We start from the raw sequence: 56,339 nt of genomic DNA, 5'->3' as shown, positions 1-56,339 counted from the left end.
GGTCCCGCCCTCGGCGCGCAGGGCGATCTCGGCCGTCGTCGCCTGCACCGAACGGTCGGCATAGGCGTATTGCGCCGCCGGACCCTGTTCATAGAATCCGTCCACGTCGGCGTTGATCCAGGCCACCGCCGCGCGCGGCGACAGGGCGAAGCCGCCCAGATCGAACCACATGCCGCCCTGCAGACGCGCCCCGGTCGAGACGCCGCGCGTCGAGCCGCTGTGGACGATCGGCGCCAGACTGGTCAGGCGGTTGACGTCGTTGAAGTCGTCCTGGGCCACGCCCGCCGCCGCATTGAGGAAGACATCACCGGAGCGCCAGCCGCCGTAGACGTCCAGCCCGAAGCTGTCGACGTCGGCGCGCAGGGCGCCCGCATCCACGTCCGCGTTGCGATAGGAGCCGGCCAGGCCGAAGCGCAGGCTTTCCGTCCCGCTTTCCAGCGCGATGCGCACGCCATAGCCGTCGGAAGTCGCCTTGCCGATGGCGCCGCGCGCATCCGTCTCGGTCTTGTCGGCCAGCCCCTCGACCGAGATCGAGGTTCCGCCCGTCCACGCCTCACGCCCCGACAGGGCGGCGGTCGAGCCGTCCAGCGCGTCCTCGCGGTGCCGCCACGCTGTCTCGCCCAGCAACGCCGTCTGGCTGCCCAGATCGCCGTAGTAAAGGTAGTCGTTCGCCAGACGCGCGATCACCGCATGGCCCTTCGCCGTCGGGTGAACCCCGTCGAAATAGAAGTAATCGTCCGGGTTCGCGCACAGCGTCACGCCGTTGAAGCAGGCCTGGGTCACGTTCGACACGCCGAAGGCGCTGGGGTTGGCCGAAATCACGTCCCCGACCTTGAACAGGTCCATCAGGATGATGTTCGTCCCCGGCCGCGCCGCCGCCGTCGTGTTCAGCCCGGTCAGCAGGGCCCCGTTGAACGTCGTGACGGCGTAGTCGGCCAGCGGCGCGGCGGGCGTGCCTCTGAACTGCGGCGTCAGACTCAGCTTGGGCAGGTTGGTGACCAGCACGGTCCCCGCCCCGGCTTCGGCGATGCCGTTGACGATGAAGTTGATGTCCGCCGCCGCGCTCTGCGCCACAGGGGCGATGGAGCCGGTCGGGTTGGGCGAAGCCCCCGCCGCCGGGAGACCCTGGAAGATGTTGTTCGCTCCGCCCAGCACGCTGACCAGATCGTTCGCGCCGAACTTGCCGCCGCGTTGCAGATACTGACCCAGTTGCAGCCGCATCCCCAGCGGCTGGGCCTGGCTATCGGTGCGCGCTCCGCCGAAGGCGTAGTTGATGCTGCCCGTCACCGGCCCCATGAAGTTGGCGGCGGTGAAGCCCAGCCGCTCGGTGAACACCGGCCCGTTGGAGAATCGCCCCGCGCCATAGGGCGGCGAGGTCGGCGTGGTTCCGCCCGTCGCCAGATACAGGTTGCCGTTGTCCGACAGGCTGTCGCCGAACACCACCAGACGGTTGTAGCTCTGGGCCGAGGCGGCCCCGGCGGCGGATACGGCGGCCAGGCTCAGAGCAGCCAACGCCGCTCCGCGAAGAAGACGAGACATCGATTTCCCTCCCATCGACCGTCCGTATGCGGTCGTTCTCCGCCACTCTGCGCCGCTTTTCGCAGGACGCAAGATGACGTGACGGAAGGTGATCGACGATCAGTGCAGCCGGCGGAAGCGGATCGTGCCGGGAAGCTGCTTCAGCGCCGTCAGCGCCTCGCGGTCATAGTCGCGATCCACGTCGGTGATGACATAGCCGGTCCGCTCGTCCGTCTTCAGGTGCTGGCCCAGGATGTTCAGCCCCGCATCCGACAGGGCGCGGTTCAGCTCGGCCAGCACGCCCGGCTGGTTGCGGTGGATATGCAGCAGACGGTGGGCGCGCGTCACCTCGGCGAGTTGCACGTTCGGCAGGTTGACGCAGAAGGTGGTGTCGCCCCGGTTCAGATAGCCCAGCAGCCGCTCGGCCGCGAACTCGGCGATGGCTTCCTGCGCCTCTTCGGTCGAGCCGCCGATGTGCGGGGTCAGGATGGTCTTGTCCAGGCCGACCAGAGGACTGTCGAACGGGTCGGCGTTGGTGCGCGGCTCCTCGGGGAAGACGTCGACCGCCGCCCCGCCCAGACGGCCGGACTTCAGCGCCGCCGCCATCGCGTCCACATCGACCACATGGCCGCGCGAAAGGTTCAGGAACAGGGCGCCCGGCTTCATCCTGGCGAACTGGTCGGCGCCGATGATGGCGGTGTTTTCCTTGCGGCCGTCGACGTGCAGCGTCACCACGTCCGCCTCGGCCAGCAGGGCGTCCAGCGAGCGCATCCGCCGCGCATTGCCCAGCGCCAACCGCTCGGACAGGTCGTAGAACAGCACCCTCATGCCCAGGTTCTCGGCCAGCACCGACAGCTGGCTGCCGATGGCGCCGTAGCCGACGATGCCCAGCGTCTTGCCGCGCACCTCGCGCGATCCCGTGGCCGACTTGTTCCACACGCCCTTGTGCATTTCGCGCGACTTGTCCGCCACGTCGCGCATCAGCACGATCATCATGCCGATGGCCAGTTCGACCACCGAGCGGGTGTTGGAATAGGGGGCGTTGAACACCGCCACGCCCTTGTCCGCCGCCGCGTCCAGATCGACCTGATTGGTGCCTATGCAGAAGGCCGCCACGGCCATCAGCCGGTCCGCGGCGTCCAGCACCCTGCGCGTGACATTGGTCTTGGAGCGGATGCCCAGGACGTGCACGCCCTTGATCGCCTCGATCAGGTCGTCCTCGTCCAGCGCGCCCTTCATGGTCTCGACGGTATAGCCCGCCTCCTCCAGCCGTTCGACGGCGGCGGGGTGGACGTTCTCCAGCAGCAGCATGCGGATGCGGTTGCGCGGATAGGACCAGCGCCCGGCCACGCCCTCAGCGTACAGCACCTCGTCCAGAGAGGCGGCGACGGCGTCGGCGGCCTCGATCACCTTGGCGCGGCTGACGATCTCGGTGAAGGCGTAGAAGCGGTCGGCCGCGCCCTGAATCTTGACCTCGGCGTCGGTCCAGCCGTCGCCGACCATGACCACCGGCCCTTCCAGGTTCAGCGCCCGGATGACCTCAGGCTTGCCGTTCTCGCGCGACAGCGGGTTGGCCGCGTCCACGCACGTTACGCGGCCTTCATCGTCATAGATCAGGTCGTTGGCCAGCACATGATCGGACGCCACGCCCAGCCGCTCGGCCAGGGGGGCGATCACCTCGCGAAAGCCGCCCGACAGGATGTAGATGCGCTCGGCGTTGCGCTGGAAGAAGTCGACGTTGCGGCGAATGGAGACCGTCGCCTCGTCCAGGATGCGATCGGTCAGGGTCTCGACGTGTTCACGGCGCAGCGCCAGCAGGTCCAGCCGCTGCTTCAGCGCCTCGCCGAAGCCTATGCGGCCGTTCATGGCGTCGTCGGTCAGGGCCGCGATCCGGGCCTTGCGCTCGGCGGCGTCCGGCGCATCCTTCAGCGCCAGATCGGCCAGCGCCTCCAGCGTTTCGATGCGAACCAGGGTGGAATCGAAGTCGAAGATGAAGACGGGCGAGATCATGCGCGGGCTCTAGACCTTCTTCGCACCCGCAGCAATAAAAAGGGGTGCCGCGGCACCCCTTTCCGCATATTTTTTCCATTTACGGCGGAAAACCGGCTCAGCGGCCGCCGTTTCCGGCGCGACGACGGCTTTCCAGCGCCGCCGCGCCGATGGCGGCGGCGATGGTGGCCACAGCCAGAAGGGCGCCGCCCTCCTTGGCGTGATCGCGGGCGAAGTCGCCGGCGTCCTCGACATAGCGGCGCGCCTGCTTGGTGTAGCGGCGCATCGGACGGCGCGATTTCTTCCTGGTGCGGCGATACCAGTCGTCAGCTCGATCCCGCGCCTCGGCGCCGAAGCGGCCGGCGCGGTCCTGGGCGTAGCCGCCCAGATCGGCCGCGCGGTGGGTCAGGTCGTCCGCGCCGTCGCGCACGCCGCGCGCGATGTCGTCAAAGCGGTGGCGCAGAGCCTCGGCGTCGAACCAGCCGCGCGGGTCGATGCGGGTCTTGATCCGCTCATAACGCGTCGGGCCGGTGCGTTGGCTCAGCAGGATGGTCGCCAGACCCACGCCCGCCAGCACAGCCACCACCCCCGCCGTGATTCCGGGATGCTTGCGGACTTCATCCACGACGTTGAACTCACGATCCATCATGTCAGACCTCTCGGGAAGGAAACGGTTTCATCTAAGGGAGCGAGCTTCAGCACAAAGGGTTCCCTTCATCCGGTCAAGCTTGTCGCCGCCGCGCGCGGTCGTGACGCAGGCGACACGCCCTCCCCTTACCAAGCCGCCCGCGGCTCCCTATGTTGCGCCGCTTCCGACAGTTTTCAGGATTTCACGCCGTGACCGATCACGCGCCCGACGCCCCCATCGCCGCCCCGACGGACGACTTCGCCGCCGCCTTCCAGATCGAAGGCTGGCCGGTGCGCGGCCGCCTGGTCCGCCTGGGCGAAGCGGTCGACAAGATCCTGTCGGCCCACGCCTATCCCGAGCCGGTCGCCGCCCTGCTGGGCGAAGCCTGCGTCCTGGCCGCCATCGTCGGCTCGGCGCTGAAGTTCGACGGCCGCCTGATCGTTCAGGCCCAGGGCGACGGGCCGGTGCGCTATGTCGTGGCCGACTACGGCACGGACGGCCATCTGCGCGGCTTCTGCCGGTTCGACCCGGAAGAAGTGGCCAAGGCGTCGGAAGGCTTCGCCCGTCCAGGGGCCAAGACCCTGCTGGGCGGCGGCGTGTTCATCATGACGGTGGACCGCGGCGCCGACTTCGAACGCACTCAGGGCGTGACCCCCATCGAGGGCGAGAGCCTGTCGCTGTGCGCCGAACACTACTTCACCCAGTCCGAGCAGGTGCCGACCAAGGTTCGCCTGGCCGTCGGCGAGGTCGAAACCGACGCGGGCCGCACCTGGCGCGCGGGCGGGGCGATGATCCAGGTCATCGCCGGCGACGAGTCGCGCGGCTCGACCGAAGAAGTGTGGGAACGCACCCGCGCCCTGTTCGCCACCCTGGGCGACGACGAGCTGATCGACCCGACCATCAGCGCCGAGACCCTGCTGTACCGTCTGTTCCACGAGGACGGCGTGCGGCTGGAAGGCGCCAAGGCCCTGGCCGCCGTCTGCCGCTGCTCGAAGGACCGCATCGCCACCGTGTTGCAATCCTTCCCGGCGGAAGAACGCGCCGAAATGGTCGAGGACGACGGCAAGATCCGCGTGACGTGCGAGTATTGCTCGACCAACTATGAGATCGACCCGGCCGAGCTGGAAACGGCCGAGGCCTGATCCCTCAGACCAGCATGAAGACGGCGTTGCCGTAGTTGTGCAGCAGGACCGGCAGCAGCACGCTGCCGGTCTTCTCACGCAGCCAGACCAGCAACAGGCCCGCCAGCCCCGTCGTCGCCATCGGCGCCCAGTCGAAGGTGAAGCCGCCGTCCTGATAGCCCAGGGCGTGGGTCAGGCCGAACGCCAGCGCCGTCAGCGCCGCGCCCCAGCCCATTGGCGCGCCCAGCACGCGGACCGGCCGCCCGAACGCCTCGTTCAGCATCAGCAGCAGCACGCCGCGATAGAAGATCTCCTCGTCCAGCCCCGGCATGGTCAGTTGAAAAGCCAGGCTGTCTGCGTCGAACCCCTCGCCCGGCATCGCGATCGCCAGCCCAAGAAACAGCAGGACCAGCAGGCCCGACAGGATCAGCGCCCCCTTCAGTCCCTGCCGATCCTGATGCAGGGTCAGGCCGCTGCGCCGCCACCCCACGATGGGCAGGCTGGCGACCGCCAAGGACAGCAGGACGGCCAGCGTCTTGCCCTCCCAGTTCCAGCGCGAGGGACCGAAATCCAGCGGGATATGGCCATAGCCGCGCGTCAGCACGGCGTCATAGACCGCCATCAGCAGCAGAGCTGCGGCCAGCCAGCCCCAGCGCACCTTGCCGCGCGACAGCACGGCCGCCGCCCCGCCCGCCAGTGCGACCGCCCCGACCCAGCCTGACATGGCGATAATGGCGTCCGGCATGGCTTCCCTCCCCCGATGCGACGTCGTCGTTCAGAGGCGGCGGCATGGCCGGGCAGATGCAGATGAAGAAAAGTTAAGCTCCTGCTCCTCGCCCCCACACGCCCGGACTTCGCCCCATACGCACCGTTTCCCGCCTCTACACGCCGTCATCCTCGGGCTTGACCCGAGGATCCAGGGCGACGGCGCGCTCACCCGTTCAACGCCGTGCAGGCGGCCGGCTGGATCCTCGGGTCAAGCCCGAGGATGACGGCAGGGGATGGGGCGCCGTGGCGCGTCGTAGAGCGGTGTGGAGCGTCGTGGCCCGCGCCGCAGGAGTCACCGCCTAGTTGTTCAAATCCAGCGAATAGCCCGCCGAGCGCACGGTGCGGATCGGGTTGACCGTGCCTTCGACGTTCAGCGCCTTGCGCAGGCGGCCGACGTGGACGTCCACCGTGCGGGCCTCGACATAGACGTCCGAGCCCCAGACCGCGTCCAACAGCTGCTCGCGGCTGAACACCCGGCCCGGATGCTTGAGGAAGTGGTCCAGCAGACGGAACTCCGTCGGCCCCAGATGCACCTCGCGGCCCGCGCGGCTGACGCGGTGGGCGACGCGGTCCATGATGATGTCGGCGTGGTTGACCCGGTCGTCGGCCAGACCCGGACGGATGCGGCGCAGCACGGCGCGGATGCGCGCGGTCAGCTCCGTCATCGAGAAGGGCTTGGTCATGTAGTCGTCGGCGCCGGTGTCCAGGCCGCGCACGCGGTCCGTCTCTTCGCCGCGCGCGGTCAGCATGATGATGGGCAGGTTGCGGGTCTCGGCCCGGCCGCGCACGCGACGGCAGACCTCGATGCCCGACAGCTTGGGCAGCATCCAGTCCAGCAGGATCAGGTCGGGGGTGCGTTCGTCGATCTGCAGCATCCCCTCCTCGCCGTCGGCGGCGACGGCCACGTCATAGCCTTCCTTCTCCAGATTGTACTGGAGCAGGGTGGCCAGGGCGTCCTCGTCTTCCATCACCAGGATATAGGGTTGCACGTCAGCCTCTCCGGTTCGTCGAAGTCGTCAGCGATGTAGGGGGGATCAGTCGTCCGCCGCGTCGGGCGACGCAGACAGGTGCGGGGTCGGCGTCGGCTCTTCGCCGGGACCGGGCACGGCCTTCGGCCGCTCGCCCAGCATGTCCTCGCCCGTAATCTCATAGTGGACCGTCTCGGCGATGTTGGTCGCGTGGTCGCCGATCCGCTCCAGGTTCTTGGCCATGAACAGCAGGTGGGTGCAGGCCGTGATCGTGCGCGGGTCGCCCATCATATAGGTGAGCAGTTCGCGGAACAGGGCGTTGTAGTGCTCGTCCACCTCGTCGTCGGTCTGCCAGACCGACAGGGCGCGCTCGATCTCAGAGGCCGTATAGGCGTCCAGCACGTCGCGCAGGCGGTTCGACACCAGCCGCCCATCCGCTCGATCGAGCGGGTCAGGGGCTGCATCGGCTCGGCCTCGGCCAGGATCAGTGCCCGCTTGGCGATGTTCTTGGCCAGGTCGCCGGTCCGCTCCAGGTCCGAGGCCAGCTTCATGGCTCCCAGCGTCCGGCGCAGGTCGCTGGCGACCGGCTGGCGCAGGGCGATCAGGCGGATCGCCTTCTTCTCGATGTCGCGATGCAGGGCGTCCAGGCGGTTGTCGCGCTCGACCACCGCCTTGGCCAGAGCCACGTCGCGGCGCGCGACGGATTCGATGGCGTCCGCCACCTGGGCCTCGGCCAGGCCGCCCATGCGGACCACCTCGGCCGTCAACTGGTTCAGCTCGTCGCCGTAAGCCTTGACCGTATGCTGGTTCATCGTCGCGTCCTCAGCCGAAGCGGCCGGTGATGTAATCGAGCGTGCGCTTTTCGCGCGGGTTGGTGAAGATCTCTTCGGTGTCGCCGGTCTCGACCAGCTTGCCCATGTGGAAGAAGGCCGTGCGCTGCGACACCCGCGCCGCCTGGGCCATCGAGTGGGTGACGATGACGATGCAGTAGCGCTCGCGCAGTTCGTCGATCAGCTCCTCGATCTTGGCCGTGGCGATCGGGTCCAGCGCCGAGCAGGGCTCGTCCATCAGGATGACTTCGGGTTCGACCGCGATGGCGCGGGCGATGACCAGGCGCTGCTGCTGACCGCCCGACAGGCCGGTGCCCGGCGAGTGCAGGCGGTCAGCGACCTCGTCCCACAGACCGGCGCGCTTCAGCGACTTCTGGACGATCTCGTCCATCTCGCCCTTGGTCGAGGCCAGGCCGTGAATCTTGGGCCCATAGGCCACGTTCTCATAGATCGACTTGGGGAAGGGGTTCGGCTTCTGGAACACCATGCCGACCTGGGCGCGCAGCAGAACCGGGTCGATCTTCTTGTCGTTGATGTCCGCGCCGTCCATGTCGATCCGGCCGGTCACGCGGGTGCCGGGGATGGTGTCGTTCATGCGGTTCATCGTCCGCAGGAAGGTCGACTTGCCGCAACCCGACGGGCCGATCAGCGCCGTCACCGTCTTGTCCGGAATCTCCAACGAGACGTCGAACAGGGCCTGCTTCTCGCCATAGAAGACGCAGACGTCGCGCGCGGCGATCTTGATCGGACCCAGCGGGGCCGAGGCGTGAGCGCCGACGGCCGGGGCGGTCGACAGGGTGGCGGCTTCAGAGGGGGCGGCGCCGGTCGACGAGCCGTCGGGAGCGCGGAAGATGCGGGACTTCATAAGATTTACCACCGGCGTTCGAAGCGACGGCGCAGCAGGACTGCGGCGGCGTTCATGACGATCATGAAGGCGAGAAGGACAAGGATGGCGGCCGCCGTCCGTTCGTGGAAGGCGCGCTCGGACGCATTCTCCCAGATGTAGATCAGCGACGGCAGGGCGCCGACGGGCTCGTCGATGGCGTGCGGCACGCCCGGCACGAAGCTGATCATGCCGATCAGCAGCAGCGGCGCCGTCTCGCCCAGCGCATGGGCCATGGAGATGATGGCGCCGGTCATCACGCCGGGCATGGCCAGCGGCAGGACGTGGCCGAACACCGTCTGGGTGCGGCTGGCGCCCATGGCCAGGGCCGCCTCGCGGATCGACGGCGGCACCGCCTTCAGCGACGAGCGGGTGGCGATGATGATGGTCGGCAGGGCCATCAGCGCCAGCACCAGACCCCCGACCAGCGGACTGGCGCGCGGCAGGTGCAGGAAGTTGATGAACAGCGCCAGACCCAGCAGGCCGTAGACGATGGACGGCACGGCGGCCAGGTTGTTGATGTTGACCTCGATGATCGCCGTGATGCGGTTGCGCGGCGAGTATTCCTCCAGCCACACCGCAGCGCCGACGCCGACCGGAATGGCGATCAGGGCGGTCACCATCAGCATCAGGGCCGAACCGACCACGGCGCCCAGCAGGCCCGCCAGCTCCGGCTGGGTCGAGTCGCCCTTGGTGAACAGGGCGGAGTTGAAGTGGGCGCGCACGGCGCCCGAGGCCTTCATCCGGTCCAGCCAGTCCATCTGCTCATTGGTGACGCGACGCTGGTCCTCGGGCTGATCGCGGGTGATCTTGCCCTTCAGATACATCTCGGCGTCGTCCGACAGCGGCGCGGCGACCGGCACGGTCTGGCCCAGCAGGCTGGGCTGGCGCGCGATCATCTTGGCGGCCTGGAACTTCAGCTCCGAGGACAGCAGGGCCTTCATTGTCGAGGCCTTGGTTCCCTGCGCGTCGTCCTGGATTCCCAGGCGGCGGATCTGCTGCTCGGCGACGATCTGCTCAAAATTGGCGCCTTGCGGATAGGAACGGTCGATCCGCGCCGGGTCCATGTAGACCGGCAGGGTCACGGTATGGGCGTAGAAGGCGGTGTAGCCCTGGGTGACGATGCTGCCCAGCAGGATCACCAGGAAGGCCAGAGCCACGCCGATGGCCGCACGGCCGTACCAGCGGAAGCGGGTCTCACGCGCATAGCGGGCGCGCAGGCGGCTTTTCAGACGCTGGGTGCGCGGGCTGACGCCGGTCGAGGGAGAGGCGGCGTCAGTCATACTGTTCCCGATAGGCTTGCACGATGCGCATGGCGACGATGTTCAGCATCAGCGTGACCACGAACAGGGTCAGCCCCAGACCGAAGGCGGCCAGGGTCTTGGGGCTGTTGAACTCCTGGTCGCCGGTCAGCAGGGTGACGATCTGGACGGTTACGGTCGTGACCGTCTCGAGCGGGTTCAAGGTCAGCTTGGCGGCCAGACCGGCGGCCATGGTCACGATCATGGTCTCGCCGATGGCGCGCGACACGGCCAGCAGCAGGGCCCCGGCCACGCCCGGCAGTGCGGCGGGCAGCAGCACCTTCTTGATCGTCTCGGACTTGGTGGCGCCCATGGCGTAGGAGCCGTCGCGCAGCGACTGCGGCACCGCGTTCAGGATGTCGTCCGACAGGGAGCTGACAAAGGGGATGAGCATGATCCCCATGACCGCGCCCGCGACCAGAGCCATCTGGTTCTGCACCAGCGACAGGTAGAGGCCCAGATCGTTGAACGGCCCGCCGATCAGCATCTCGCCGATGCCGTTGAAGAAGACGCGCAGAGCCGGCCCAACGGTCAGGGCGGCGAAGAAGCCGTAGACCACGGTCGGCACCCCGGCCAGAACCTCCAGCGCGGGCTTGACCAGGGCGCGGGTCTTCTTGCCCGAATATTCCGACAGATAGACCGCCGAGAACAGGCCGATCGGCGCCGCCACCGCCATGGCGATGGCCATGATCAGGAAGGTGCCCGCGAACAGCGGCACGGCCCCGAAGGCGCCCGACGACCCGACCTGATCGGCGCGGATGGCGATCTGCGGGCTCCACTTGGTCCCGAACAGGAACTCGGTGATCGGCACCATGCTGAAGAAGCGCAAGGAATCGATCACCAGCGAGAAGATGATGCCGACCGTGGTCAGCACCGCCACCGCCGAACAGGCGAACAGGACGCCGGTGATCCAGCCCTCGACCTTGTTGCGCGCGCGCAGGTCCGGGCGAATGCGGGTGAAGACGAACAGGCCGCCCAACACGGCGGCGATCAGGGCGGCGACGCCCCCGCCCCAGTCCAGGGCCGCGGCGATGCGGTGGGCGCGGCGGCCCTCGGCCGGCAGTTCCTCGGCGTAGGGCGCAGGCCAGATCTGGCGCGCCTCCTGCCCCGCCCCGACCAGACGGGCGTCGGCGAAGAAGGCTTCGCGGCGGAACGGCTCCAGCTGGGTGACGCTGTCAGGCGCGCCCGCCCGCATCATCTGCTGCTCGATGGGCGTGGAGAAGATCGAGGCGGCGATCAGCATCGCCAGGGCCGGAACACCGACCCAGATCAGGGCGTAAAGCCCGTGTTGGCCAGGACGCGAATGCGACTTCGCACCCTGGCTCCGACGAACGGCCAAGGCCCGCCCGGCCACATAGGCCAGGACGGCGAAGGCGATCAGCAGCAGCAGGAAAATCCAGATCATCCGGTCCGATCAGCGCAGGAATCAGCAACGCGCCGGGTTCGGTGCGTTTCGGCCGGGAAACTGCCTGCGATACGTCAGCGGATTAAGACGGCTGGATGACAGTTCTGTTACGACGCCCAGCCGCAATGTCGCAGCTGCATGACGATCGCTCCGAATACGGACCTCACGCCTCGGATGCGGGAGCCAGCGGGAAACAGGCTGCGAAGATCGCTCCATGCCCCGGCGCGCTGTCCACTGACAGGCCGCCCCGGTGACGGATGATGATGTGGCGCACGATGGCCAGGCCCAGCCCCGTGCCCTGCCGATCGCCGCTCTTCTGACCCTCGACGCGATAGAATCGCTCCGTCAGGCGCGGCAGGTGCTCGCGCGCCATGCCCGGCCCGTGGTCGCGCACGGTGACGACGGCGTAGCGCTGACCCGTCTCGCGGTCCGGGGTCGCCAGAGACAGGCGGTTGCCCTCGGGCATTCGCGCCGCCATGGCCTCGTCCAGGGTGCGGTCGATCTCGATGCCGACCTCGATGGTCCCGCCCGCGCTGGAATATTTCAGGGCGTTGTCGATCAGGTTCTGCACCACCTGGGCGATCTCGTCCCGATCGCCGGTCACGGCCGCGCCGCCGTGCGGCAGCTCAGCATGGATCGTCACCTGACGCTCGCGCGAGAGGACGCTGACCGCATCGACCACATCGGCCGTCGCCCGCGCCAGATTGACCCGCCCCAGGGGCGCGATGTGTTCGTTCAGCTCGATCCGGCTCAGCGACAGCAGATCGGCCACCAGCCGCCGCATCCGGTCGGCCTGCACCGCCATGATGTCGAGGAATTTGTCGCGCGCCTTGGGGTCGTCCTTGGCGTGGCCCTTCAGCGTCTCGATGAAGCCCGACAACGACGCCAGCGGCGTGCGCAGCTCATGGCTGGCGTTGGCCAGGAAGTCGACGCGCATCTTCTCCATGCGGCGCACGTCCGTCTCGTCGCGCAGAGCCAGAAGCGCCAGCATCCCGCCGCCCCAGGCCGAATCCTCGCGTGCGGGCAGGGGTCGGATGAAGGCGCGCCAATGCCGCTCCTGAACGCCGCCGCCGACATAGTCGACCTCGGCTCCGACGCCGCCGAACAGGCCTCGTCCACCGCCTCCAGCACGCGCGGCTCGCGCAGCACCGAAACCAGCAGCCCCCCGCCCGTCCCGTTCAGCTTGAACAGCTCGCGCGCCGCCGCATTGGCCAGGGCGATGCGGCGCCCGGCGATGTCGTCCGCCTCGCCTCCGCTGATGATCAGCAGCGGGTCGTCCAGCGCCTCGAACACATCGCCCAGCAGGGCCGCGTCCGGTCCCAGATCGACCCCGCCCGGCTCGAATTCCATCTCATCGGCGGCCGGCGGCGGATTGCGGTTCACCAACCAGGTCGCCAGCGCGACCGCGACGGCCCCCGCCGCCAGCCATCCGGCCAGTTCCGGCTTCATCACGGCCAGAACCGCCATCACCAGTATGGCCACGCCGCCGCTGGCGCCGGCCGTCCACAAACCGGACGACGCTGTAGGCGCAACGGGAGACGGAGAGTGATCGTAAGGCATTTCGACCGACGTTATCTCATTCTTCAGCAGCTCGACCTAGGTTGGTCCGTCGGCAGCCCGCTGAGTCGGCCGGTTCGACGCACGGGATGTGTAGCTTGGTTTCTTCACGGATTTACGGCGGAACGGTTTAGGGGCTGAGGGCGCATCATGTTGGACGGTGTTCTGAGCTGTCTGGTTGAACGCCACGACTGGCGAATCGCCGCTTTCGCCATCCTGGCCTGCGTTTTCAGCCTCGGCATCGCTTTGTTGCTGTCCGAGCGTGCGCGACGCCTGTCGCCCCGAGCACGCCGCGCCTACACCCTGTCCGCGCCCCTGGTCGGCGGATTAGGCGTATGGACCACCCATTTCATCGCCATGCTGTCCTACGACATAGGCGTCGAGGTCCGTTACGACGCCCTGCAGACCTTCCTGTCGCTGGTGATCGTGGCGGCCGCCTTCTGGATCGGAATGCAGTTGCACCTGATCGGCCCGGCGGATGCGAAGCTGCGGCGTCGGTGGGGGCTGGTCGCCGCAGTCGCCGTCACAACCGGCGTCGCGGCCATGCACTTCGTCGGCATGGACGCCATGCGCTTGTCCGGCGCGGTGCTGACGTGGAATGCGCCGCGCGTCGGCCTGGCCGTCGCGGGCGGGCTGGTCCTGTTCAGCACGGTCGTCTTCCTGCCGCCCCTCGGCCGCTGGAAGCAGTTGGCCGCAGCGACCGCCCTGACCGCCAGCGGCGTCGCCTGGCTGCACTTCATCGCCATGACCGCCGTGAGCCTGACGCCTGCGCCCGGCGTGATCCTGCCCAGCGACGCGGCGAGCGCCCTCGTCGTCGCCCTGTGGATCGGCCTGGGCGTGACGTTGACCGTCGTCGTGGCGGCCTTCTTCACCGGCATGATCTGGTGGTCGCGGCGCAGCGTTCTGGGTCAGTTGCTGGAAGCCGTCCACGCCATGCCCGACGGCGTCAGCGTCTATGACGCCGATGACCGCCTGATCCTGTGGAACCAGCGCTACAGCGAGATCGCACCTCATCTGCAAGGCGTGCTCAGGCCCGGCGTCACCTTCCGCGAAGTATTGGAGGCCGGGATCAGAAGCGGCGTCTATCCCGACATCGTGGGCCGAGAGGACGCCTGGATCGAAGAGCGGCTGGCCTGCCGCCGCATCGCCACCGCCCCGCGCGAGATCAAGGTCGCCGACCGTTGGCTGCGGGTTCAGGATCGCCCGACCGTCGGCGGCGGCGCGGTCACGGTCTGCTCGGACATCAGCGACCTGAAACGCGACGCGGCCGCCCTGGCGGAAGCGCGCGACACAGCAAACGCCGCCAATCGCGCCAAGAGCCGCTTCCTGGCCAATATGAGCCATGAGATCCGCACGCCCCTGAACGGCGTCATCGGGGTGGCCCAGGCGCTGACCCGCACGAAACTGTCACAGCATCAGCAGGAAATGCTTGAGCTGATCCAGTCCTCCAGCCGCACCCTTCAGACCCTGCTCAGCGACATACTGGATCTGGCGCGCGTCGAATCCGGGCGACTGGAGCTGAAGGAGGAACCGCTCGACCTCGCCCGGACAGTGGAGGAAGCCGCCCTCCTCTACGCCGCCGCCGCGCGCGACAAGGGCTGCAGTTCATTGTCGAGGTCGCGCCTGAGGCGCAGCGTTGGATTTATGGCGACGCCGTCCGCCTGAAGCAGGTTCTGACCAACCTGGTCTCCAACGCCGTCAAGTTCACCGCCTCGGGCTTCGTCAGCCTGACCGTCGACGCCGTCCCGGCCGAGGCGCCCCAGACCTTGCGTTTCGTGGTCCAAGACACCGGGATCGGCTTTGACGCCCAGACGCAGGCGCGGCTGTTCAACCGCTTCGAACAGGCCGACGGCGACATCACCCGCCATTACGGCGGCTCTGGCCTGGGCCTGGCGATCTGCCGCGAACTGGCGGCCATGATGGGCGGCGACCTGGGCTGCGAAAGCGAGCCGGGCGCGGGCGCCGCCTTCATCCTCAGCCTGCCGCTCAAGCCGGCTCAGGCGCCGCCCGTCCCGCTTCGTCCCGACCGGCAGGACGCCGACACAGCCGTCGCGGCCGAGGTCGACCAGGCCCCGCGCCGCCTGCGCATCCTGGCCGCCGACGATCATCCGACCAATCGCCGCGTCGTCGAGTTGATCCTGGACGGCGCCGTCTTCGACCTCGTCTCGGTCGAGAACGGAGCCCAGGCCGTCGAAGCCTACCGCGCCCAGACCTTCGACCTGGTGCTGATGGACATGCAGATGCCGGTCATGGACGGCCTGACCGCCGTGCGCGAAATCCGGCTGCACGAGTCCGTCCTGGGCCTGCCGCACGTTCCCGTCGTCATGCTGACCGCCAACGCCCTGCCCCAACATCTGGACGAGGCCCTGGCCGCCGGCGCCGACCGCCATATGGCCAAGCCCTTCAGCGTCGAAGACCTGTTGGCCATGGTCGCTGACCTGACCGCACAGACGCCTCAGGCCGCAGAAGCTGCGGCCTGAGGTCTCTTTCTTCCAATATCGAGCCGGCTCACTCGTAGCCGTGCGCCGCCTCGTTGATGACCTGGCTGGGCATGGTCGAGAAGTCCACGCTCAGCGGACGGACCGCCTTGGCCTCGAAGGTCTTGAGGACGTGCTCCAGACGGCGGCGCACCTCGCGCTCGGCCTCGGTCGATCCATCCAGCGCCAGGGGCGCCAGGCAGAAGTCGATGATGGCTTGCGGACGGGTCATGGGCTCCATGTCGTTTCCTTTCCTGTGAGGCGTGGAACTCAGGCGGCGTGGAACTGGGCGGTTTCGGTCGAGTCCTTCAAAGCCGTAGTCGAGGACTGGCCCGAGGAGATGACCGTGGCGACATCATCGAAGTAGCCGGTGCCGACCTCGCGCTGGTGGCGCGTGGCGGTATAGCCGGTCGCCTCATTGGCGAACTCGCGCTGTTGCAGCTCGGAATAGGCCGCCATGCCGCGATCGCGATAACCGCTGGCCAGTTCGAACATGCCATTGTTCAGGCTGTGGAAGCCGGCCAGGGTGACGAACTGGAACTTGTAGCCCATGGCCCCCAGCTCGCGCTGGAACTTGGCGATGGTTTCCTTGTCCAGCTTGGCTTCCCAGTTGAACGAGGGCGAGCAGTTGTAGGCCATCAGCTTGCCCGGATGCTCCTTCTGGACGGCTTCGGCGAACTTCCTGGCGTCGTCCAGATCGGGGTGCGAGGTCTCCCACCACAGCAGGTCGGCGTATTTGGCGTAGGACAGGCCGCGCGCGATGCAGTGATCCAGACCCGTGCCCGGCTTCAGACGATAGAAGCCCTCGGGCGTGCGGTTCTCGCGGTCGATGAAGGGGTGGTCCCGCTCGTCGATGTCCGAGGTGATCAGTTGGGCCGACTCGGCGTCGGTGCGCGCCACCGTCAGGGTCGGCGTGCCGCAGACGTCGGCCGCAAGACGCGCCGCGATCAGATTGCGCTCATGCGCCTGGGTCGGGATCAGCACCTTGCCGCCCAGGTGGCCGCACTTCTTCTCGGACGCCAGCTGGTCCTCAAAGTGGACGCCCGCGGCGCCCGCCTCGATGAAGGCCTTCATGATCTCGAAGCTGTTCAGCGGGCCGCCGAAGCCGGCCTCGGCGTCGGCGACGATGGGGGCGAACCAGTCACGCTTGGCGCCGCCTTCCGCGTGCTCGATCTGGTCGGCGCGCTGCAGGGTGCGGTTGATGCGGCGGCACAGTTCCGGCGCGGCGTTGGCCGGATAGAGCGACTGGTCCGGGTACATGGCGCCGGCCGTATTGGCGTCGGCCGCGACCTGCCAGCCCGACAGATAGATGGCCTTCAGGCCCGCGCGGACCATCTGCATCGCCTGATTGCCGGTCACGGCCCCCAGGGCGTTGATGTAAGCCTCGCTGTGCAGCAGCTCCCACAGACGGTTGGCGCCGCGCTCGGCCAGGGTGTGCGTGACCGGCACCGAGCCGCGCAGACGCAGAACGTCTTCCGGCGAGTAAGGGCGCTCGATGCCGTCGAAACGGCCGGCGGGCGAAGGAACCAGATCGGCGAAGGTCGTCATGTTCGTCTCGGTCTCGATAAGGCGCGGCCGCAGCCGCTGTCCCGAAGACCTGAACATGCATCCGTCACGAATGACACAGAGCTAGACGCATCATTCAAGTCAAACAGTCACATCATGACACTTGCCTTGAAGTCATGATGTGACATGATCGCGCCATGAACGCCGCCGCCGATCGCAAGCTGTTTCTGGGCGGCCGCCTCAAGCGGCTGCGGCGCGACCTTGACCTGTCGCAGACGGCGATGGCGGCCGACCTGGGCGTCTCGCCCTCTTATCTGAACCATATCGAGCGCAACCAGCGCCCCGTCTCGGCCCAGCTGCTGCTGCGTCTGGCCGAAACCTATGACGTCGACCTGAGGAACCTCGGCCAGTCCGGCGGCCCGGCGTCGGAGGCCGAACTGTCCGAGGTCTTCGCCGACCCGCTGTTCCAGGGCCTGGCCGTGCCCCGCCACGAGATCATGCAGCTGGCCGAGGATCAGCCCGCCGCCGCCGACGCCGTGCTGCGCCTCTATCGCGCCTTCACCGACCGCCGCGTGCGCGACCGCGCCGAGGTCGAGGCGGGCGGCGGCGCGGCGCCGACCGACAGCCCTTCGGAATGGGTGCGCGAATACGTTCAGGCCCGCCACAACCACTTCCCCGAACTGGACGCCCTGGGCGAAGCCCTGCACGACGCCCTGCGCGCGGAAGCCCCCGCCCCCGACGAAGGATTCGAGGCCCTGGCCCGCGCGCGCCTGTTCGCCCGCCACGGCCTGACCGTCCGCACCCTGCCCGCCGAGGTCATGGTCGAGTGGACCCGCCGCTTCGACCCGCACCGGGGGCGCCTTCTGCTGTCCGACACGCTCGGGCCGTCCTCGCGCGCCTTCGCCGTCGCCAACCAACTGGCCCTGATGGAGCACGGGCCTGAGCTTCAGGCCCTGACCGAGGCGGCGAACGCCCCCGACGTCCCGACGCGCAACCTGCTGAAGGCCTCGCTGGCCAACACCCTGGCCGCCGCCGTGCTGATGCCCTACGCCGCCTTCCAGCGCACGGCCGAGGAAACCGGCTATGACCTGTCCCGGCTACAGGCCCGCTTCGGCGTCGGCTTCGAACAGGTCGCCCACCGCCTGACCACCCTGTCGCGGCCGACGGCGCGGGGCGTGCCCTTCTTCCTGATGCGGGTGGATCAGGCGGGCAATGTGTCCAAGCGCTATGCGTCGGGCGCCTTTCCCTTCTCGCGCTTCGGCGGCGCCTGTCCGCGCTGGCGGCTGCACTCGGCCTTCCGCACGCCGGGCCGCATCGTCACCCAGATCATCGAGACGCCGGACGGATCGCGCTGGTTCACCCTGGCCCGCACCGTCGACCGTCAGGGCCAGGACGCCTTCACCGAGGGGCATGACCTCGCCATCGGCCTGGGCTGCGAGCTTCGCCACGCCCACCGCCTGATCTACGCCCGCGGTCTGGACCTGCAGAAGCCCGAGGTCACCCCCATCGGCCCGGCCTGCCGCCTGTGCGAACGCCACCCCTGCGCCGAACGCGCCGCCCCGCCGGTCGGCCGCGCCCTGACGGTCGACGACTGGTCCAAGTCGGTCAGCCCCTATCCGTTCGCCTAATCTCCCCTTCTCCCCGTGCGGGAGAAGGTGGCCGAGCGAAGCGAGGTCGGATGAGGGGTCTCTCAACCGACAGTGCAACCCCTCATCCGGTCCTTACGGACCACCTTCTCCCGCAAGGGGAGAAGGAAAGTCAGTGCGCCAGCATCAGCGCCACGGGCGTTTCGTTCAGCAAGGTCTGCGTCACCCCGCCGAAGATCCACTGCCGCATCCGCGCATGCCCCCAGGCGCCGGAGACCATGAGCCCCGCCCCCATTTCCTCGGCGCAGTCGATCAGCCGCCGACCGCCCGAGCGGTCGTCATGGGCGCGGGCGTCTGGTTCAGCCGCAATCCCGTGCCCCGCCAGCCAGCGTACGACATCCTGCGTCCGCAACCGGGCGCCGTCCATGTCTTCAGGGTCGCACAGTTCGACCACCCGCACCCCGTCGGCGCGCTTCAGCAGGGGCAGGGCCGCCTGCGCCGCCAGTCGGCTCTCGCGCGTGTCGGTCCAGGCCAGCAGCGCCGGGGCATCCACCATCGAACGGATCGGATTGGGCGGCAGCACCACCACCGGCCGCCCCGAGCGCATGGCCAGATCCGCCGGATGCGGCGCGCGCCAGGCGCTGGCCCCGCCCGCGTCGCGCCCGACCAGGGCCGCGTCCGCCGCCCGCAGGCAGCGCAGGGTCAGGCCGGTCGGGTCGCCGACGTCGCCGCGCCACTCGCCCTCGACGCCCGCCGCCTCGATCGCGCCCCGGAAGCGCTGCTCAGCGGACTTCAGCGTGGTTTCGTTGCGCGCCTGCTGAGCCGCCATCACCTCGCCCAGAAGAATGCCCGCCCCATAGGCGTCGGCCACCGGCGTCTCGGGCGCGCAGGCCGACACCCCGATCAGCCGCGCCCCGTGAGCGCCGGCCAGTGCGCAGGCCTCGGTCAGGCGGGCGGGGTTGTCGGCTTCATCGTCGACATAGACGATCAGACTGGTCCAGGGCATGGGGGCCTCCTGCTTCAGGATACGCCCCATCAACGCACAAACCGCCGTTCCGCGCCTTGAGCAGGATCAATTCGCCAGAATGACGCGACCGCCCTCGACCCGGTGCGGCACGCCCGCGCGGCGGAACAGGCTGGCGATCTCGGCGGCGGGATCGGCCGCGCCCTGGTCCAGCATCCGCCCGATGTCGGCCGCCAGCGTCGGATCGCCCGACACGCGCGTCAGGGCGTTCAGCCATTCGGCGCGGCTCAGCACCCCGTCCCGGCGGTTGGCGTCCAGCAGAGGCCGCAGGAAGCCGAACCAGTCGCCGCCGTCGCGCCGCTTCTGCGCCCCCTCGGCCGTCATCGCGAAGACGGCGCCGCAGGCGTAATAGGCGCGGTGTTCGCCCCGCACGCCCGCCTCGGCCACGCCGCGCCCCTGGCTCAGGGTCACGCAGTCGTCGACCTCTTCCTGCAGGGCCTTGCGGTCGTCATAGGCCGGGTCCAGCGCCTTCAGCGCCCGCACCGCCATCAGGTCGGCGCCGCCCTCGGTGATCCAGGCGTCGCGCGCGAACTCGTAGCGCACCGTCTGGCCCAGCCAGAAGTGGGCGCTCTCATGGCCGATGAACCAGCGGGACACCCGCTCCATCTCCGCCGTCGGCCGGGTCACGCCGGTCCCCTCGAACGACATGACGATCAGACCCGGCAAGACGCTGCCGCCCATGCTGGTCATCCGCTCGGTCGGGCCGTTCCACGACACCATGACCACCGGATTGTCGCCGCCCGAGCCGGGACGTCCCAAGCGTTGCAGGTAGAACTGGCCCACGCGCGGGGCGAAGTCGCGGATCTTCTCGCCGATCCAGGGCGGCAGATTGGGGTCCATGACCGTGGTCAGCCCCTCGCCCGGCGTCACCCGCGCCTGTCCCAGCAGGACATAGGAGCGCTCGCCCGTCGTCGTCAGTTCGGCGTGGCGCTCGCCATTGAACAGCACCGGCCCGTCCAGGTCGCGCCAGGTCACGCGCGACGCCCCGCCGTCCAGATTGACGCCGTTGAGGTCCGCCGGCATCGCCTCCGCCGCCTCGGGCGAGCCCAGAGCGAAGACGTCCATCTGCCGCGTCGGCAGGGCCACCGCCCCGTCCGAGAAGACCAGGGTCTTGTATTCCGCCTCCAGCTCGACCGCCTTGGGCGTCACGCTGAAACGGACGTGGCGCGGCACGGGACCGCCGTCCGCGCTTCGGATGATGTCGTAATGGCCGCGTCGCTCCATCACCACGCCGGGCGTCTCAACCGTCCACTGGCGCGGCCGCCACGGCTCGCGCACCTCCGAGATCAGGGCCGAGTCCATGAAAGCCCAGACCACGGCGTCGCGGTTGAAGACGTAATCCACCGTCAGCCGCCCGTCCTCGCGCGTCACCGTCACCTGCGGCGCCGCCTCGACGTTCCAGGGGCCGGGCGCAGGGCTGGCGGCGCAGGCGGTCAGCAGGGCGACGACAGAAAGGGCGGTTGCAGACAGGGCTTTCAGACGCACGAAGAGCAGTCTCCTACAAGGAACGGCGCAGCTTAGGGCTCCCAAACGTCGCCCGTCACCTTACGGTTTCCTCAGCTTTACGCCCGTTCGAGGGCGCGGCCCGCCGCCCCAAGCGCCTCAGCCATCACCGTCTTCAGCCGGTCCGGCTCCAGGATGGTCGCCTGCTCGCCCCAGGTGAACAGATGCCAGGCCAGTTCGCGCATGCCCGAGGCGCGGAACCGCACCACGACCGATCCGTCGGCCCGATCCTCGATCGTCTGGGTCGGGTGCCAGCGCCAGCCGCGCGCCTCGTCCGCCCCCTCGGGCGCGATACGGACGGCGACCTCTTCGATCTCGTCCTGATAGATGCCGAAGGACTGGCTGGCGAAGGCGCCCAGGTCGAAGTCTTCGGGCGGACGCGCCGTGCCCTCGCCCGCCTCGACCGCGCTCATCCGGTCCAGACGGAAGGTCTGGATGCGCCCGCTCTCGCGGTCGGCGGCCACCAGATAGTTGGCCCGCCCGAACATCAGGCCGCACGGGGTCATGGTGCGGGTGCGCGCCTCCGCCCCCGGCCGCGCGTAGATGAAGTTCAGCGGCCGCTCGGCCAGCACCGCCCCGCGAATCTCGGCCAGCACCGTCTCGTCGGCGCTGGGGCGCGGCCCGGCCTGAACGGCGATGGTCTCGGCCCGGACCAGAGCCTCCAGATCGGGCGCCATGCGGTTCAGGGTGGTCGAGCGCATCGCCGCCTTCACCTTGCGCTCAAGGCTCTCCAGCGCCGCCGCCCGCGCCGGTTCGCCCGCCGCGCGCAGGGCGGCCGCCGCCTTGGTCAGCTCCAGCATTTCGGTGGCCGTCGGGGCCTGTTCAAAGGCCGACAGCCCGCCCCGAATGCGCCAGCGTTTGGTCGGCGGGTCCGACACCTCCTCGACCTGCGGGAACAGCATCAGCACGGCGTCGCGCATCCGCTCGGCCGTGCGGCGCCCGACGTTCAGCTGTGCCGCCATCTCGTTCAGCGTCAGCCCCTCGGCGCTGGCCGCCATGCCCCGCGCCAGATCGATGACCATGGCCGCCTTGTCGTGCCGCAAATGACTTCTCCACAGATATACGTCCGAAACTGGCGCAATGCTGTCGCATCTTCATCCTGTCAGCAAGAGGCGACCGCCTCCGCACCAGGAGTTTTCCCCTATGGCCTTCGTCCGCACCCCCACCGTCCAGAAGCCCGCCCGCAAGACCTTTTCCGATCGCTACATGATCGTGCCGTGCGAGACCGAGAGCGACCTGGCCGTCATCTGGGACCGTCAGGAGGAACAGGTCGTGGACGTCATCAGCGCCTCGACCAGCCGCTACACCAACGAAGACGCCCTGTGGGACGAGTTCCACACCCCGCCGTTCAACGCCCGGTCCGACTGGCGCGCGGCGGCCTGAGCCGAGAAGTTTGCGGAACTCCCGCCCCCGCTCCGACGTTGCGCCAGCGTGGCCATATGCCGCCACGCCCAAGGGGAGCTGAAACCATGTCCTCGTCCAACGCCGCGCCTTCGCTGGAAGGCTTCGTCAAATCCGCCTTGCATCGATCCTGGTGGCTGCTGTTGTTGCGTGGGATCGCCGCCGTGGCCTTCGGCGTGCTGACCTTCGTCTGGCCGCAGATCAGCCTGCTGACCCTGATCATGGTCTACGGCGTCTACGCCCTGATCGACGGCGTTCTAGCCCTGATCGCAGCGATCCGGGGCGGCGGGTTCGTCCCGCGCTGGTGGCTGGCGCTGGGCGGCGTGGTCAGCATCCTGGCCGCTGTCGTCGCCTTCGCCTGGCCGGGCCTGACGGCCCTGGTCCTGGTCTATCTGATCGGCTTCTGGTCGATCCTGCGCGGCGTGCTCGAGATCATCGGCGCCATCCGTCTGCGCAACGAGATCGCCAATGAGTGGACGCTGGGCGTCGCCGGCGCCCTGTCGGTGATCTTCGGCCTGATCCTGGTCTTCATGCCGGGCGCGGGGGCCCTGGGTCTGCTGTGGCTGATCGCGGCCTGGGCCGTGCTGTTCGGCCTGCTGCTGATCTGGGTCGCCTTCAAGGTCAGGAAGCTGGCGAAGGCTTAAAGACCGCATTGCGCGCCGCGACCCGAGCGCGGATTTCGGCGCGCATCCGCTCCAGTTCAGCCGCATCGATCAGGCGGCCGCGCAGCACCACGGCCTCGGCGTCGCGCGTGGCGCTGACGTCGGCCAGCGGGTCGGCCTCCAGCACCAGCAGATCGGCCGACTTGCCCGTCGCCACCGCGCCGTAACGCTCGCCCTGGTTCAGGAAGCGCGGCCCGTCCACGACCGAGCCCGCCAGGGCCTCGCGCGGCGTCAGGCCCAGCGACACATAGAGCTCCAGCTCGTCGTGCAGCGAAAAGCCCGGATAATTGAACGAGTTGAGGAAGCCCGCGTCCGTCCCGGTCAGGATCGTCACGCCCGCGTCGCGCAGCATGGGCAGGGTGCGTGCGGTGACGTCCTTGACGAAGTGGCGGTCCTCGACCTGCTGCGGCGTGGCCTGGGCGGCGCGCTGGACGCGCCAGTCATAGGTCGCCCGGATGCCCGGCCCGACATAGGCCAGGCCGTCGTCGTGCGTGTGGTCGTCCTTGTCCAGATTGGCCAGGGTGGTCGAGCCGTAGAGGGTCGGTGATACCGCCGTGCCCAGCTCCGCCAGCCGCGCATAGACCCGGCGCGCCGTCTCCACGTCGAAGGTGTCGGCGTAACGCCGCATGGTCTGGGCGTAGGTGTATTCGCCCGCCAGATAGTCGGCCGCGATGGCCGCCTCATCGCGCGAGCCGGCCTTCATGGCGTAGTCGAGGTGCTCGATCGACGACAGGCCCGCCTCGGCCGCCGTCAGCACCGTGATGCTGGCCGGAATGTGGGCCGAGGTCTTCATGCCCCGTTTCTTCGCCTCGCGCACGGCGTAGAGGAAAAGCTCGGGCGTCAGGGTGTTGTCGGTGATCTTGACGAAGTCGACGCGCAGGGCCTGAAGCCGGTCCAGGGCTGCGTCCACCTCCGCCTCGCTGCCCGTCTCGATCACGCCCTTCCAGACGGGGGCGACGCCCTCGATCTTGGGGCCGGAGGTGAAGATGCGCGGCGCATCGGCGGTCGGCGGCGACGCGCGCCAGTCCAGCACCTGCTGCGCCAGGTCGCCCGCCGCGTCGCGCACCGCCACCACGCCGTTGACCACGAACAGCGGCATCAGCTCGGCGTTCTCCTCGATCAGGGGCTCGCCGCCGCCGAAGTGGACGTGCATGTCCCACAGGCCCGGCATGACGTAGCGGTCGCCCAGATCCCACGTCCGCGCGGCCCGATAGCGGCCCGCCTCGCCCTCAGGCCCCACGGCCACGATGTCGCCGCCGCGCACGGCGACCAGTTGATCCGGCGTCGTCGTTCCCTTCTCGACATCGACCACCGTGGCCGAGGTCAGCAGCAGATCGACCGGCTGGACCGGCGTTTCGGCGGCGGCCAGCGGCGCCAGGGCGCAGGCGGACAACAGGGCGGAGGCGGCGATCAGGAAGGTGCGCATGAATCCGCTATAGTCCGTTGGCCGCCGTCGGCAAGCCAATCACGGATAGCGGCGTTTCATCTCGTCCCAACTGGCGACGCAGAGGTCGCGCAGCACGCCCATGTCCGCCTGATCCAGCCGCTTGATGTAGAGGCAGGCTGTGCTGGTCGTATGCGGCCCCAGCCGCGCCAGCATGGCCTCCATCTGCGGGGTCGAGGCGAGATAAAAGGTCAGCGCCGCCTTGCGCGGCGAAAAAGCCCATGCGCGGCCAGTGGGCGCTCTTGCCGTTCGCGGTGACGTTGGCGTAGCGGCCGAAGCCGACGATGGACGGCCCCCACATCACCGGCGCCTCGCCCGACGCCGCCTGCATCAGGGCGCACAGCGTCCGCCCCTCCTCGCGCCGCCGCGCCGGTTCGACCGTCGCCAGAAAGTCCTCGACCGAGGCGTCGGTAGGCTTGGTCTTCGGCTCGCTCATTCCGGCCTCCCGCTCAGGACAGGCCGTCACCTTGCGCCTGTCCGATCCGCCCCGCCAGACACCATCCGCCGACCGCCCGCGTCCTCAGCCAGCCGCCCGCCGGAACCGTCACCCACTGACCCGATCCCGCCGCCAGGGTCTCGCGCCGCACGCCCGTATCCGTGGCCAGCTCGACCTCAAGCGCCGCGCCCATATAGGCGGTCCACAGCTCCTCGGCCTCGACCACGCGCCAATCGGGCGACGCCTCGGGCGTCAGCAGGCGATAGGCGCCGACCGCCTCTCCGCGCGCGGCGGCGTCCGCCCCCGCCATCGGCCGCCCCCAACCGCCCTCGACCAGCGGCCGCAGCCCCAGGTTCTCGACGACCTCTTCGAGCGTGAAATCCGCCTCGCCTTCCATCCAGCCGCTAGTGAGGTGCTTCGCCGCCTGCGTCCACGCGCGGACCGCGCTCCTGCGGCGTGACAGGACGCCAGCGGCCGTTCTCGAACACCACCTCGTCCCCGCCGCGCCAGGGCACGCGGCTCAGCGGCCCGCCGGTCAGGCCGTAGCCGACGATCGCGTATCGCACGCCGGGTTTCAGCGGCGCCGACGCCACCGTCGTTTCGAACCCCTCGGGCGTCTCGCCATAGACCACCTGCCTCAGACCCCGGCAGTCGCGGCCGCGCGCCTCGATCGACCAGACCGGGCGCATCATGGCGTTCGACCGCTCATGCACGGCGATGCCGCCCAGGCAGGCCTTCTCGGGCTTGGCGGGATCGACGCCGAAGGTCGCGACTGGCCGTTCCAGCCCGCCGCTGATGTTGACCGGGATCATCGCCGAGCACGCGGCCAGGGCGACGGCCGTCGTCGCCAGCGCCGCTCCGACGCGCCAAACCGCGCCGCGTTTCATCGCCCTCGTCCTCAGCAGCGGCCGTAGGGGACGTAGCCGACCTCGATCTCGTCAATGCGGACGGCCTTCAGCTCGCGCACCGCCATCTGGTCGAAGTCCGCGCTGCAGTTGAAGCCGGTGTCGATGACGTAGTCCTCGCCCTTGGCCGCCTTGATGGCGTCGCGGATGCGGAAGGAGGCGTCGATCGTGGCGTCGCTGACCATCACGGCCGAGGCGCGAATGCCCGGCGACACGCGCGGACCGGCGCTTTCCAGATAGAGCCACGGGTCGGCCGCATTGCCGCACAGCATCAGGCAGTCGGCCTTGAAGTCGGCGTTGCCGCGCGCGGCGGCGAACTCGCCCATGGTCAGGTCGATCTTCTGCGGCAGATCATAGTCCTTCAGCGCCGCCAGGGCCTGGGTCGAGCAGGCCGGCGTCATCGGCACGGCGTAGCCGACGACCTCATCGCCCTCGGCGCGGACGCGGACCGTGCAGCCGCCGATCTCATAGGTGCGTTCCTTGTCCTGAACCGTGCGGGCCGGACCCAGCTTGGATTCCAGATAGGCCACCTGCACGCCCATCATCTGGTCGATGGTCGGCGCGCCGCCCGTTGCAGGCGCGGCTTCAGGCGCCGCCTGGGTCGCCTCGGCCGGAGCGTCAGCCTTGTCGGCCGTCTTCTCCGCCTGACCGCAAGCGGCCAGTCCCGCCAGCACGCCCAGCACGGCGACGGTTTTCAGTCCTTGGAATGCGGTCATGATCTCTCCACGGCTCAGGTTGAGCGTCGCAAGCCAACGCACCGCCGCGCGAAGGGTTCTCGCGCACGACCGTCAAAGGGCCTTCACGATGCCTTCGACCATCTTCTTGGCGTCGGCGAACAGCATCATGGTGTTGTCGCGGAAGAAGAGTTCGTTCTCGACCCCGGCGTAGCCGCTGCCCATCGACCGCTTGATGAACAGGACGGTGCCCGCCTTCTCCACGTCCAGCACCGGCATCCCATAGATGGGCGACTGCGGATCGGTCTTGGCCGCCGGATTGGTCACGTCGTTGGCGCCGATGACGAAGGCCACGTCGACCGAGGCGAACTCGCTGTTGATGTCCTCCAGCTCGAACACCTCGTCATAGGGGACGTTGGCCTCGGCCAGCAGGACGTTCATGTGCCCCGGCATCCGGCCCGCAACGGGGTGGATGGCGTATTTCACCTCGACGCCCTCTTCCTTCAGCGTGTCGGCCATCTCGCGAAGGGCGTGCTGGGCCTGCGCCACCGCCATGCCATAGCCGGGCACGATGATGACCTTGGAGGCGTTCTTCATGATGAAGGCGGCGTCTTCGGCCGAGCCCTGCTTGACCGGCCGCGTCTCGACCGCCCCGCCGCCCGCCGCCGCGCCCGTCTCGGCGCCGAAGCCGCCCAGGATGACGCTGATGAAGCTGCGGTTCATGCCCTTGCACATGATGTAGCTGAGGATCGCGCCCGACGACCCGACCAAGGCGCCGGTGATGATCAGGGCGATGTTCTCCAACGTGAAGCCCAGCGCCGCCGCCGCCCAGCCGGAATAGGAGTTCAGCATGGACACCACCACCGGCATGTCCGCCCCCCCGATGGGGATGATCAGGGTCGCGCCCAGGATCAGGGCGATGGCGAACACGCCCCAGAAGGCCCAGATCGCCGTCCCGCCCGTCCCGATCAGGATGCCGATCAGGAAGACCAGGGCCAGCGCCAGGGCGATGTTGATGAGGTGCCGCGCCGGCAGGATGATCGGCGCCCCGCTCATCCGCCCGTCCAGCTTGGCGAAGGCGATGACCGATCCGGTGAAGGTGATGGCCCCGATGGCCACGCCCAGGCTCAGTTCGACGATCGACAGGGTCTTGATCCCGCCGGTCGCCGTGACGATGCCGAAGGCGTCGGGCGCATAGACCGCCCCCACCGCCACCAGACAGGCCGCCAGGCCGACCAGCGAGTGAAACGCCGCGACCAGTTGCGGCATGGCCGTCATCGGCACGCGGTTGGCGATGACCGCGCCCGCGCCGCCGCCGACCACGACCCCGCCAGCGATCAGGGCCAGGGTCAGGGGGTCCAGGGCGCCCGACGTCCCCAGCGTCAGCAGGGTGACGCCGACGGCCAGGGCCATGCCGACCATGCCGAGGGTATTGCCCCGTCGGCTGGTCACAGGGCTGGACAGCCCCCTGAGCGAGAGGATGAACAGAACCCCCGCCGCCAGATAGGCCAGCGCCGCGATCGATGCGTTCATCCCCTCCCCCCTTGTTTCATGCCTAGATCAGAAAACGTTGACCACGGCGGGCGCCGCGCCGTTGGTGCCGGCGGCGGTCGCCTGGCCGTTCTTGACCACAGCCACGCCGACCGGACCCTGGCCGCCCGTCTTGGTCACGCGGCAGCTGCCGTTATCGCCCGGCAGGCGTCCGGCCATCCGGCCCGAGCCGGTGTGGTTGATGCGGTTCATGTGCACGCCCCTGATGGTCACCGGGGCGAAGCCGCACTCCAACGTCCAGCTGGCGCCCTGGGGCGCGGCCACCGACCAGTGCAGGCCGGTATAGGGGTCATTGCCCACTTCACGCGCGGATTGCGCCGAGGCCGCGCCGGCGATAGCGGCGGCCGACAGGGCCAGGACGGAGATCAGGGAAGCTTTCATCACGCAATACTCTTCGAGGTTAACGTTTGACGGATTGGGTGCGCGACAGACGCCACAGCGCCGCCGCGATGAACAGAGGCCCCAGCAGGATCATCGCCCAGTCGAAGACCGTCATCTGACGATCCTGAATGATGATGCGCGTCAGGACGGCGGCGAACACCAGCACGACCCCGCAGTCCTGGAACCGCAGGCGCCCGATGGGGTCTTTCACCCGCACCCAGCTCCAGATCCACAGGGCCACGCCCAAGCCGGTGACGGCCCAGGAGGCATAGAAGGCCAGCAGGATAGGCGACAGGGTCACGAGGCGGCGGAACCTTCAGGCAGACGCTTGCGCCGCGCCCAGATTATACGAACGCCGCTCCAGGCGATGAAGAGGGTGAACACCACGGCGCCCAGCGCCGCAAACTGGTCTCCAGCCGCCATCAACCCCGCCGCGCGCCAGATCAACAGGGCGACGCCGATCGGAAAGAAGACCAGAGCCAGGCCCAGCTCGACGCGACGACGCGCCTCAGCCGACAACCTGCCGCCTAACGCAGCGGCCGCCAGAACCACCAACACGGCGACGGCCAGAAGAACCAGGATCAGGCCGTTGATAAGATTGTACATCAGGCGCGCTCCTTCTTCTTGTACATGGCCAGCATGCGGCGCGTGACCATGAAGCCGCCGAAGATGTTGACGCTGGCCAGGGTCACGGCGGCCACGCCCGCGCCCTTGGCGATCCACGCGTTCGGCCCGCCCGCCTGCGCGCTCATCGCCGCCGCCGCGATCAGGCCGCCGACGATGATGACGCTGGAAATGGCGTTGGTCACGGCCATCAGCGGCGTGTGTAGCGCGGGCGTCACGCTCCAGACGACATAGTAGCCGACGAAGATCGACAGGACGAAGATCGCCAGGCGGAAGACGGTGGGATCGACGTGTTCCATCATCCCCTCACTCCTTCATGCACCACGACGCCGCCGTGGGTGACGACGGCGGCCTTGAGGATTTCCTCCTCCAGGTCGACCGCCAGGGCGCCGTCCTTGATCATCAACCCCAGGAAGGCGACCAGGTTGCGCGCATAAAGGGCGCTGGCGTCCGCCGCGATGCGGCCGGGCATGTTGCTCCAGCCGACGATCTTCACCCCATTGGCCGTGGTCACGACCTCGTTTGGCTTGGAGCCCTCGACGTTGCCGCCCGCCTCGACCGCCAAGTCGATGATGACCGAGCCCGGCTTCATCGAGGCGACGTGCGCCGCCGTCACCAGCTTCGGCGCCGGGCGGCCGGGAATCAGGGCCGTGGTGATCACCACGTCCTGCTTGATGATATGGGCGGCGGTCAGTTCGGCCTGCTTGGCCTGATACTCGGCCGACATGGCCTTGGCGTAGCCGCCCGCCGTCTCGGCCGCCTTGAACTCTTCATCCTCGACGGCGACGAATTTGGCGCCGAGGCTCTCGACCTGTTCCTTGGCGGCGGGGCGCACGTCGGTGGCGGTGACGACCGCGCCCAGGCGCCGCGCCGTGGCGATGGCCTGAAGCCCCGCGACGCCCGCGCCCATGACGAAGGTCTTGGCGGCGGCCACCGTCCCGGCGGCCGTCATCATCATAGGGAAGCCCTTGCCATAGGCGTAGGCCGCCTCGATCACCGCTCGGTATCCGGCCAGATTGGCCTGAGAGGACAGGGCGTCCATGACCTGGGCGCGCGTGATGCGCGGCACGAACTCCATGGCGAAGGCGGTGGCGCCTGCGCCCCTCAACGCCTCAAGCGTGGCCTTGTCGCGCCAGGCGTCCAGCAGGCTGACGACCACCGCGCCGGGTTTCAGGGCGCTGATCTCCGACGCCGTCGGACCGCGCACCTTCAGAAGCACGTCCACCCCCGCCAGCGCCGCCGACAGGTCCGGCTTCACGCTAGCCCCGGCCTCGGCGTAGTCGGCGTCAGGCAAGGATGAGCCGAGGCCCGTCCCGGCCTCGACGCTCACCGTCGCGCCCAGGGCGATCAGCTTCTTCACCGTTTCAGGCGTAACAGCGCAGCGCGTCTCGCCTTCACGGCGTTCGCGGGTCACGGCGATGGCGACGGCCAAGCGAATCCCTCCCACTCCCCAGGGTCGAACCGACGTTAGGCCTAAGGTCGAAGGATCGTCAAACAAGCAAAAGGCCCGCCGGATACGCCGACGGGCCTTGCTGCATCCAATAGAGGGATCGCCCTTAGTGCGCCTTCTTGCTCTTCAGCATGAAGTAGCCCGCCACCGACAGCACCGCGCCGCTGATGAAGGCGGGCACGAAGCCGGCGCCGACGGCGAACCACACAGTCAGGAACAGGATCAGCACGGCCGTGGCCAGCGACAGCCACTTGGTCAGGCCCATGAACAGGCTCCAGGTCCAGGCCTGTTCCGAGATGTTCATATCCCCGTGGACGTGGGGGGCGGTCGCTTCAGCGTGCTGGTCGGCCATGGGGCATCCAAAAAAAGAGTCGAGATTTCGACGGCTCTTATAGCGAGGCCTGCGCGCGGCTCAAGCCCGTCAGGATCAAGGGCGCCTCAGTCGAGGCTTTCCAGCACCGAACGCGCGAAGGCGGCGACGTCGAAGGGCTTGCCCGCCGGGTCTTCGCCGCGCCGCACGATCACCACCTGGCGGCTGGGCACGATCACCACATACTGCCCCCGGTTGCCGAAGGCGGCGAAGGCGTCAGCGGGCACGCCTTCGGAGCGGTTCATCAGCCAGAAGGTCGCCCCATAGCCGAAGTCGCCCGTCGGCGGCTGCGGCCCGGTCGGGGCGGCGACATAGTCGCGCCAGCCCTCCGGCAGGAGGCGCTCGCCCTCCCACACCCCGTCCTGCAGATACAGCTGGCCGAAGCGGGCCAGATCGCGCGCCGTGGTCCAGACCTGGCTCGACAGGATGTAGTTGCCGCGCCAGTCGGTCTCGGCCCAGGTGTGCGTCATGCCCAGCGCATCGAACAGTTCGGCGGGCGGATGGGCGGTGAAGGTCGGGGCGGCGGCCATGGTCGCCAGCAGGGTGTCGTTGTTGGCGTAGCGATAGACCGTCCCGACCGGCGCCAGCAGCGGCCAGCCCGGCGCCTGCTCATCGACGGCCACGCCGCCAAAATAGAGGCCGTCGGTGCGGTTGCCCGCCGTGTCGCTGGTCAGGCCCGACGACATCCGCATCAGGGCATCGACGGTGATCGCCGCGCGCGGATCGCCGGGGCGGCTCCAATTGGCGATGGCGGCGGGCGCCTTCACATCCAGTTCGCCGCGCTGAACCGCCGCGCCGATGACGGTTCCGGCCAGGCTCTTGGCCACCGACCAGGTGCGCTGGGGCGTGTTCGGGCCGAAGTCGGCGGCATAGCGTTCCGCCACCCGCTTGCCGCCCTGCATGACCACAACGCCTGTGGTGTTGGTCCCTGCGCCGAAGCCCTGATCGAAGGCGCGCGCGACGGCGGCCTCCAGCGCGCGAGCGTTCCCCTTGGGCCGCGCGGTCGGCAGGTCCGGCGCCGAGGCCCGGCGCGCCAGCGGCGTCCGCTCAGGCGCGGCGCCCGGCGCATAGCCCATCGGCTCGATGACGCAGCCGCGCCCGTCGGTCCAGGTCGCGACGCGCGGCGGAGCGGCCTGATCCCAGGCCACGGTGACGGCGTTCCCGGCCATCTCGGCCTTCATGCTTCCGACCAGCGGCTGAAGCTCGGGATAGACGCCGACCAGCTCGTTCGCCTCGACGCTGGCGACCGTGCGATCGGCTCCCGCCGCGCGCGCCGAATGCAGGGCGCTGCACACCGTCAACGCCTTATAGCCCGCCGCCAGGGCGCGGTGATTGGCGGAAGGTTCAGCCGTCTGGGCGAAGCCCGTCGTCGGCAGGGCGAGGACGGCGGCGAGAACAAGCACACGGGACACAGATTTCATGCGGCCACGCTTCAACGCCGCGCTCCGCCTGTCAACGCCCTTTCCCTTCTCCCCTTGTGGGAGAAGGTGGCAGGCGGAGCCTGACGGATGAGGGGTTGCGGGACATTAAGGTCAGCCCCCCATCAAGCTGCGGAGAACCCCCTCATCCGGCCCTGACGGGCCACCTTCTCCCACAAGGGGAGAAGGAAGTCAGAGCGCCTCGAACCGATCGATCAGGCCTTCCAGCCGCTTGGTGCCGATGGTCCAGAAGGCCGGGTCGCGCGGGTTCAGGCCGAACGGCTTCAGCGCCTCGACATAGGTCCGCGCCCCGCCGCCCGACAGCAGGTCGCGATACAGGGGCGTAAAGGCCGCCGGATCCTTGGCCCGCGTCTCCATCAGCGCCGCGACCAGCAGGTCGCCGAACGCATAGGCGTAGACATAGAAGGGCGCGTGGACGAAGTGGCTGACATAGGCCCACCAGTCCTCATAGCCGGTCAGGTCCACTGCGGGCCCGAGGCTGGCGCCCAGCTCCTCCATCCAGATCTCGCGGATGCGCTCGACCGGCACCTCGCCCGCCGCCCGCTCGTCATGGAAGCGCGTCTCGAAGCGGTGAAAGGCGATCTGGCGCACCACCGTGTTCAGCCCGTCCTCGATCCGGCCGGCCAGCAGGGCGCGCTGCTCGTCCGGCGTCGCCTCGGCCAGCAGGCGGTCGAAGGTCAGGCCCTCGGCGAAGATCGACGCCGTCTCGGCCAGCGTCAGCGGCGTATCGGCCAGCAGGCTGCCCTGCCCCGCCGCCAGCGTCTGGTGCACCCCGTGGCCCAGTTCATGCGCCAGCGTCAGCACGTCGCGCCGCTCGCCCATCCAGTTCAAGAAGACATAGGGGTGCCGATCCGCCGTCACCGGGTGAGCATAGGCGCCGGACTGCTTGCCCGCACGCGCCCGCGCGTCGATCCACGGCCGGTCGAAGAACCAGCCCGCCCGCTCGGCGAAGTCTCCGCCCAGATCAGCAAAGCTGGACAGCACCACCGCGCGCCCGCCCGCCCAGTCATAGGCGCGCGACGCCGCCGCCTCGATCGGCGCATTGCGGTCCCAGTGGGCCAGCCGATCCTTGCCCATCGCCTTGGCCTTCAACGCATAATAGCGATGCGCCAGACGCGGATAGGCCTGCGCCACCGCCTCGGCCATGGCGTCCACGCTCTCGCCGTCGACTTCATTGCCCAGATGGCGGCTGTCGGCGGGGCGTTTGAAGCCGCGCTTGCGATCCTCCAGCGCCTTTTCGGCGGCGACGGTGTTCAGCACCATGGCCATGGTCCGGGCGATGCCGGAAAAGGCCGTCGACAGGCCCTCGCCCGCCGCCTGACGCTTGGCGCCGTCCGCGTCGCTGAGACGGTTCAGCCCCTCGGCCAGGGTCAGCTCCTCATCCCCCACGGGTGCGCGCAGCACGGCCAGGGTCTCGTCGAACAGGCGCGGCCACTGCGCCTGAATCGGGCCGCGCTCAGCGATGAAGGTCTCCAGCTCGGCCGACAGTTCATGCGGCTTCATCGCCCGCACCCGGCGCAGCCACGGCGCCCAGCGCGCGGCGGGCGCATGAGCCGTCAGCGCCGCCTCCACCGCCGCCTCGTCCAGCGCATTGATCTCCAGCGTCAGCCAGACGGTCGGCGTGGCGATGACCGTCAGCTTCTCGCGCACATCGGCCTCGAAGCCTTGCGCCGCCGCATCCTCGCGGTTGGTCGAGGCGGCCAGGAAGGCGTAGGCGCCCAAGGCCCCCATCACGTCCGCCGCCTGCTCATAAAGCCCGATCGCCTCGTCCAGCGCCCGACCCAGTTCGGCGCCCGACAGCGCGGCCAGCCGCCCCTGCCAGGCGTTCATCCGGTCGACCAACGCCCTGGCCCGCTCCAGATCGGCGGCGATGCGCGCATCCTCGCGCGAGGCGTAGAGGTCGGACAGATCCCACAGCGGGGCGTCGGCGAATTCGGTCGTTTTGACGGGCGCGTTCATGCCCTTGGTTGTGGGGAGGCGAAGGGCGCGATGCAAGCCGCCCTTCTCTCAGCAGGTCAGTCTCAAACCAGGACGATGAAAAGCGTCTTCCCTTCGCCCGCAAAATCGAGCACTGTTCAAATATGACCCATACCGCCCTCGACCCCACCGGCCGCGCCTCGCTGGAAGGCGCGCGCGGGCTCGCCGCCATCCGCATCGGGATCGGTCTGATCCAGGGGCTGGTTCTCTATCTGCTGTATCGCTCGGCGTCGGACGCCACGGCCCTGGCCTGGCCCGCAACCCAGCCTTCGCTCTTCGCCGCCCTGGTGCTGGCGGCGGCGTTCGCGCCGATCATGCTGCTGGCGGGCGTCGGGCGGATGGGATGGAAGACGCTGGCGCTGTGGGGCGCGGTCGCGGCGGCGGTTCTGGCGCTGCTGGGCTGGCACGACGCAGCCCAGCAGGCGAGCGACTATTTCCGCCCGCCCTATCTGCGCTTCCCGGTCGTGGCCTTCGCCGCAGCCGCCCTGTTCATCGCCCATCACCTGATCGTTCCGGCCGTCCAAGGGCGACGCTGGATCGCCGACTACGACGACTATTTCGACACGGCGTGGAAGGCGGGCGTGCAGTTGGTGCTGTCGCTGGGCTTCACCGGCGCCTTCTGGCTGCTGCTGTTCCTGGGCGCGGCCCTGTTCCGCGTCATCGGCCTCAGCTTCCTGAGCGACCTGTTGGGCGAGGAGTGGTTCTCCATCCCCGTCACCTGCCTGGTCTTCGCCGTGGCGGTGCAGCTGACCGACGTGCGCGGCGGCCTGATCCGGGGCGTGCGGACGGTGGCGCTGATGCTGTTGTCCTGGCTGCTATTGGTCATCACCGTCCTGGTGGCGGGCTTCCTGGCCGCCCTGCCCTTCACCGGCCTGGACGGGCTGTGGAAGACGGGCAGCGCCACGGCCCTGGTGCTGTCGGCCGCCGCCGCCCTGATCGTGCTGATCAACACCGCCTATCAGGACGGGCGCGAGGACAATCTGCCGCCCGCCGCCCTGCGCCTGGCGGTGCGGGTCGCCTCGGTGCTGCTGACGCCGCTGATCCTGATCGCGCTCTGGGGCCTGTCATTGCGTATCGGCCAGCACGGCCTGACGCCCGACCGCATCATCGCCTCGGCCTGCGCCCTGGTCGGCGTCCTGTACGCCGCCGGATACGGCTGGGCCGCCCTGTCGCCCCTGTGGCGCAAGACCGCCTGGATGAAGCCGCTGGAGCGCACCAACGTCCTGGCCGCCGTCCTGACGGTGCTGGTCATCCTCGCCCTGTTCAGCCCCCTGGCCGATCCGGCCCGCCTGTCGGTCAACGACCAGACCGCCCGGCTGAAGCGCGGCGCCGTCAGCGCGGCCCAGTTCGACTACGCCTTCCTGCGCTTCGGCGCGGGCAAGACGGGACGCGCGGCCCTGGCCGAGCTGGCGAAATCCTCCGACGCCGAGATCGCCCGTCGCGCCAAGGCGGCCCAGGCCGTGACCTCGCGCTATGACATAGAGGAAGCCGCCCTGCCCCCGCGCGCGCCGAACATCGCCCCGTGGCCGGAGGACAAGCCCCTGCCCGCCGCCTTCCTGGCCCCGGCGCCGTCCGGCGATCCGCGCTACGCCTGCAACAGCGACTACAACTGTCTCGCCGCACAGCGCGACCTGAACGGCGACGGCCGCGACGAAATCCTGTTGGCGACCACTTACAGGATCGCCCTGTTCGCTCAGGGCGCCGACGGCCGCTGGGTCCATCAAGGCGACTATCAGGTTCCGCATTGTCCCGGTCCCGGCGGCCGCGATCTGCGCGAGTCGCTCAAACACCCCGACCTGAAGACCGCCGCATCGCCCTGGCCCGATCTGAACATGGGCGCCGTGACCGGGCGGCTGCAGCCGGAAGCCGTCTGCCCGAAGCCCGGCCCCGTTAACCCCTGACTCAGGTCTCCGAAACCCGATCTTCATTCCCTCCGTTCTAGGGTTGTGTCGAAACGAGCCAGTCCCGACCCAATGAGGACGGCCGTTCGATGGTGATGTTGAAGGGTGTGCTCCAATGGCCAAGACCGTTCTGGTCGTCGACGATGATCCCACGCAGCGCCGCCTGATTCAGGCGGTGCTCGACCGTGAAGGCTATGCGGTCGTCCACGCCGAAAGCGGGGGCGAGGCCATTGACCGTCTGACCAAGGGCGGCGGCGCCGACGTGGTGCTTCTGGATCTCGTCATGCCCGGCCTGTCGGGCATGGAGGCCCTGGCCGAGATGCGCACGGCGGGCGTGGCCACGCCGGTCATCGTGCTGACGGCCAACGGCGGCATCGAGACGGTGGTCAAGGCCATGCAGGCCGGGGCCCAGGACTTCTTCGTCAAGCCGGTCGGCCCCGACCGCCTGCTGGTCGGCGTCCGCAACGCCCTGCAGATGACCCAGCTGACCGCCGAGATCGGCCGCCTGAAGAAGCGCGCCACGGGCCGCTCCTCCTTCGACGACATGGTCGGCGACAGCGAACCCATGCGGATGGTCAAGGCCCTCGGCCAGCGCGCGGCCAAGTCCTCCATCCCCGTGCTGATCACCGGCGAAAGCGGCGTCGGCAAGGAGGTCATCGCCCGCGCCCTGCACGGCGCCTCGGACCGGGCGGGCAAGCCCTTCGTCGCCGTCAACTGCGGCGCCCTGCCCGCCAATCTGGTCGAATCCATCCTGTTCGGCCACGAGAAGGGCGCCTTCACCGGCGCGCACGAAAAACACGCGGGCAAGTTCGTCGAGGCGAACGGCGGCACCCTGTTCCTGGACGAGATCGGCGAATTGCCGCTGGACATGCAGGTCAAGCTGCTGCGCGCGCTTCAGGAAGGCGAGGTCGATCCCGTCGGCGGCAAGCGCCCGGTCAAGGTCGACGTCCGCATCGTCTCGGCCACCAATCGCGACCCGGCCCAGCAGGTCAAGGAAGGCGCCTTCCGCGAAGACCTCTTCTATCGTCTGAACGTCTTCCCGATCGAGGCGCCGGCCCTGCGCGAACGGCGCGAGGACATCCCGGCCCTGGTCGAGCACTTCATCGCCCGCTTCAACGTCGAGGAAGGCAAGCGCGTCGCGGGCTGCTCGCCCGAGACCCTGGCCCTGTTGCAGGGCCACGACTGGCCCGGCAACGTCCGCCAGCTGGAGAATGCGGTCTATCGCGCCCTGGTCCTGGCCGACTCGCCCCTGCTGCAGCCGCACGACTTCCCGGCCATCTCGGGCGTCGCCGTGCCGCTGGACGCCGTGGCCGCTCCCCGGAGCGGCGAGCACGCGCCCGCCTCGGCGTCCGAGTCCGCCTCGAGCGATGAGGACGCCCAGCACGACAGCCCGGTCCGCATCACCGATGACCGCGGCCACGTCCGCACACTGGAGCAGATCGAACGCGACCTGATCCAGCACGCCATCGAGGTCTACTCCGGCCACATGTCCGAAATCGCCCGCCGCCTGGGCATCGGCCGCTCCACCCTCTATCGCAAGGTCCGCGAACAGGGCCTTGAGGAACAGCTCAAGGAAGCCGGCTGAGAGGCCCGAAGACCACAGGCGCAGGAACCCTCGCGCGCGCCTGACGCTTCCCTAGTGGGATTTCACACAGGGGCTGCACCATGGACGCACATTTCCGACTGGACGGTCACGTCGCCCTGGTGACGGGCGCCGGGGCCGGAATCGGCCGCGCCATCGCCGAGGCCTTCGCCGCGGCGGGCGCCGCCGTGGCCGTCACGGACCTGGATGCAGCCAAGGCCGTGGCCGTGGCGGACGGCGTGGTCCGGGCCGGCGGACGCGCGGTCGGCCTGGCCTGCGACGTCACCGACGAAGCCCAGCGCATCGCGACTGTCGAGGCCGTAGTCGCGGCCTTCGGCAAGCTGACCCTGCTGGTGAACAATGCGGGCGGCGGCGGCCCCAAGCCCTTCGACATGCCCATGAGCGATTTCGAGCGCGCCTATCAGCTCAACGTCTTCGCCCCCTTCCGCTTCATGCAACTGGCGGCGCCGCACATGCAGGACGCAGGCGGCGGGGCGATCCTGAACATCACCTCCATGGCCGGGGACAACAAGAACGCCCGCATGGCCTCCTACGGTTCGTCCAAGGCGGCGGTCAGCCACCTGACCCGCAACGTCGCCTTCGACCTGGGACCGCGCGGCGTTCGCGTCAACGCCATCGCGCCAGGCGCGATCAAGACCGACGCCCTGGCCGGCGTCCTGACGCCCGAGATCGAACAGGCCATGCTCAAGCACACGCCGCTGGGCCGCCTGGGGCAGCCCGAGGACATCGCCCGCGCGGCCCTGTTCCTGTGCTCGCCCGCCGCGTCGTGGATCAGCGGCCAGATCCTGACCGTCTCCGGCGGCGGCGTTCAGGAACTGGACTGACCCACGATGCTTGAGGCTTCCAAACGGCGGCGGTTCCGGCCACAGGTCTCCCCTCCAGTTCAACCGGGGGGAGCCCGCCATCTTGTTTCGTCATACCGCCGCCGTTCTGACCGTGGCGTCCGTCGTCATCCTGACCGCCTGCTCCAACGCCGAGGCCCCGCCCTCGGCTGAAGCCGGCGCTTCCGCCCTTTCCAAGGCCGCCCTGCCGTCCGAGTGCGTGGATCACCCGCTTCTGGCGGCCATGCCGACGGTCCAGACCATCGCCAGCAAGCCGCTGACCGAGGTCGAGTGCCAGCCCTTCTCCATCTCCATGACCTATGGCGAGCCGGGGACCAGCGCCGAAATCCTGCTGATCGATTCCAAGGCCCCCGTTCCCGAGGAAAGCGGCCCCATGTCCGGCCTGCTCGCCGCGGCTCAGGAGACCGCCTTCAAGAGTGTCGGCGCGGGCGTTGAAATGACCAAGGGCCTGCGCGAAGCGGCCCTGTCCTCCCCGCCCGCCCTGGCTTCGATCGGCGGCGAGGACTATCTGCCCGTGGTCATGGACGCTCCGTCCGGCGAGCCCATCGTCATCGGCGTCGAACCCAAGGATTCAGGCGGCCGCGTCGGCTCGGTGATGAGCGCGCTCAAGGGCCGCTACGGCCTGACCATCCATATCGAACAGGACGCCTTGTCCGGCGCGGCGGCCGCCCGCACGGCCTATCAACCCTATCTGTCGGCCATGCGCCTGAACGCCCTGCCCTGAATGCGATTGGAAGGGCGGCCGAGTTCGCCTCCGCCGCCCTTCGCCATCGTTTCGCTGTCCCCGAGTCAGTTCCGGCTGACCGTCAGGGCGTAGGCGCCTTCCGATCCCCGGCGCGCCGTGGCGCGCGGCTGGAACGGGGTGATGACATAGGTCGTGTCCTTGGCGGCCTTCAGCTCGGCCGTTTCGCCCTCGACCTCGCCCCGGAACACGGCCGCGCCGCTCTGGTCCGCCGCGTCGCTGATGTTGAAATACAGGTTGGTGTTGGACGGTTTGAAGGCGACCTTCAGCGTCTGTCCCGCCGCGATGGGTACGGCGTAGACCGGCGCCGCATAGCCCTTCACCGTTCCTTCCTTCGTCACCGATCCGGCCCGCTCGAAGGTCAGCACCTCCAGCGTGGAGCCTTCCTCGCGAACGAAGGCGCGCGCGGCGGCCTCGTCGACGACAGGCAGGGTCGGGACGGCGTTCGGCGTCGGGCTGACCGCCTGGGGCGCCGCCGCCGGGCCGCCGCTGAGATCGACCGTCGCCTCAGACGCGGCCTCGGGCGCCGCCCCCGGACGATCGCCGCACGCCGCCAGCGCCAGGCTCAAACTCAGAAGGCCGCCGGTCAGGGCGGCGGGGGCGAAGGGTTTCATTAGTCTTCCCTCTCAAGAGGCTTGGATATCCGCAGACGCAACGCACGGCCAAGCTGAACGGTTGCGGGCTTCATTCAACCTCATCGGGCGTCGACTGGCTTTCTTTCCGGCGTCGCCCGAATCGACGCGGTTCGCCCTTGGCCTTGGCCGTGATCTCTTTCAGCTTGCGGCCCTGCATGGCCGACAGGGCCTGGCCCGGCGCGCCCTTTTCCGGGTCGGCGAAGGCGCGGCCATGGGTCTGGATTCGCTCGCCCACCGAATCGAGGAACTCCCCCTCCCATTCGGACAGGGAAACGCCCGCCTTCTCTGCCGAGCGGCGGGCGCGTTTCAAGGCGTTGAGCGCGGATCGTTTCGCCGCCTCCTTCTGCTGCTCCCAAGGGCTCAGAGAAGGTTTGGTTTTAGACGCGCTATCGCCCTTCGGGCTGCTTGAGCGCAATTTAGAGGCGCTATCGCCCTTCGGGCTGCTTGAGCGCGAGAGGCCGCTGGAGCGCAGCTTGGCGCCGCCGCCCTTCAGGCTGCTGGAGCGTGAAGGGCCGTCGCTGGAGGGCTTGAAGGGCGTGCGCTTCAGGCCCGCCTCCCTCAGATCTCGCCGAGAGCCAAGAGGTAGAGGTCCAGAATCGCTTCTTCTTCCTGACGCTTGGCCTTGTCCTGCTTGCGTAGGCGCAGAACCTTGCGCAGCACCTTGACGTCATAGCCTTCGCCCTTGGCCTCAGCGAAGACCTCCTTCATGTCGACCATGACGGCCTGCTTGTCCTCTTCGAGGCGCTCCAGGCGTTCGATGATCGAGCGAAGACGGCCCTGGGCCGTGGCGGTCAGGACGTCGGGGCTGGCGTCGAAGGAAGCGTCGTCCATGACTGAACTCCAGAACTCAAATCAAGCTGCGCCCTCAAGCAGGCCTAGGGCCGTTAGGGCAAGAAAAAAGCACGTCCTCAAGCAGGCCGAGGGCCATTGGGACGACTTGGAAAAGAATCACTAGTCAGACGCGAGCCTGCGCTCAACGCCGGACGCGAAAAAGCCGCGGACAACGCCCGCGGCCCTGTGGATAGTCATCCCATCCACCGACGGTCGGCGCGCGCCTCGCCCGCGAAAGGCGGGGCGCGCCGATCGCGCCTGATCAGCCTTGCTTGGCTTTGAAGCGCGGGTCGGTCTTGTTGATGACGTACAGAACGCCCTTGCGGCGAACGATCTTGCAGTCGCGGTGGCGACCCTTCAGCGACTTCAGCGAGCTACGGACCTTCATGGTCGGACGTCCCGGTTGGAGGCCCGTGAGGGCGAGTAAAACAAAAGAGCCGCGGGCGAACCTGCGGCGGAGGCGGTCGTATAGAGAGGCCTTCGCCTTTCGTCAACATTCCGCGCGGGGAATCCGCTGGAGGCCTGGCCCCCGAGTCGAACGGAGGATCTCCGGACTTGCACGTCCGGCGCGTCGCCCCTCCGCCACCAGGCCGCGCTCAGGGAACGCCGCAATGTAAATTCGGCTGATTAACCGCCTGCTTGCAAGAATGGTTAACGGCGCTTTCACCCTTATCACGGAAACTCATCGGACCTTCGCGCGCTTGTGATTGGTCGTGGAATTCGGGGGCGTTAGCCTGTGACTATGCGTATCGCTTATCGTCTTCTGTTGTTGGGTTCGGTCGCCGCCTGCACCCCCATGGTTCCCACGCCGCCGCAGCCACAGCCTGCGCCGCCGCCCGTGGTCGAGCCTGCGCCCGCCACGCCGGCCCCCACGCCCCCGCCCGCCCAGACGGATCTCAGCGAGGCCTATGACCACGCCAGCTTCGACGCCTGGAAGCAGAGCTTCCTGGAGCGCCACGGCGGCGCCCGCAAATGGGAGTACGCCCGCGAGCTGGAGAGCGTGACGCCGAACCCCAGCATCATCCGCCTGGACCGCAACCAGCCCGAATTCTCGCGCCCCGCCGGGGTCTATATCCAGAACGCCACCACGCCCGCGCGAATCGCCATGGCGCGCCAGCGCGTCGACCGCGTGCCGTGGGACGTGACCCAGAAGTACGGCGTGCCGACCGAAATCCTGCTGGGCGTCTGGGCTCAGGAAAGCGCCTTCGGCCAGGTCCAGGGCGATTTCGACGTCATCCGCTCGCTGGCGACCCTGGCCTATGACGGCCGCCGCCGCGCCTGGGCCGAGGATCAGCTGAAACACGCCCTCGACATCGTCGTGACGGGCAAGCGCGACCGCGCGGGGCTGAAAGGCAGCTGGGCCGGAGCCATGGGCCAGACCCAGTTCATGCCGGACAACTATCTGCGGCTGGGCGTCGATCAGAACGGCGACGGCAAGGTCGACATCTGGGGCTCGGACGCCGACGCCCTGGCCTCGGCGGCGAATCTGCTGGCCCAGGCGGGCTGGAAGCGCGGTCAGGGCTGGGCCTATGAAGTCACCCTGCCCTCCAACTTCGACTACAGCCAGGCCGAGGGGCCGAAACACCCCTGGTCCTGGTGGGCCGCGCGCGGCGTGCGTCTGGCCGACGGCTCCTCCCCCAACAGCGCCGAGGCGGCCGAGGGCGCGGCCATCCTGCTGCCGCAGGGAGCCAAGGGCCCGGCCTTCCTGGCCCTGCCCAACCACTACGTCATCCGCCGCTACAACAACTCGGTCAGCTACGCCCTGGCCATCGGCATGATCGCTGACGGGGTGGCGGGCAAGCCTGCGCTGAAGGCCTCCTGGCCCAACGACGGCCCCCTGACGCGGGACCAGAGAATCGGCGCCCAGCAGGCCCTGACCCGCATGGGCTTCGACACGCAAGGGGTCGACGGCGTCATCGGCTCAAACACCCGCGCCGCCCTGCGCCGCTGGCAACAGGCCAATGGGCGGACGGCGGACGGCTATCTGACCGACGTGCTGGCGGATGAACTCATCCGCCGGGCGCGATAGCGTCCTTCTCCCCTTGTGGGAGAAGGTGGCCCGTCAGGGCCGGATGAGGGGTCTCTCCGAAATCAGATGCAAGGATTGCGAGGCTAACGTCCCGCAACCCCTCATCCGTCAGGCTTCGTCCGCCACCTTCTCCCACAAGGGAAGAAGGAAGCCTCAGCCCTTCATCCGCCAGGTCGCGCCCTGTGGGCCGTCCATGACCACCACGTTCAGTTCGTTCAGCCGGTCGCGGATGCGGTCGGCCTCGGCCCAGTTCTTGGCCGTGCGGGCGGCGGCGCGTTGTTCCAGCAGGCCCTCGACCTCAGCCTTCAACCCTTCGTCGATGCCCGAGAACCACTCCGCCGGATCAGCCTGAAGCACGCCCAGGATCGAGGCCGCCGCGATCAGCCGCCCCTTGGCCTCGGCCACCGCGCCTTCGTCGCCCGCCGTCATGCCCCGCTCGATATCGCTGGACAGGGCGAACAGGGCCGCCATGGCGCCCGGCGTGTTCAGGTCGTCCTCGATGGACTTCATGAACTCGACCGGCGGCTCGACCTCCGCCGCCTCGACCCCGGCCGCGCGGTGCAGGGCGCCGTAGAGGCGATCCAGGTTCTTGCGGCTCTGCTCCAGCAAGGTCTGGTTCCAGTCCAGCGGCTGACGATAGTGGGCGCTCAGCAGGGCCCAGCGCACCACCTCGCCCGGCATGGCCTGCACCAGATCGTGCAGCAGCAGGACGTTGCCGATCGACTTGGACATCTTCTCGGCGTCCACGGTCAAGAAGCCGTTGTGCATCCAGTAGCGGGCGTATTCGTCGTGCGCCTCCTCGCCGTGGGCGTGGCCGTGGGCGCAGACCCCTTGCGCGATCTCGTTCTCGTGGTGCGGGAAGACCAGGTCGATGCCGCCGCCGTGGATGTCGATGGGCAGGCCCAGCGTCTCCTCGATCATGGCCGAGCATTCGATGTGCCAGCCGGGGCGCCCCTCGCCCCACGGCGAGGGCCAGGACGGCTCGTCCGCCTTGGACGGCTTCCACAGCACGAAGTCGTGCGGGTTCTTCTTGTAGGGCGCGACCTCGACGCGGGCGCCGGCGATCATGTCGTCCAGATTGCGCCCCGACAGCGCGCCGTAGGACGGATAGGACGACACGTCGAACAGCACATGGCCCTCGGCGGCATAGGCGCAGCCGGCGTCGATGATGGCCTGGATCTGTTTGGTGATCGCCTCGATGTAGTCGGTGACGTGCGGGGCGATGTCGGGCGGCGACACGTTCAGCAGGCCCATGTCGGCCAGATAGGCGGCCTCATAGCGCGCCGTGATCTCGCCGATGGCGACGCCTTCCTTGGCGGCCTTGGCGTTGATCTTGTCATCCACGTCAGTGACGTTGCGGGCGTAGACCACCTTGTCCGCCCCATAGGTGCGGCGCAGCAGGCGCACCAGCACGTCGAACACCACCGGCGGACGCGCGTTGCCGATATGGGCGTAGTCATAGACCGTCGGGCCGCAGACATAGAGGCTCACCCGGTTCGGATCACGCGGCGCGAACAGGCGCTTTTCACGGCGCAGGGTGTCGTGGATGTGCAGGGCCATGGGTCAGGTCTTTTGCGAGTTTTCTTGCGGGACTGAGGAGGTGTCCCATATAGCGGCCTGATAGACAGTCAGGGCCGCGCGCCCAAGTCCATATATATTTGTATTCTGAACAGGCGCTCTCGCCGCCGCCGGATCGTTTCATGAGCAGCACCCCCGCCAAGCCCGTCCTCGTCGCCAATGAGGCGCCCCAGCGTCCCAGCCGCGAACAGGCTCTGGAGGCCGTGCGCACCCTGATCGCCTGGGCCGGCGACAACCCCGACCGCCCCGGCCTGCTGGACACGCCCAAGCGCGTGGTCGACGCCTATGGCGAGTGGTTCGACGGCTATGACGCCGATGCGGGCAAGGAGCTGAGCCGCACCTTCGAGGACGTGACCGGCTATGACGACATGGTCATCCTGCGCGACATCGAGGTCGAGAGCCACTGCGAGCACCACCTGGCCCCCTTCCTGGGCAAGGCCTACGTCGCCTATCTGCCGGGCGAGAAGGTGGTGGGCATCTCCAAGCTGGCGCGCGTGGTCGAGATCTTCGCCCGCCGTCTCCAGAACCAGGAGACCCTGACCAACGACATCATCGACGCCATCGAATCGCACCTGCAGCCCAAGGGCGTGGCCGTGCTGGTCGATGCGGCGCACCAGTGCATGACGACGCGCGGCGTGCATCACCGCCACGTCTCGACCATCACCACCCGCTTCACCGGCGCCTTCAAGAACGACCCGGCCCTGGCCGAGCGATTCCTCAAGCTGGCTCGAGGCTGAGAGTCAGAGACGGGAATCCGGGGCTGAATTGATCGCGGCCAGGGCGGCCCTGCGCCGAATTCGCAATCTTATTCCCCTGCGGCGTCATTTCCTCGCATTCGACGGCTTTACAAGCCTGCTTCAGGACGCCAAGAGACGAGCCAGACTTTCAGTGTGGTCCGCCGGAGGGTGCGGATCTTGATGGAGACGAGGGCGTAATGGGCGCGAAACTTTCCTCAGGCGGTGGCGGCGGCAAGCTGGCGCAACAGAACGCGGACATCAACGTCACGCCGTTCGTTGACATCATGCTCGTGCTGCTGATCATCTTCATGGTCGCGGCGCCGATGGCTACCGTGTCGATCAAGCTGGACCTGCCGCCCGCGACGCCGCCGGCGCCGGACGCCGAGAAGCCGAAAGAGCCGGTCTACATCACCATTCAGGAAAACGGCTCGCTCTACATCGCCGAGACGGAAACCACGATCGCCAAGCTGACGGCTGACGTGTGCGCCGCCCAGGCCGTGACGACGGACTGCCGTGAAGAACGCGTCTTCGTCCGCGCTCAGCCGGAAGTGAAGTACAACCAGTTCATGGAAGTCATGAACAAGCTTCAGGAAAACGGCTTCTACAAGGTCGGCCTCCTGAACGAAGACATCACCTGAGACGGTCGGTCATCGACAGTCTGGAAAAGGGTCGCTTCGGCGGCCCTTTTTCTTTGCCCGTCAGCCATCGACCGCTTGCGCCCTCCCCCTGTTCCAGCCTCAATGCGCGCCTCGAATGAGGGGGAGTAAATCATCATGCGTCGCCGTACCTTCCTGTCCGCCCTGCCCGCCGGAGCCCTGATGGCGGGGGCCGCCAGCGCCCAGCAGGCGCCAAACGCCGCCACGCCTTCCGCCAATCCGGCTTCCGTCCAGCCCGCCCCTGCGCCAGACCCCTACGCCGGCGTCGGCATCGGCGACCGCATCACCGGGCCGCGCTTCGTCGGCCGCTCGACCGTCTGGGGCGCGAACGGCGCCGCGGCCACGGCTCATCCGGCCGCCACCCTGATCGGCCTGGACACCCTGCGACGCGGCGGCTCGGCCATCGACGCGGCCATCGCCATCAACGCCGCCCTGGGCTTCCTGGAGCCGACCGCCAACGGCATCGGCGGCGACGCCTTCTGCCTGATGTGGGATCCGGCGCAGAAGAAGGTCGTCGGCTTCAACGGCTCAGGCGCCAGCCCGCGCGGCCTGTCGCTGGCGACCGCGCGATCCAAGGCCGGAGCCGACGGCTACCTGCCCCGCTACGGCGCCGTCACGGTCAATGTGCCCGGCACGGTCGACGCCTGGTGGAGCGCCCACCAGCGCTACGGCAAGCTGCCGTGGAAGGACGTCCTGCTGCCCGTCGCCGAACTGTGCGAACAAGGCGTGCCGGTACCGCAGGTCGTGGCCTACTATCTCGAACGCGGCATGGCCAACTTCGACAAGAGCGCCGGGACGATCGAAGAGAACGACAACCGCAAGAAGGTCTGGCTGACCGGCGGCCGCACGCCGAAAACGGGGGAAATCTTCGCCAACCCGGACCTCGGCCGCACCTACCGCATGATCGCCGAGGACGGCCGCGACGCCTTCTATGACGGGGTGATCGCCGACCACATCGAGCGCTATTTCAAGCGCATCGGCGGCTGGATGACCCGCGCCGACCTGGCCGCCCACCGCACCGAATGGGTCGAGCCGCTGATGACCACCTATCGCGGGGTCGAGGTCTATTCCCTGGGGCCGAACACCCAGGGCCTGTCGACCAACCAGATCCTGAACATCTGCGAGCAGTTCGATCTGAAGGCCATGGGCTTCCAGTCCGCCGCCTCGATCCACGTCCAGGCCGAGGCCAAGCGTCTGGCCTTCGAGGACCGCGCCCGCTACTTCGCCGACGAGCGCTTCGCCAAGGCCCCGACCGCTTGGCTGAACTCCAAGGCCTACGCCGCCGAACGGGCGAAACTGATCCGCCCCGACCGCGTCATGGACCGCGTCTTCCCCGGCGATGCGCCGACGCAGGGCGACACCACCTATTTCAGCGTCGCCGACAGCGACGGCATGATGGTCAGCTGGATCCAGTCCAACTATCGCGGCATGGGCGGCGGCCTGACGCCCGACGGCCCGGACGGCCGGACGCTGGGCTTCATGTTCCAGAACCGCGGCGAACTGTTCGCCCTGACCGACGGCCACCCCAACGTCTACGCCCCCGGCAAGCGCCCCTTCCACACCATCATCCCCGGCTTCGCCTGCAAGGACGGAGAGCCGTGGATGGCCTATGGCGTCATGGGCGGCGGCATGCAGCCGCAGGGACAGGCCCAGATCATCATCAACATGGTCGACTACGGCCTCGACCCGCAGGAAGCCGGCGACAGCCCGCGCTGGCAGCACTACGGCTCGTCCGAGCCGACCGGCCAACCGGCCGAGGGCGTCGGCAAGCTGCACCTCGAATCCGGCGTGCCCGAGGCGACCAAGCAACAGCTGACGGCCATGGGCTGGGATCTCGGCCCGCCCGACGGCGGCTTCGGCGGCTATCAGAACGTGATGAAGCAGATCAACGAACAGGGCCGCTGGACCTACGGCGCCGCCACCGAAATGCGCAAGGACGGCAACGCCCTGGCCTATTGATCCGGCCTTCAGCCGCTTGAAATGCCGATCCCACAGGTCGATGGACCGGCGTTTACAGCGGCTGAACTCACCTTCAGTGCCAGCGCACACCGTTAACCCCCGCCCATCCCGGCGTCCGCCGGGATGAGCGGGGGTGAGGGAAGCGACCAACCTCTGGTGTGAATCCCCCCTCTGACCGTCCCCGCAAGCCCTTGACCTGACGCCACGTCAATCGACTAGAGTTCGTTTCTAAACAGGACGGACCTATGACCGATCTCGTCACGCGCGACTTCATCGCCCCGGCCGCCGACGGTTATCCGCTGTCGATGCGGCTGGTGTCGGCCGTCCAGCCTCGGATCGCCGTGCTGGTTTCGTCCGGCACCGGATTCCCCAAGGGCTTTTACGAGCGGTTCGCCCGCTATCTGGCCGAGCGGGGCGCGGCAGTGCTGACCTATGATTTCCGGGGCATCGCCGGGTCGCGGCCGGATGATCTGAAGAGCTCGACCATCGACTATCCGGACTGGGGCCGTCTGGACATGCCCGCCGCTCTGGACGCCCTGATCGAGGCGGCGCCGGGCCTGCGCATCGTCCATGTCGGCCACAGCGTCGGCGGCCATTTCCTCGGCTTCATGCCCAATCACCACCGGATCGAGCGGCACGCCTTCGTCTCGGTCGGGACAGGTTGGTGGGGCGGGCACCACCGCAGCTACAATCCGATGGAGTTGTTCTTCTGGCTGGGCTTCGGCCCGTTCAGCCTGATGCGCCACGGCTACATCAAGGGTGGAGGCCTGTGGGCCGGGACCGATCTGCCGCGCGGCGTCTTCACCACCTGGCGGCGCTGGTGCCTGAAGCGCGCGTATTTCTCCAAGGAGCTGGAGACCAGCCTGCGGCCGCATCATTATGAGGCCGTGACCGCGCCGATCCGCTCATGGATCTTCACCGACGACCCCATCGCCACGCCCAGCACCGCGCGCGATCTGTTGAGCGTCTATCCCAAAGCCCGCTCGGACATGAGCGTCCATGCGCCCGGCGACTTCGGCGCGCGGCGCATCGGCCACGAAGGCGCCTTCCGCAAGAGGATGGAGCCGTTGTGGGATCGGATTTTCCACTGGCTCGACAATGGCGACGCCTGAGCCGGCGCCTATATCCCAGGCTCATCTTCCCACCGGAGCCTCCCCATGCCCTATTCCGATCAGCCGACCGTGACCGCCTCGGGCGTGGAGATTCCGCTGCTTGGCTTCGGCACCTGGCAGCTGGAAGCCGACGACGCCCGCCGCATGGTGCGCGAGGCCCTGCGCATCGGCTATCGCCACATCGACACCGCCTGGATCTACAAGAACGAGAAGGCGGTCGGCGACGGCATCGCCGACGCCATGGCTGAAGGGATCGTCACGCGCGACGACATCTTCGTCACCACCAAAATCTGGGTCGAGCATTTCCAGCACGACGCCCTGCTGCGTCAGGCCGAGGAATCCGCCCTCAGCCTGGGCCTGACGCCGGACCTGCTGCTGCTGCACTGGCCCAAGCCGACGCCCGCGCTGGCGGAAACCATCGGCGCCCTGAACGAGGCGAAGGAAAAAGGCTTCACCAGGAACATCGGCCTGTCCAACTTCCCCTCAGCCCTGTTCCGCGAGGCCGCCGCCCTGTCGAGCGCGCCGCTGATCACCAATCAGGTCGAATACCACCCCTATCTGTCGCAGAAGACGCTGATCGAGACGGCGCGCGATCTAGGGTCGTCCATCACCGCCTGGTCGCCGCTGGCCCAGGGCAAGATCGCCGACGACGCCGTGATCGGCGAAATCGCCAGGGCGCACGGCAAGACCAGCGGCCAGATCACCCTGCGCTGGATCATCCAGCAGGGCGTCATCGCCATTCCGCGCACGGCCAAGGAAAGCCGCGCGGCCGAGAACTTCGGCGTCTTCGACTTTGAGCTGTCGACCGACGAAATGGCGAGGGTCAGCGCCCTGGCCCGCCCCGACGGCCGCATCGGCGACTGGCTGGACGAGGCCTTCCAATGGGATCAGGATGCCTGATCAGACACGGTTCTGGGGCGCATGCGCCGAGGAGGACGTCATGGGTTCGGTTCTGGGCTTTCCGGGGATTGATCCGATGGACGCCGTCGTCGGCGCGCGCATCCGCCGCTGGCGCGACCGGCGCGGCGTGGCCTTCGCCGACCTGGCCGCCGCCATCGACCTGACGCCCGAGGCCCTGCGCCGGGTCGAGGCGGGCCGCGAGCATCTGGATTCCGCGCAATTAGACGCTGCCACCCGCGCCCTGCGTCTGCCGGTGTGGGCGCTAGTGTCCGACGCCCCGGCCTATTGATCGCCGACGCGTGACAGACGGCGCATGTCCGCCTAAGCGTCAGCGCATGGCCTACAAGTCCCTGCGCGATTTTCTTGCGACCCTCGAAGCCGACGGCGAACTGGTCCGCGTGTCCGAACCCGTCTCCACCCATCTGGAGATGACCGAGATCCAGACCCGCCTTCTTCGCAACGGCGGTCCAGCCGTCCTGTTCGAAAAGCCGGTCATGCCCGACGGCACGATCAGCCCCATTCCCTGCCTGGCCAATCTGTTCGGCACGGTGAAGCGGGTCGCCATGGGCGTGACGCTGGAGGGCAAGCAACGCACCACGGCGGGCGAACTGCGCGAGGTCGGCGAACTGCTGGCCTTCCTGCGCAATCCGACGCCGCCGCGCGGCCTCGGCGACGCGATGGAGATGCTGCCGCTGGCCCAGACCGTCATGTCCATGCGGCCCAAGACGGTGAAGAAGGCCCCGGTGCAGGAGGTGGTGCTGAAGGGCGATCAGATCGACCTGACCGCTCTGCCCATCCAGGGCTGCTGGCCGGGCGAGCCCGCGCCCCTGATCACCTGGGGCCTGGTCGTGACCAAGGGGCCGTCCGACGACCGCGAGGACGACTTCAACCTGGGCATCTATCGGATGCAGGTGCTGGGCAAGGACAAGGCCATCATGCGCTGGCTGGCCCATCGCGGCGGCGCCCAGCACTACGCCCGGCACAAGAAGGCGGGCAAGCGCGAGCCCCTGCCCTGCGCCGTCGTGCTCGGCGCCGATCCGGGAACCATCCTCGCCGCCGTGACCCCGGTGCCGGAAACCCTGTCGGAATATCAGTTCGCCGGCCTGATGCGCGGCTCCAAGGCCGAACTGGTCCCATGCAAGACCGTGCCGCTGATGGTGCCGGCCCAGGCCGAGATCGTGCTGGAAGGCCACGTCCTGCTGGACGAATTCGAGGACGAAGGCCCCTACGGCGACCACACCGGCTACTACAACTCGGTCGAGAAGTTCCCGGTCTTCCAGGTGACGGCCATCACCATGCGCAAAGACCCCATCTATCTGACCACCTTCACCGGCCGCCCGCCGGACGAGCCGTCCGTGCTGGGCGAGGCGCTGAACGAGGTCTTCATCCCCCTGATCCGCCAGCAGTTCCCCGAGATCACCGACTTCTGGCTGCCGCCCGAGGGGTGCAGCTACCGCATCGCCGTGGTGTCGATGAAGAAGGCCTATCCCGGCCACGCCAAGCGGGTGATGATGGGCTGCTGGAGCTATCTGCGGCAGTTCATGTACACCAAGTGGATCATCGTCGTGGATGACGACATCAACGCTCGCGACTGGAAGGACGTCATGTGGGCCGTCTCGACCAAGATGGACCCGGCGCGCGACATCACCGTCATCGAGAACACCCCGATCGACTATCTGGACTTCGCCAGCCCCGACAGCGGCCTGGGCTCCAAGATCGGTCTGGACGCCACCGACAAGTGGGAGCCCGAGACCAAGCGCGAATGGGGCGAGGAGATCCGCATGGACGAGGCCGTGGTCGAGCGGGTCAATGACATCTGGGACAGCCTCGGCCTGCCCGGCGACGGTGCGCCGATCTGGAAGCGCAGAACCGGTCTTTAGGAACCAAAAACTCGTCTCGCCAGAGAACCCAAATGGCTGATCGGCGTTCAGTTTCCCGACCGAAGGAACGGCGACGCTCGGGGCGCGCTGATCGGCTTAGGGGAATCCATATGATTTCACGCACCAGCGCCGGCGTCGCCACGCTCGCACTCGCCGCCGCGCTCAGCCTTTCGGCGTGCGGCGACAGCAAGGGCAACGCCGAGAATCCGGCGCCCAAATCGGTCGCCCAAGCGGCGGGCAACGAGGCCACGCAAGAGAAGATGAGCCTCTACATCGACGCCTTCAACGCGCTGATCGACGACCCCTGGGGCGTGACCAAATACTACGGCGAGTATCAGAAGCTGGATATTCCCAACGCCTCGGCTTCGGCGACCCTGCACTTCCCCGAGAACATCTCCCATTTGGAACGGGCGATCGAGAAGCTCAAGCAGGGCCGCGCCCTGAACGGCGGCAATCAGGGCAAGAAGGCGGATGAGACGGTCGACAAGCTGATCCCGCAACTGGAGGCGCTTCTCGCCCAGTGGCGCACGTTGGACCCCTACTTCGAGTCCCGCGCCTATCGCGAAGACAATCTGGCCAAGGCCAAGGGCGCGCACCCCGCACTGATGCAGGCCTATCAGGGCAGCGTCAGCGGGATCGAGGCGCTCGACGCCGCCCTTTCCGAATATCAACGCGCCAGCAACGCCGCGAAGATGGAAGCCATGCGCAAGGCCGGCCACGCCGCCGAGGCCAGCGTCCTGGACGCCATGCAGAAGGCCGACTTCTTCACCAATGCGGTGATGGAGAACAACAAGGCCGAAGCCGACCGCCTCTTGCCCGACCTGGAGGCCTCCGTCGCCAAGCTGCGCGAGGAACAGGCCAAGATGCCCTCGGACAGCCGCAACCGGTCCACCCTGAACAGCATCGCCGACAACCTCAGCGGCATGATCGGCGAGTATCGCGACTTCAAGCAGACCGGGGCCGACGGCTACCGCGAGCAGGTCGTGGACAGCTACAACAGCGCGATCGGCAACATGAACCGTGTGGAACTGCCCGCTTAACGACCCTGCGTCCGGCCGTCACGCGCGGCCGGACGCGCTTCTCGCGAACTGCGCCGGGGTTGCCAGACGGCTGTGATCGGATCACGAAGGGCCTATGCGCCTAGACCGTTTCGTCACAGCGGCCGTCGCCGCCCTAGTTTGTCTCGCGAGCCCCGCCATGTCCCAGACCCCGTCCGCTTCCGTTCCCAACGAAGCCCCGTGGGACCAGGCCTTCCTGCCGCCCGCTCCCGCCTGGAACGGCCCCAGCCGCGCCCTGCTGCGGGGCGCCGCCGATCCCTGGGTCACGGCGTTCGAGGCCGACGCGGCGCATGACTTCTCGCCCAACTACGCCGACACCCGCGCCTGGTTCGACCGGCTGGACGCGGCCAGCGACCTGATCCGCATCGAACAGTTCGGAACCTCGCCGGAAGGCCGGCCGATCTACGCCGTGATCGCGTCCAAGGACGGCGCGGCCTTCGATCCGTCCAAGCCGGTCCTGCTGGCTCAAGCGGGCATCCACCCGGGCGAGATCGACGGCAAGGACGCGGGCATGATGTTGCTGCGCGACATCGCCTTCTACGGCAAGGACGGCCTGCTGGACCGCGCCAACCTGATCCTGATCCCGATCCTCAGCGTCGACGGGCACGAGCGCGCGGGCGCCTATTCGCGCCCCAACCAGCGCGGGCCGCGCATCCAGGGCTGGCGCCACACGGCGACCAACCAGAATCTGAACCGCGACTTCATGAAGCTGGATCAGGCCGAGATGCAGGCCGTCATGGGCCTGATCCACAAATACAAGCCGAACCTCTACGTCGACATCCACGTCACCGACGGCATCGATTATCAATACGACGTCACCTTCGGCTACAACGGCGAGGACGGCGTCTGGAGCCGCAGCCCGGCCATCGCGAAGTGGCTGGACGCCGCCTTCAAGCCCGCCATGTATGCGGCGCTGGAGGCTCAAGGCCACATCCCCGGCGAACTGGTCTTCGCCATCGACGACCGCGACCCGAAGAAGGGGCTGAACGACGGCGGTCTGGGCGAGCGCTTCTCCAACGGCTGGGGTTCGGCGGCCCACGTCCCGACCATCCTGATCGAGAACCACAGCCTGAAACCGCATGAACAGCGGGTGCTCGGAACCTATGTCTTCCTCGAACAGGCGTTGAAGCTGCTGGCCGAAAAGTCCGTCGACCTGCGCGCCGCCATCGCCGCCGACCGCGCCCTGCGTCCCGCCGAACTGCCCGCCAATTTCGACAGCGACGACACGCCCTCGCACACCCGCCCCTTCAAGGGCATCCGCTATGAGACCTTCGACAGCATCGCCTCGGGCCGCCCCGAAATCCGCTGGCTGGGCCAGCCGGACGCCGAACTGTGGCCCATGCCCTTCTACGGCTCGCACCCGACGCTGACGCTGAAGCGGCCGAGCGCCTATTGGGTGCCGTCCTATCGTCAGGACGTGATCGAGCGCCTGCGCGTCCACGGCGTGCAGATGGAGACGCTGGACGCCCCGCGCACCGTCGCCGTCGACATGCTGCGCCTTGTCGATCCCAAGGTGTCGGCCCACACCAACGAAGGCCATGTGCCGATCTCGGTCAGCGAGGTCCGGCCCGAGGCCCACGACTGGACCTTCCCCATCGGATCGGTGCGCGTGCCCACCGATCAGCCGATGGGCGACGTCGCCATCCTGCTGCTGGAGCCGCAGTCGAACGAGAGCTTCTTCGCCTGGGGAATGTTCCCCGAGGTGCTGAACCGCGTCGAATACATCGAGGCCTACGCCATCGCCCCGCTGGCCGAGAAGATGCTGGCCGTCGATCCGGCGCTGAAGGCCGAATTCGAAGCCAAGCTGGCGGCCGACCCCGCCTTCGCCGCCGACGGCGACGCGCGTCTGGCCTGGTTCTATGAGCGCACGCCCTTCTACGACCAGCGCTATCGCCTCTATCCCGTGGGGCGTGAAAATTGAGCCTGATCCCGACCATTCAGGCCGCCGCCCTGTGGGGCGGCCTGCTGATCCTGCTGCTGTTCGTCCTGTCGGGCGTCGTGGTGCGGCGCCGTCGTCAGCATCTGGTCGAGTTCGGCGACGGCGGCGTGCGCGAGCTGGTCTGCGCCACCCGCGCCTTCTCCAATGCGGCCGAGTATATCCCGGCCGGAATGTGCGGCCTGATCCTGCTGGCCTTCCTCGGCGCCCCGGCCATGCTGATCCATGCGGTCGGCGGGATGCTGTTCGCCGGGCGGGTGATCCACGCCCTGGGCCTGCTGTTCCAGGAAGGGCCGTCGCTGGGCCGTTCGGTCGGCATGATCCTGACCTGGCTGGCGCTGCTGGTCGCGGCCGTCAGCCTGATCGCCTGGTCGATCCTGTAAGAGAGGCGACCAAAGAAGCCGACCCTCTCCCGGCGGGAGAGGGCTTGAGCGCACGGCGGCGCAGCCGTCGTTCTGGCGCGAAAGGGTGAGGGGCTTGTCCCGTCAGTCGGCGTAAGCCGCCGCGCCACGGCCTTGCGGCCGACCTCACCCGCGAACCCTCACCCTTTCGCCTTAGCCAATCGCTACGCTCTTGGAGGCTCAAGCCCTCTCCCATCAGGAGAGGGTGACAACGGTTGCGCGCCCTGTTTCCCTCCGCCATATCGGGGCATGTCCGATAAGACGCCCTCCCCCGACATCCTGAACGATCTGATCTCCGCCGCGCTGAAGGCCGGCGCTGATGCGGCCGAGGCCGTGTCCGCCCATCGCGCCTCCCTGTCCGTCGGCGTGCGCAACGGCGCGCTGGAAGACGTCGAGCGTGAAGAAGCCCGCGACCTGGGCCTGCGCGTCTTCATCGGGCGGCGTCAGGCGACGGTGTCCGCCTCCGACCTGTCCGACGCGACCCGCGCCCGTCTGGTCGAGCGCGCCGTGGCGATGGCGAAGCTGGCGCCGGAAGACCCCTACGCCGCCCTCGCGCCGCAGGACCGTCTGGCCGCCGCCCCGCACGCGGACCTCGACCTCTATGACCCCGCCGAACGTTCGGCCGAGGCGCTGGAAGCCGCCGCCGCCGAAGCCGAGGCCGCCGCCCTCGCCGTATCGGGCGTGTCCAAATCCGAGGGCGGCCACGCCTCCTGGTCGGCCAGCGAGTGGCGCCTCGTCACCTCGCACGGCTTCGACGGCCGCCATCGCGGCAGCGCCTTTTCTCTGGGCGTTGGCGTCATCGCCGAGAAGGACGGCGCCATGGAGCGCGGCGGCGAAAGCCGCGCCGTGCGCCACCTGTCCGACCTGCCCGACGCCGCCTCCATCGGCCTGAAGGCAGGCGAGCGCGCCGTCGCCCGCGTCGGCCCACGCAAGATCGCCTCGACCACCGCCCCCGTCATCTTCGAGAACCGCGTGGCGACCCAGGTGCTGTCGCCGCTGCTGGGCGCCATTTCCGGCCCGTCGATCGCGCGCGGCAGCTCCTTCCTGAAGGACAAGCTGAACCAGAGCGTCCTGCCGACCGGCGTCGATCTAATCGACGACCCGTTCCGTCCGCGCGGCCTGGGCTCCACCCCCTTCGACGATGAAGGCGTGGCGGTCGAG

Annotated in this window: 54 protein-coding genes, 1 tRNA gene and 2 pseudogenes (2 of these 57 only partly in view); 22 read left to right on the top strand and 35 right to left on the bottom strand. The window is 68.5% G+C overall.

Translation table 11 applies throughout. The annotated features are described in order from the left end of the window. The 3 genes from FGL25_RS04125 to FGL25_RS04115 form a co-directional block, all read right to left on the bottom strand. Positions 1–1,539 carry the 5' portion of an autotransporter domain-containing esterase gene (locus FGL25_RS04125; protein WP_003165706.1) on the bottom strand. 264 nt of this gene lie to the left of the window's left edge, so 1,539 of the gene's 1,803 nt are visible here — the first part of the coding sequence; it begins with the start codon at positions 1,537–1,539; its stop codon lies beyond the left edge, outside the window. A gap of 99 nt (positions 1,540–1,638) precedes the next feature. Beyond that, positions 1,639–3,528, bottom strand: coding sequence for a phosphoglycerate dehydrogenase (serA, locus tag FGL25_RS04120; RefSeq protein ID WP_138141034.1), 1,890 nt, complete (start codon positions 3,526–3,528; stop codon positions 1,639–1,641). 97 nt (positions 3,529–3,625) lie between these two features. Further along, positions 3,626–4,156 (bottom strand): hypothetical protein, encoded by a 531-nt coding sequence (locus FGL25_RS04115; protein WP_052748047.1) that lies wholly within the window; start codon positions 4,154–4,156, stop codon positions 3,626–3,628. A 188-nt stretch (positions 4,157–4,344) separates the two neighbouring features. Here FGL25_RS04115 and FGL25_RS04110 point away from each other — a divergent pair, with 188 nt between their 5' ends. Next, a complete protein-coding gene (locus tag FGL25_RS04110) occupies positions 4,345–5,277 on the top strand; it encodes an Hsp33 family molecular chaperone (protein WP_040346899.1) in 933 nt (310 codons plus the stop codon). 4 nt (positions 5,278–5,281) lie between these two features. On the opposite strand, the gene FGL25_RS04105 is transcribed toward FGL25_RS04110, so the two are convergent. The 7 genes and pseudogenes from FGL25_RS04105 to FGL25_RS04075 all read right to left on the bottom strand — a co-directional run bounded on the left by FGL25_RS04105 (position 5,282) and on the right by FGL25_RS04075 (position 12,971). Beyond that, entirely contained in the window at positions 5,282–6,001 is a 720-nt protein-coding gene (locus FGL25_RS04105; protein WP_138141033.1) for a CPBP family intramembrane glutamic endopeptidase, BDIM_20840 family, read from the bottom strand. Positions 6,002–6,323: 322 nt separating this feature from the next. Further along, the gene (gene phoB, locus FGL25_RS04100) at positions 6,324–7,013 is read right to left on the bottom strand and encodes a phosphate regulon transcriptional regulator PhoB (RefSeq protein WP_003165711.1); all 690 of its coding nucleotides are present in this window, start codon (positions 7,011–7,013) and stop codon (positions 6,324–6,326) included. A gap of 45 nt (positions 7,014–7,058) precedes the next feature. Further along, positions 7,059–7,804 (bottom strand): annotated as a pseudogene (gene phoU / locus FGL25_RS04095) (phosphate signaling complex protein PhoU). Between the two features lie 10 nt (positions 7,805–7,814). Beyond that, the gene (gene pstB / locus FGL25_RS04090) at positions 7,815–8,687 is read right to left on the bottom strand and encodes a phosphate ABC transporter ATP-binding protein PstB (protein ID WP_046653298.1); all 873 of its coding nucleotides are present in this window, start codon (positions 8,685–8,687) and stop codon (positions 7,815–7,817) included. Between the two features lie 5 nt (positions 8,688–8,692). Then, positions 8,693–9,988 (bottom strand): phosphate ABC transporter permease PstA, encoded by a 1,296-nt coding sequence (pstA, locus tag FGL25_RS04085; protein ID WP_138141032.1) that lies wholly within the window; start codon positions 9,986–9,988, stop codon positions 8,693–8,695. Further along, positions 9,981–11,411: a phosphate ABC transporter permease subunit PstC gene (gene pstC / locus FGL25_RS04080; RefSeq protein WP_003165715.1), complete on the bottom strand. Its 1,431-nt coding sequence runs from the start codon at positions 11,409–11,411 to the stop codon at positions 9,981–9,983. Before pstC ends, pstA begins: the two co-directional genes overlap by 8 nt. A gap of 163 nt (positions 11,412–11,574) precedes the next feature. Next, a pseudogene (locus FGL25_RS04075) lies at positions 11,575–12,971 on the bottom strand (sensor histidine kinase). 147 nt (positions 12,972–13,118) lie between these two features. On the opposite strand from FGL25_RS04075, the gene FGL25_RS04070 reads away from it, so the two are divergent. Both FGL25_RS04070 and FGL25_RS17260 read left to right on the top strand, forming a co-directional pair. Further along, positions 13,119–14,633 (top strand): MHYT domain-containing protein, encoded by a 1,515-nt coding sequence (locus tag FGL25_RS04070; RefSeq protein WP_252970010.1) that lies wholly within the window; start codon positions 13,119–13,121, stop codon positions 14,631–14,633. Then, entirely contained in the window at positions 14,567–15,448 is an 882-nt protein-coding gene (locus FGL25_RS17260) for an ATP-binding protein (RefSeq protein WP_354702821.1), read from the top strand. The genes FGL25_RS04070 and FGL25_RS17260 overlap by 67 nt, the downstream gene beginning before the upstream one ends. 28 nt (positions 15,449–15,476) lie before the next feature. Here the strand turns inward: FGL25_RS17260 and FGL25_RS04065 are convergent, their stop codons facing one another. Then, positions 15,477–15,686 carry a hypothetical protein gene (locus tag FGL25_RS04065; RefSeq protein WP_003165718.1) on the bottom strand — a complete coding sequence of 70 codons (210 nt, stop codon included), beginning with the start codon at positions 15,684–15,686 and terminating at the stop codon, positions 15,477–15,479. Between the two features lie 29 nt (positions 15,687–15,715). Continuing rightward, a complete protein-coding gene (gene aceA, locus FGL25_RS04060) occupies positions 15,716–16,993 on the bottom strand; it encodes an isocitrate lyase (RefSeq protein ID WP_138141031.1) in 1,278 nt (425 codons plus the stop codon). A gap of 155 nt (positions 16,994–17,148) precedes the next feature. Here aceA and FGL25_RS04055 point away from each other — a divergent pair, with 155 nt between their 5' ends. Then, positions 17,149–18,579, top strand: coding sequence for a helix-turn-helix domain-containing protein (locus FGL25_RS04055; protein ID WP_138141030.1), 1,431 nt, complete (start codon positions 17,149–17,151; stop codon positions 18,577–18,579). Between the two features lie 130 nt (positions 18,580–18,709). Here the strand turns inward: FGL25_RS04055 and FGL25_RS04050 are convergent, their stop codons facing one another. From FGL25_RS04050 to FGL25_RS04040, 3 genes are all read right to left on the bottom strand, one after another. Next, on the bottom strand, positions 18,710–19,543 hold the full coding sequence (locus tag FGL25_RS04050) for a universal stress protein (RefSeq protein WP_167493282.1): 834 nt from the start codon (positions 19,541–19,543) through the stop codon (positions 18,710–18,712). A gap of 66 nt (positions 19,544–19,609) precedes the next feature. Continuing rightward, positions 19,610–21,046 carry a hypothetical protein gene (locus FGL25_RS04045; protein WP_138141028.1) on the bottom strand — a complete coding sequence of 479 codons (1,437 nt, stop codon included), beginning with the start codon at positions 21,044–21,046 and terminating at the stop codon, positions 19,610–19,612. A 77-nt stretch (positions 21,047–21,123) separates the two neighbouring features. Then, positions 21,124–22,107, bottom strand: coding sequence for a helix-turn-helix transcriptional regulator (locus FGL25_RS04040; protein ID WP_436835248.1), 984 nt, complete (start codon positions 22,105–22,107; stop codon positions 21,124–21,126). Positions 22,108–22,207: 100 nt separating this feature from the next. On the opposite strand from FGL25_RS04040, the gene FGL25_RS04035 reads away from it, so the two are divergent. Both FGL25_RS04035 and FGL25_RS04030 read left to right on the top strand, forming a co-directional pair. Then, positions 22,208–22,447 (top strand): hypothetical protein, encoded by a 240-nt coding sequence (locus tag FGL25_RS04035; protein ID WP_003165726.1) that lies wholly within the window; start codon positions 22,208–22,210, stop codon positions 22,445–22,447. An 86-nt stretch (positions 22,448–22,533) separates the two neighbouring features. Continuing rightward, positions 22,534–23,109, top strand: a complete 576-nt coding sequence (locus tag FGL25_RS04030) for an HdeD family acid-resistance protein (protein WP_046653288.1) — start codon at positions 22,534–22,536, stop codon at positions 23,107–23,109. Here the strand turns inward: FGL25_RS04030 and FGL25_RS04025 are convergent. The 14 genes from FGL25_RS04025 to FGL25_RS03960 form a co-directional block, all read right to left on the bottom strand. Next, on the bottom strand, positions 23,087–24,553 hold the full coding sequence (locus tag FGL25_RS04025) for an amidohydrolase family protein (RefSeq protein WP_138141027.1): 1,467 nt from the start codon (positions 24,551–24,553) through the stop codon (positions 23,087–23,089). The two genes, FGL25_RS04030 and FGL25_RS04025, sit on opposite strands and share 23 nt — an antisense overlap. Positions 24,554–24,560: 7 nt before the next feature. After that, a complete protein-coding gene (locus FGL25_RS04020) occupies positions 24,561–25,007 on the bottom strand; it encodes a hypothetical protein (protein ID WP_197733799.1) in 447 nt (148 codons plus the stop codon). Positions 25,008–25,020: 13 nt separating this feature from the next. After that, positions 25,021–25,404, bottom strand: coding sequence for a cupin domain-containing protein (locus tag FGL25_RS04015; protein ID WP_138141026.1), 384 nt, complete (start codon positions 25,402–25,404; stop codon positions 25,021–25,023). A gap of 7 nt (positions 25,405–25,411) precedes the next feature. Then, on the bottom strand, positions 25,412–25,894 hold the full coding sequence (locus tag FGL25_RS04010; RefSeq protein WP_138141025.1) for a hypothetical protein: 483 nt from the start codon (positions 25,892–25,894) through the stop codon (positions 25,412–25,414). Positions 25,895–25,905: 11 nt separating this feature from the next. After that, complete coding sequence (locus tag FGL25_RS04005; protein ID WP_252970009.1) at positions 25,906–26,628, bottom strand: hypothetical protein; 723 nt, start codon at positions 26,626–26,628, stop codon at positions 25,906–25,908. Between the two features lie 72 nt (positions 26,629–26,700). Next, positions 26,701–28,119, bottom strand: coding sequence for an NAD(P)(+) transhydrogenase (Re/Si-specific) subunit beta (locus FGL25_RS04000; RefSeq protein ID WP_138141023.1), 1,419 nt, complete (start codon positions 28,117–28,119; stop codon positions 26,701–26,703). A 27-nt stretch (positions 28,120–28,146) separates the two neighbouring features. Further along, the gene (locus tag FGL25_RS03995) at positions 28,147–28,518 is read right to left on the bottom strand and encodes a hypothetical protein (protein ID WP_138142365.1); all 372 of its coding nucleotides are present in this window, start codon (positions 28,516–28,518) and stop codon (positions 28,147–28,149) included. Between the two features lie 19 nt (positions 28,519–28,537). Next, a complete protein-coding gene (locus FGL25_RS03990) occupies positions 28,538–28,819 on the bottom strand; it encodes a hypothetical protein (RefSeq protein ID WP_046653284.1) in 282 nt (93 codons plus the stop codon). Continuing rightward, positions 28,816–29,124 carry a hypothetical protein gene (locus FGL25_RS03985; RefSeq protein ID WP_138141022.1) on the bottom strand — a complete coding sequence of 103 codons (309 nt, stop codon included), beginning with the start codon at positions 29,122–29,124 and terminating at the stop codon, positions 28,816–28,818. The genes FGL25_RS03990 and FGL25_RS03985 overlap by 4 nt, the downstream gene beginning before the upstream one ends. After that, entirely contained in the window at positions 29,124–29,441 is a 318-nt protein-coding gene (locus tag FGL25_RS03980; protein WP_003165738.1) for an NAD(P) transhydrogenase subunit alpha, read from the bottom strand. Before FGL25_RS03980 ends, FGL25_RS03985 begins: the two co-directional genes overlap by 1 nt. After that, positions 29,441–30,574, bottom strand: coding sequence for a Re/Si-specific NAD(P)(+) transhydrogenase subunit alpha (locus tag FGL25_RS03975; protein WP_138141021.1), 1,134 nt, complete (start codon positions 30,572–30,574; stop codon positions 29,441–29,443). Before FGL25_RS03975 ends, FGL25_RS03980 begins: the two co-directional genes overlap by 1 nt. Before the next feature lie 124 nt (positions 30,575–30,698). Beyond that, positions 30,699–30,944 carry an aa3-type cytochrome c oxidase subunit IV gene (locus FGL25_RS03970; protein WP_046653279.1) on the bottom strand — a complete coding sequence of 82 codons (246 nt, stop codon included), beginning with the start codon at positions 30,942–30,944 and terminating at the stop codon, positions 30,699–30,701. Between the two features lie 86 nt (positions 30,945–31,030). After that, a complete protein-coding gene (locus tag FGL25_RS03965; RefSeq protein WP_138141020.1) occupies positions 31,031–32,383 on the bottom strand; it encodes a serine hydrolase domain-containing protein in 1,353 nt (450 codons plus the stop codon). 189 nt (positions 32,384–32,572) lie between these two features. Beyond that, positions 32,573–34,360 carry a M3 family oligoendopeptidase gene (locus FGL25_RS03960; RefSeq protein ID WP_138141019.1) on the bottom strand — a complete coding sequence of 596 codons (1,788 nt, stop codon included), beginning with the start codon at positions 34,358–34,360 and terminating at the stop codon, positions 32,573–32,575. 122 nt (positions 34,361–34,482) lie between these two features. Here FGL25_RS03960 and FGL25_RS03955 point away from each other — a divergent pair, with 122 nt between their 5' ends. The 4 genes from FGL25_RS03955 (at position 34,483) to FGL25_RS03940 (ending at position 39,448) form a co-directional block, all read left to right on the top strand. Beyond that, the gene (locus FGL25_RS03955; protein WP_138141018.1) at positions 34,483–36,279 is read left to right on the top strand and encodes a DUF4153 domain-containing protein; all 1,797 of its coding nucleotides are present in this window, start codon (positions 34,483–34,485) and stop codon (positions 36,277–36,279) included. Between the two features lie 115 nt (positions 36,280–36,394). Then, a complete protein-coding gene (locus FGL25_RS03950) occupies positions 36,395–37,864 on the top strand; it encodes a sigma-54-dependent transcriptional regulator (protein WP_088410088.1) in 1,470 nt (489 codons plus the stop codon). An 80-nt stretch (positions 37,865–37,944) separates the two neighbouring features. Next, the gene (hdhA, locus tag FGL25_RS03945) at positions 37,945–38,706 is read left to right on the top strand and encodes a 7-alpha-hydroxysteroid dehydrogenase (protein WP_138141017.1); all 762 of its coding nucleotides are present in this window, start codon (positions 37,945–37,947) and stop codon (positions 38,704–38,706) included. A gap of 82 nt (positions 38,707–38,788) precedes the next feature. After that, on the top strand, positions 38,789–39,448 hold the full coding sequence (locus FGL25_RS03940) for a hypothetical protein (RefSeq protein WP_138141016.1): 660 nt from the start codon (positions 38,789–38,791) through the stop codon (positions 39,446–39,448). Between the two features lie 65 nt (positions 39,449–39,513). Here FGL25_RS03940 and FGL25_RS03935 read toward each other — a convergent pair whose 3' ends face one another. The 5 genes from FGL25_RS03935 to FGL25_RS16785 form a co-directional block, all read right to left on the bottom strand. Beyond that, complete coding sequence (locus tag FGL25_RS03935; protein ID WP_138141015.1) at positions 39,514–40,080, bottom strand: hypothetical protein; 567 nt, start codon at positions 40,078–40,080, stop codon at positions 39,514–39,516. A 70-nt stretch (positions 40,081–40,150) separates the two neighbouring features. Next, positions 40,151–40,411, bottom strand: coding sequence for a hypothetical protein (locus FGL25_RS03930; RefSeq protein WP_376746912.1), 261 nt, complete (start codon positions 40,409–40,411; stop codon positions 40,151–40,153). Between the two features lie 248 nt (positions 40,412–40,659). After that, a complete protein-coding gene (locus FGL25_RS03925; RefSeq protein WP_138141014.1) occupies positions 40,660–40,932 on the bottom strand; it encodes a DUF2312 domain-containing protein in 273 nt (90 codons plus the stop codon). Between the two features lie 262 nt (positions 40,933–41,194). Continuing rightward, positions 41,195–41,320 carry a type B 50S ribosomal protein L36 gene (gene ykgO / locus FGL25_RS03920; protein WP_003165750.1) on the bottom strand — a complete coding sequence of 42 codons (126 nt, stop codon included), beginning with the start codon at positions 41,318–41,320 and terminating at the stop codon, positions 41,195–41,197. Positions 41,321–41,447: 127 nt separating this feature from the next. Next, positions 41,448–41,524 (bottom strand) — tRNA-Ala (locus FGL25_RS16785). 150 nt (positions 41,525–41,674) lie between these two features. On the opposite strand from FGL25_RS16785, the gene FGL25_RS03915 reads away from it, so the two are divergent. Continuing rightward, positions 41,675–42,961, top strand: coding sequence for a lytic murein transglycosylase (locus FGL25_RS03915; RefSeq protein ID WP_138141013.1), 1,287 nt, complete (start codon positions 41,675–41,677; stop codon positions 42,959–42,961). Positions 42,962–43,114: 153 nt separating this feature from the next. Here FGL25_RS03915 and cysS read toward each other — a convergent pair whose 3' ends face one another. Beyond that, entirely contained in the window at positions 43,115–44,521 is a 1,407-nt protein-coding gene (cysS, locus tag FGL25_RS03910; RefSeq protein WP_138141012.1) for a cysteine--tRNA ligase, read from the bottom strand. Positions 44,522–44,661: 140 nt separating this feature from the next. On the opposite strand from cysS, the gene folE reads away from it, so the two are divergent. From folE to FGL25_RS03855, 11 genes are all read left to right on the top strand, one after another. Continuing rightward, positions 44,662–45,276: a GTP cyclohydrolase I FolE gene (gene folE, locus FGL25_RS03905; RefSeq protein ID WP_088411897.1), complete on the top strand. Its 615-nt coding sequence runs from the start codon at positions 44,662–44,664 to the stop codon at positions 45,274–45,276. A gap of 197 nt (positions 45,277–45,473) precedes the next feature. Beyond that, a complete protein-coding gene (locus FGL25_RS03900; protein ID WP_128720507.1) occupies positions 45,474–45,914 on the top strand; it encodes a biopolymer transporter ExbD in 441 nt (146 codons plus the stop codon). A gap of 135 nt (positions 45,915–46,049) precedes the next feature. Continuing rightward, positions 46,050–47,891 (top strand): gamma-glutamyltransferase family protein, encoded by a 1,842-nt coding sequence (locus tag FGL25_RS03895; RefSeq protein WP_138141011.1) that lies wholly within the window; start codon positions 46,050–46,052, stop codon positions 47,889–47,891. Positions 47,892–48,136: 245 nt separating this feature from the next. Continuing rightward, complete coding sequence (locus tag FGL25_RS03890) at positions 48,137–49,003, top strand: alpha/beta hydrolase family protein (protein ID WP_138141010.1); 867 nt, start codon at positions 48,137–48,139, stop codon at positions 49,001–49,003. 45 nt (positions 49,004–49,048) lie between these two features. Next, positions 49,049–49,903 (top strand): aldo/keto reductase, encoded by an 855-nt coding sequence (locus tag FGL25_RS03885; protein ID WP_138141009.1) that lies wholly within the window; start codon positions 49,049–49,051, stop codon positions 49,901–49,903. Continuing rightward, positions 49,896–50,192 (top strand): helix-turn-helix domain-containing protein, encoded by a 297-nt coding sequence (locus FGL25_RS03880; protein ID WP_138141008.1) that lies wholly within the window; start codon positions 49,896–49,898, stop codon positions 50,190–50,192. Before FGL25_RS03885 ends, FGL25_RS03880 begins: the two co-directional genes overlap by 8 nt. A gap of 46 nt (positions 50,193–50,238) precedes the next feature. After that, positions 50,239–51,783 (top strand): UbiD family decarboxylase, encoded by a 1,545-nt coding sequence (locus FGL25_RS03875; protein WP_138141007.1) that lies wholly within the window; start codon positions 50,239–50,241, stop codon positions 51,781–51,783. 110 nt (positions 51,784–51,893) lie between these two features. Next, positions 51,894–52,823: a DUF3829 domain-containing protein gene (locus tag FGL25_RS03870; protein ID WP_138141006.1), complete on the top strand. Its 930-nt coding sequence runs from the start codon at positions 51,894–51,896 to the stop codon at positions 52,821–52,823. Positions 52,824–52,980: 157 nt separating this feature from the next. Next, positions 52,981–54,762 carry a M14 family metallopeptidase gene (locus FGL25_RS03865; protein ID WP_138141005.1) on the top strand — a complete coding sequence of 594 codons (1,782 nt, stop codon included), beginning with the start codon at positions 52,981–52,983 and terminating at the stop codon, positions 54,760–54,762. Next, positions 54,759–55,160 carry an MAPEG family protein gene (locus FGL25_RS03860; RefSeq protein WP_040345894.1) on the top strand — a complete coding sequence of 134 codons (402 nt, stop codon included), beginning with the start codon at positions 54,759–54,761 and terminating at the stop codon, positions 55,158–55,160. The genes FGL25_RS03865 and FGL25_RS03860 overlap by 4 nt, the downstream gene beginning before the upstream one ends. Before the next feature lie 267 nt (positions 55,161–55,427). Then, positions 55,428–56,339: the 5' portion of a TldD/PmbA family protein gene (locus FGL25_RS03855; RefSeq protein WP_138141004.1), read on the top strand. It continues 435 nt past the right edge of the window; only the first 912 of its 1,347 coding nucleotides appear in the window; it begins with the start codon at positions 55,428–55,430; the stop codon falls past the right edge of the window.

Origin of the sequence: Brevundimonas vancanneytii, from assembly GCF_901421975.1 — a bacterium.
GTDB lineage: Bacteria > Pseudomonadota > Alphaproteobacteria > Caulobacterales > Caulobacteraceae > Brevundimonas > Brevundimonas diminuta.
The sequence above is the reverse complement of the archived record's forward strand: the minus strand, read 5'-3'. Positions and strand labels throughout refer to the sequence as shown.

Bases quoted from the DNA above. Each gene is read 5' to 3' on its own strand.
- FGL25_RS03935 (WP_138141015.1), bottom strand. From the start codon at position 40,080: ATGAAACCCTTCGCCCCCGCCGCCCTGACCGGCGGCCTTCTGAGTTTG.
- FGL25_RS04015 (WP_138141026.1), bottom strand. From the start codon at position 25,404: ATGGAAGGCGAGGCGGATTTCACGCTCGAAGAGGTCGTCGAGAACCTG.
- FGL25_RS04055 (WP_138141030.1), top strand. From the start codon at position 17,149: ATGAACGCCGCCGCCGATCGCAAGCTGTTTCTGGGCGGCCGCCTCAAG.
- pstC (WP_003165715.1), bottom strand. From the start codon at position 11,411: ATGATCTGGATTTTCCTGCTGCTGCTGATCGCCTTCGCCGTCCTGGCC.
- FGL25_RS03900 (WP_128720507.1), top strand. From the start codon at position 45,474: ATGGGCGCGAAACTTTCCTCAGGCGGTGGCGGCGGCAAGCTGGCGCAA.
- FGL25_RS04000 (WP_138141023.1), bottom strand. From the start codon at position 28,119: ATGAACGCATCGATCGCGGCGCTGGCCTATCTGGCGGCGGGGGTTCTG.
- FGL25_RS04035 (WP_003165726.1), top strand. From the start codon at position 22,208: ATGGCCTTCGTCCGCACCCCCACCGTCCAGAAGCCCGCCCGCAAGACC.
- FGL25_RS03955 (WP_138141018.1), top strand. From the start codon at position 34,483: ATGACCCATACCGCCCTCGACCCCACCGGCCGCGCCTCGCTGGAAGGC.
- FGL25_RS03865 (WP_138141005.1), top strand. From the start codon at position 52,981: ATGTCCCAGACCCCGTCCGCTTCCGTTCCCAACGAAGCCCCGTGGGAC.
- FGL25_RS03970 (WP_046653279.1), bottom strand. From the start codon at position 30,944: ATGGCCGACCAGCACGCTGAAGCGACCGCCCCCCACGTCCACGGGGAT.
- FGL25_RS04020 (WP_197733799.1), bottom strand. From the start codon at position 25,007: ATGAGCGAGCCGAAGACCAAGCCTACCGACGCCTCGGTCGAGGACTTT.
- FGL25_RS04010 (WP_138141025.1), bottom strand. From the start codon at position 25,894: ATGAAACGCGGCGCGGTTTGGCGCGTCGGAGCGGCGCTGGCGACGACG.
- hdhA (WP_138141017.1), top strand. From the start codon at position 37,945: ATGGACGCACATTTCCGACTGGACGGTCACGTCGCCCTGGTGACGGGC.
- FGL25_RS03950 (WP_088410088.1), top strand. From the start codon at position 36,395: ATGGCCAAGACCGTTCTGGTCGTCGACGATGATCCCACGCAGCGCCGC.
- FGL25_RS03965 (WP_138141020.1), bottom strand. From the start codon at position 32,383: ATGAAATCTGTGTCCCGTGTGCTTGTTCTCGCCGCCGTCCTCGCCCTG.
- FGL25_RS04025 (WP_138141027.1), bottom strand. From the start codon at position 24,553: ATGCGCACCTTCCTGATCGCCGCCTCCGCCCTGTTGTCCGCCTGCGCC.
- serA (WP_138141034.1), bottom strand. From the start codon at position 3,528: ATGATCTCGCCCGTCTTCATCTTCGACTTCGATTCCACCCTGGTTCGC.
- FGL25_RS04105 (WP_138141033.1), bottom strand. From the start codon at position 6,001: ATGCCGGACGCCATTATCGCCATGTCAGGCTGGGTCGGGGCGGTCGCA.
- FGL25_RS04050 (WP_167493282.1), bottom strand. From the start codon at position 19,543: ATGCCCTGGACCAGTCTGATCGTCTATGTCGACGATGAAGCCGACAAC.
- FGL25_RS03895 (WP_138141011.1), top strand. From the start codon at position 46,050: ATGCGTCGCCGTACCTTCCTGTCCGCCCTGCCCGCCGGAGCCCTGATG.
- FGL25_RS03875 (WP_138141007.1), top strand. From the start codon at position 50,239: ATGGCCTACAAGTCCCTGCGCGATTTTCTTGCGACCCTCGAAGCCGAC.
- FGL25_RS03980 (WP_003165738.1), bottom strand. From the start codon at position 29,441: ATGGAACACGTCGATCCCACCGTCTTCCGCCTGGCGATCTTCGTCCTG.
- FGL25_RS04070 (WP_252970010.1), top strand. From the start codon at position 13,119: ATGTTGGACGGTGTTCTGAGCTGTCTGGTTGAACGCCACGACTGGCGA.
- FGL25_RS04030 (WP_046653288.1), top strand. From the start codon at position 22,534: ATGTCCTCGTCCAACGCCGCGCCTTCGCTGGAAGGCTTCGTCAAATCC.
- ykgO (WP_003165750.1), bottom strand. From the start codon at position 41,320: ATGAAGGTCCGTAGCTCGCTGAAGTCGCTGAAGGGTCGCCACCGCGAC.
- pstB (WP_046653298.1), bottom strand. From the start codon at position 8,687: ATGAAGTCCCGCATCTTCCGCGCTCCCGACGGCTCGTCGACCGGCGCC.
- FGL25_RS03925 (WP_138141014.1), bottom strand. From the start codon at position 40,932: ATGGACGACGCTTCCTTCGACGCCAGCCCCGACGTCCTGACCGCCACG.
- FGL25_RS03995 (WP_138142365.1), bottom strand. From the start codon at position 28,518: ATGAAAGCTTCCCTGATCTCCGTCCTGGCCCTGTCGGCCGCCGCTATC.
- FGL25_RS04005 (WP_252970009.1), bottom strand. From the start codon at position 26,628: ATGACCGCATTCCAAGGACTGAAAACCGTCGCCGTGCTGGGCGTGCTG.
- folE (WP_088411897.1), top strand. From the start codon at position 44,662: ATGAGCAGCACCCCCGCCAAGCCCGTCCTCGTCGCCAATGAGGCGCCC.
- FGL25_RS03890 (WP_138141010.1), top strand. From the start codon at position 48,137: ATGACCGATCTCGTCACGCGCGACTTCATCGCCCCGGCCGCCGACGGT.
- FGL25_RS03885 (WP_138141009.1), top strand. From the start codon at position 49,049: ATGCCCTATTCCGATCAGCCGACCGTGACCGCCTCGGGCGTGGAGATT.
- FGL25_RS03880 (WP_138141008.1), top strand. From the start codon at position 49,896: ATGCCTGATCAGACACGGTTCTGGGGCGCATGCGCCGAGGAGGACGTC.
- FGL25_RS04065 (WP_003165718.1), bottom strand. From the start codon at position 15,686: ATGGAGCCCATGACCCGTCCGCAAGCCATCATCGACTTCTGCCTGGCG.
- cysS (WP_138141012.1), bottom strand. From the start codon at position 44,521: ATGGCCCTGCACATCCACGACACCCTGCGCCGTGAAAAGCGCCTGTTC.
- FGL25_RS04115 (WP_052748047.1), bottom strand. From the start codon at position 4,156: ATGATGGATCGTGAGTTCAACGTCGTGGATGAAGTCCGCAAGCATCCC.
- FGL25_RS03985 (WP_138141022.1), bottom strand. From the start codon at position 29,124: ATGTACAATCTTATCAACGGCCTGATCCTGGTTCTTCTGGCCGTCGCC.
- aceA (WP_138141031.1), bottom strand. From the start codon at position 16,993: ATGACGACCTTCGCCGATCTGGTTCCTTCGCCCGCCGGCCGTTTCGAC.
- FGL25_RS03915 (WP_138141013.1), top strand. From the start codon at position 41,675: ATGCGTATCGCTTATCGTCTTCTGTTGTTGGGTTCGGTCGCCGCCTGC.
- FGL25_RS03870 (WP_138141006.1), top strand. From the start codon at position 51,894: ATGATTTCACGCACCAGCGCCGGCGTCGCCACGCTCGCACTCGCCGCC.
- FGL25_RS03960 (WP_138141019.1), bottom strand. From the start codon at position 34,360: ATGAACGCGCCCGTCAAAACGACCGAATTCGCCGACGCCCCGCTGTGG.
- pstA (WP_138141032.1), bottom strand. From the start codon at position 9,988: ATGACTGACGCCGCCTCTCCCTCGACCGGCGTCAGCCCGCGCACCCAG.